Source organism: Kineococcus auxinigenes (assembly GCF_050871525.1).
Classification (GTDB): Bacteria; Actinomycetota; Actinomycetes; order Actinomycetales; family Kineococcaceae; genus Kineococcus.
In genome coordinates this window covers 1-57,282 of the sequence record NZ_JBKBCT010000010.1, presented here as the reverse complement: position 1 = coordinate 57,282, position 57,282 = coordinate 1, and the positions used below count along the sequence as shown (strand labels likewise).

Below are 57,282 nucleotides of genomic sequence, written 5' to 3'. Positions count from 1 at the left end.
GGTACGGGGCGGCGAGCCGCGTGGGCGGCGACGGCGGCGGCGGCACCGACGGCGACGCCGTGTGGTCCACGGTGCCCATCGCCTCCACCCGTCCGGTCACGGGCCTGCCGGAGGGGGCCCGCCCGGCCCACGTGGTGGTCCTGGACGCCGGCGCCCTGGGTGGTCCCGCCGAACTGCCCGTGCTCTCGCTGCACCTGGCCTCCCCGTGCCTGGGGTGCTCGCCCTGGGGTCGGGACAACAACCCCGCGGGCGGCACGACGCAGGCCGCCGCCACGCGCGTGGCCGAGGCCCGCCGCTACGCGCGGGTGGCGCGCGAGCTGGCGGCCGCGGGGCCGGTCGTGCTCGGCGGGGACCTGAACTCCTCCGACTTCAACGAGCCGCTGCGGGTGCTCACCGGCGACGGGCCGGACGGTGGCGGCCTCACCGACGTGCACCGGGCGGTGGGCACCCGCCCGCAGCTGACGCGCGGGTCCAACCCGGGGTACGCGCGCGTGGACGTGGTGCTCACCGCCGGGCTGGAACCGGTCGCGGACGCCGAGGGCGCCGCAGGCGGCAGCACCCACGCGCCCGTCGTGGCGGACCTGCGCTGGGAGGGGTGAAGCGCTCAAGGGGACGCGCGGGGGCGCCGACGTCACGGGGTGAGGACGCGCCGGTGGAACCGCCACCCGGGGCGTCCGCCCGTCGAGGAGGACCCCGTGGACGCCCCTGGAACCCGCCGACTGCTCGCCGACCGCTCGGTGACCGCCAAGATCTCCGCAGCGGTGCTCGCCGCGTCGGCGGTGGCCGTCGGCGTGGGCGCCCTGGGCGTGAGCGGCATGGCCGACCTGGACACCGAGCTGAAGGCCGTCAAGGCGGAGCACGTGGACGGCATGCAGGAGATCGCCACCGTGCGCGGCGGGATCACCGCCATGTACCGCGCCTCGCTGCTGAACAGCATCGCCGCCGACGCCGCCGGCCACGCGGACGCCCTGAGCTCGGCGCAGGAGGCGGACGCCGTCGTCGAGGAGGCGCTGGAGCGCTACGCCGCCGGCGCCACCGGCCCGGCCGCCGCGGCCGCCGTCGAGGACGTGCGCGCCTCCTACGCCGACTACGTCGCGCTGCGCGACGTCATCATGTTCCAGCAGACGCCCCCGGCCGGGTTCACGATGCCCGCCGCGACGGAGATCGGGCCCCGGTTCAACACGGCCGAGAACGGGTTCAACGAGGCCATCACCGCCCTGCAGGAGGCCGAGGCGCAGGCGGCGCAGGCCAAGAGCGAGGAGGCGGGCGCCGAGTACCGGCGGGTGCGCACCGTCGTCGTCGCCGCCCTCCTGGCGGGCCTGGCGCTCGCCGGTGCGCTGGCGGTGTTCGTGGTCCGCACCGTGCGCCGCCAGCTGGGCTCGGTGGGCGCCGCCCTGGACGCGGTCGCCGACGGGGACCTGACGGTCGCCGCCACCGTGCACTCCCGCGACGAGCTGGGTGCCATGGCCGGGGCCGTCAACCGCGCGCGCGAGGGCATCGCCTCCCTCGTGCGCCAGCTGTCGGAGTCCACCGGCACCCTCGACCACAGCTCCCGCCGCCTCGCCGGCGTCACCGAGCAGATCGCGGCCAGCGCCCAGGAGGCCGCCGGTCAGGCCGACGTGGTCGCCGCCTCCGCCGCGGACGTCTCCAGCAGCGTGCAGACCGTGGCCGCCGGCGCCTCCGAGATGGGCCTGTCGATCCACGAGATCTCCCAGAACGCCAACGACGCGGCCCGGGTGGCGCAGGAGGCCGTCGAGGTCGCCTCCAGCACCAACGAGACGGTCTCCAAGCTCGGGGAGTCCTCCGCCGAGATCGGCAACGTCGTGAAGGTCATCACCGCCATCGCCGAGCAGACGAACCTGCTGGCGCTGAACGCCACCATCGAGGCGGCCCGCGCCGGCGAGATGGGCAAGGGCTTCGCCGTCGTCGCCGGCGAGGTCAAGGAACTGGCCCAGCAGACCGCCCAGGCCACCGAGGACATCTCCCGCCGGGTGGCGACCATCCAGACCGACACCGAGGGCGCGGTGCGGGCCATCGCGGACATCACCCGCATCGTCGGCACCATCAGCGACTACCAGGGCACCATCGCCTCGGCCGTGGAGGAGCAGACCGCCACGACCGCCGCGATGAGCAGCAGCGTGGGTGAGGCCGCCGGTGGCGCCGCGGGCATCGCCGGCAGCATCGACGGGGTCGCCGCGGCCACCCGCGCCACCAGCGCCTCCCTCGCGGAGGGCGAGGTGGTCGCGCGCGAGCTCGCGCAGACGTCCGCCCGGCTGCAGGAGCTGGTGGGCCGCTTCCGCGCCTGACGCGCTCTCCCGGCGGCCCGGGGTCCGGGGCACCGGTTCCCCGGGCGACGTGCGCCGCGGCGCGGGTGTGCCGGGACCTCAACCCCGGCGCCCGCGGACCCGATGCTCCTGGGGTGAACCGCTCCCGGCTCGGCCGCGCGGCCGTCCCGGCCGGTTTCGCGCTCCTGCACGCGACCGCCGTCCTGCTCGGGCGCGCCTCGGCGCCCGAGGGCTCCCCCCTGGCCGTGGTGTGGCCGGCGGCGGGCATCGGGTTCGTCTGGCTGGCGAGGTCCTGGCGCTCACCGCGCGAGCGGTGGCGCGACGCGGCGCTGCTGCTGGTCTCCGGCACGGCGGCGCAGCTGCTCACGGGCAAGCCCGCCGGACCGGCGACCCTGCTCGCCGCCACCGGGGCGGTGCAGGCGCTGGCGGCCTGCTGGGTGCACCAGCGGTTCGAGCCCCGCGGGTTCCGGCTGCGCCGGCCCCGGGACGTGTGGGTCCTCACCCTGGCCGCGGTGAGCGGGGCACTGGCCGGCGCGCTCGTGGGGGTCGGGGCCGCCGGCCCCGCCGTGGGCACCGACCGCGCGGTCGAGGACCTGCTGTCCTGGACCGTGCGCCACACCGCCAGCACCCTCGCGGTGGCGGTGCTGTGGCTGTGGGTCGGGGACCGCACGCGCACCCCGGTGCGGGCCGAGGCCGGGCGCAGCGAGGTGCTGCTCGTCGCGGTCGCGACCTGCGCGTCCCTGGGCTGGCTCTACGCGCAGCCGAGCAGCCTGCCGCTGGCGTTCCTCATGACGCCGCTGTCCGTGTGGACCGGGCTGCGGCTGGCCCCGCTCGCAGCCCTGGGCACGACCGTGGCCGGCGACGCCCTGCTGGTCCTCGTCTGGCAGCACGGCCCCTTCGCCACCCTGCCCGAACCGCGCGCCGCCCTGTACTCCCAGCTGCTGGCGCTCGTGCTGATCGGCGTGGTCACCCCCCTGGTGCTGCACCGCGAGGAGCGCCAGCGCCTCGACGCCGAGCTGCGCGAGGCGTACCGCGAGGTGCAGGAGCGCTCCGCCCGGCTCACCGCCTCCGAGCAGCGCTTCCGCCTCGCCTTCGACACCGCACCCGTGGCCATGTTCATGGTCGGTGGCGGGGGTGGCCGCGTCCTGGAGGTCAACGCCACCGCGTGCGCCTTCACCGGCCGGGACGAGACGGCCCTGCGGCGGCTGCGCTTCGCGGACCTGCTGCACCCGGGCGACGCCCCCGCCCACCGGGCGGTCCTGGAGGGGCCGCCGCGCACCGGGGCGGAGCACCGCGCCCTGCTGGAAGGGCGCTACCTGCACGCCGGCGGCGACGTCCGCCGGGGCCTGCTGTCGGCCGCACCCGTGCCGGGCCGGGACGGTGCGGCGCCCTACCTGCTGTGCCTCGTGGAGGACGTCACCGCTCGGCGCGCGGCCGAGGCCGCGCTGCTGCACCAGGCCCGGCACGACGCGCTGACCGGCCTGCCCAACCGGGTCCTGCTGGGCGAGCGCCTGCGCGACGCCCTCGCCGCCGGCCCCGCCGCGGTCCTGTACTGCGACCTGGACGGCTTCAAGGACGTCAACGACACCGCCGGGCACGCGGCGGGCGACGCCGTGCTGCGCGAGGTCGCCGCCCGCTTCGCGGCGTGCCTGCGCGAGGGCGACACGCTCGCGCGCTCCGGCGGCGACGAGTTCGCCGTCGTGCGCCCCGGCACCGGCGACCCCGGCGAGGTGGTCGCGCTCGGCGAGCGCCTGGTGGCGGTGCTGCGCGAGCCGGTGGGGGTGGCGGCCGGCGGCTTCAGCGTCGGGGTGAGCGTGGGCGTGGCCGCCGCGGGCGGGGCGGGGCGGCCCGGCCACCGCAGCGGACCGGACCTCGAGGAGACCGCCGAGCGGCTGGTGGCGGCGGCCGACGCCGCGATGTACACGGCCAAGCGCGCCGGCAAGGGGCGGGTGCACGTGGGCCCCGGCCCCGCGCGGCGGCCGCACCGGGTGCCGCCTCAGGTGCCCGCGCGCTCCGCGCCCTCGCCGGGGTCGTCCTCGGGCGGCACCCGGCAGTAGCGCTCCACCACCAGGCCCGCGACCAGCAGCGCGACGGAGACGGCGAGGTCGGCGAGGGCCACGAGGAACTGCTCGCGGCGCGCGACGATCTCCAGGGTCGGCAGGTAGTGCACGGCGAACCCGGTCGACAGCCCCGACAGCAGGGCGCCGGCGACGCACGCGGCCTTCGCCAGCACCGCGGTGCGCGCGGCGCGCAGCGCGTCGATGCGCCGGGCGCGGTCGCCGCGCACCCACTGCCGCACCGGCCAGCCCAGCCCGAACACGGCCACCGCCAGCAGCGCGATCGTCAGGGTCGTGCGCCACAGCAGCAGCGGCTCGGCGGAACCGGTGGCCGTCCACGCCCGCAGCCCCGACCAGGACAGCACCGCGGCGAGGAACCCCACGGCCAGCAGGACCCCCGGGCGGGTGGGCTTCACGCCCGTTCCCCCACCAGGCGGTCCAGGAGGTCGCGCACCGGGCCGCCGCGCGGGCCGGGCAGCACCGCGCCGGGGTCCAGCTGCGCCCACGGCGCCAGCACGAAGGTGCGCTCGTGCGCGCGCGGGTGGGGCAGGACGAGGTCCGGCTCGTCCAGCACCGTCGCGCCGTGCGCGACGACGTCCACGTCGATGGGCCGCGGGCCGCCGGGCACCTTGGCCGAGCGGTCCAGGCCGCCGCGGCGCTCCACCTCGTGGCACAGCGCCAGCAGCTCCCGCGGCGGCAGGCTCGTGCGCGCCAGGACCACGAGGTTGAGGAACTCCGGCTGCTCCAGCACCTCCCCCACCGGTGCGCTGGCCAGCGGCTCGGACACGGCCTCGACGACGAGGCCGTCCGCGGCGCGCAGCTCGGCCACCGCCGCGGCCAGCGCCGCGGCCCGGTCGCCCAGGTTCGCGCCGAGCGACAGCACGACGGGCACCGCCGCGGCACCGGGCCCGTGCGCGTTCCCGGTGGGGTTCACGCCCGCACCCGGCGCACCGCGAGCTCCACGTCGTCGAAGGGGACGGCCAGCGGCGCGCGCGGCTTGTGCACGACGACGTCCACGGCCACCACCCGCGGCGAGCGGGCCAGGCAGGCGGCCGCCACCCGCTCGGCGAGGGTCTCCAGCAGCGCGACCGGCTCGCCCGTCAGGACCGTCACCAGCTCCTCGGCCAGCGCGCCGTAGTCGACGGTCGCGGACAGGTCGTCGCCCGCGGCGGCCTCGGCGACGTCCAGGTGCAGCGCGACGTCCAGGCCGAACGGCTGCCCGTCGCGGCGCTCGGCGTCGAAGACCCCGTGCCGGCCCACGGCGCGCAGGCCCCGCAGCACGATGCGGTCCAGCACCCGCCCGTCCGCGCCGAGGACGGGCCCGGCGGCCTCCAGGGAGCTCACGGCACCGCCACCCCCGCACCCGCCAGCGCCCACGCGCGCGCGACCCGCACGGCGGCCGCCGAGGCCGCCGCCTCGTGCACCCGCACACCCCAGGCGCCCGCCGCCGCGGCCAGCGCCGAGACCGCGGCCGTGGCGTCGTCGCGCCCCGCGGGCGGCGGGACGGTGCCGTCGCCGGCGGCCAGCAGCGCCCCCAGGAACCTCTTGCGGGAGGCGCCCACCAGCAGCGGGCGGCCCAGCGCGGCCAGCCGCGGCAGGGCCGCCAGCAGCGCCCAGTCGTGCTCGGCGACCTTCGCGAAGCCCAGGCCGGGGTCCAGCACGACGCGCTCGGGGTCCACGCCGGCGGCGGCGACCGCGTCCAGGCGCCGGGCCAGCTCACGCTCGACCTCGGCGACCACGTCGCCGTAGACGGCCAGGGAGGCCATGACGTCGGAGTGCCCACGCCAGTGCGAGAGCACGTACCCGGCGTCCAGGCCCGCCACGGCCGGTGCCATCGCCGGGTCGGCCAGGCCGCCGGAGACGTCGTTGACGAGCACCGCGCCGGCCTCGACCGCCGCCACGGCGACCTGCGCGCGCATCGTGTCCACGCTCACGGCGACGCCGCGCCCGGCCAGCTCGCGCACCACGGGGACCACGCGGCGCAGCTCCTCGGCGGCGTCCACCCGGCCCGCCCCGGGGCGGGTGGACTCCCCGCCCACGTCCACCACGTCGGCGCCGGCGGCGACCAGCGCCAGGCCGCGCGCCACGGCGTCGCCGGCGGCGAGGAAGCGCCCGCCGTCGGAGAAGGAGTCGGCCGTGACGTTGACGACCCCCACGACGCGGCAGCGGCCCGGCTCCAGCAGGGCGGCGAGCGGACCCGCGGGGGCGCTCACCGGTGCCCCGCCACGATGAGGCTCATCGCCTCCGCCCGGGTGGCGGGGTGGCGCAGGCCCCCGCGCACCGCGGAGGTGACGGTCTTCGCGCCCGGCTTGCGCACGCCCCGGTACGTCATGCAGGAGTGCTCGCACTCCACGACGACGATGACGCCGCGCGGGTGCAGCCCGTCCACGAGGGCGTCGGCGACCTGGGTGGTCAGGCGCTCCTGCAGCTGCGGGCGGCGGGCGTAGACGTCGACCAGGCGCGCCAGCTTCGACAGGCCCGTGACGCGGCCGTGCTCGCCGGGGATGTAGCCGACGTGCGCGACGCCGTGGAAGGGCAGCAGGTGGTGCTCGCAGGTGGACTGCAGCTCGATGTCCTTCACCAGGACCAGCTCGTCGTGCTCGAGGCCGAAGTCGGTGACCAGCACGTCGGCCGGTTCCTGCGACAGGCCGGCGAACAGCTCCCCCGCCGCGCGGGCGACGCGGGCGGGGGTGTCGCGCAGGCCCTCGCGGTCCGGGTCCTCGCCGATGGCCAGCAGGAACTCCCGGACCGCGGCCTCGGCGCGCGCGGTGTCGACGCCCGTGCGCGCCGGGGGGCCGGCCGGAGCGGTGGTGCCGCCGGTCACGGCTCCTCGTGGGTGCGGTTCAGCGGGACCTGCGCACCGTGGCCGTTGAGGGCGGCGCGCTCGCGCGGGCCCGTCACCGGCGGCACGTCCGAGACGTGGCGGCGGTCGCTGGACAGCCACACCGGGCGCTGCGGGCGCTTCACGACGGGCGCGAAGATCTCCGCCAGCTCGGCCTGGTTGAGGGTCTCCTTGTCCAGCAGGGCGACGACGAGGTCGTCCAGGACCTGACGGTGCTCCACGAGGATCTCCCACGCCTCGTCGTGGGCGGCCTCGATGAGGCGGCGGACCTCCTCGTCGACGATGCCGGCGACGCCCTCGGAGTAGTCGCGCTCGTGGCCCATGTCGCGGCCGAGGAAGACCTCACCGCCACCGCTGCCGAGCTTGATCGCGCCGATGCGCTCGCTCATGCCGAACTGGGTGACCATCTTGCGGGCCATCCCGGTGGCCTTCTCGATGTCGTTGCTGGCGCCCGTGGTCGGGTCGTGGAAGACGAGCTCCTCGGCGACGCGACCGCCCAGGGCGTACGCGAGCTGGTCGAGGATCTCGTTGCGCGAGGTGGAGTACTTGTCCTCCGTGGGCAGCACCATCGTGTAGCCGAGGGCCCGCCCGCGCGGCAGGATCGTCACCTTCGTCACCGGGTCGGTGTTCGGCAGCGCCGCGGCCACCAGCGCGTGACCACCCTCGTGGTACGCGGTGACCTTCAGCTCCTTCTCGCCCATCCGGCGGGTGCGCTTCTGCGGGCCGGCCATGACGCGGTCGATGGCCTCGTCGAGGGCGGCGTCGTCGATGACCTTGGCGCCGGCGCGGGCGGTCAGCAGCGCCGCCTCGTTCAGGACGTTGGCCAGGTCCGCGCCGGAGAAGCCCGGTGTGCGGCGGGCCACGGAGAGCAGGTCGATCCCGGGAGCCATCGGCTTGCCCTTGGAGTGCACCTGCAGGATCTTGTGCCGGCCCTCCATGTCGGGGGCCTCCACCGCGATCTGGCGGTCGAAGCGGCCCGGGCGCAGCAGCGCCGGGTCGAGGATGTCGGGGCGGTTCGTGGCGGCGATGAGGATGACGTTCGTCTTGACGTCGAAGCCGTCCATCTCGACCAGCAGCTGGTTCAGCGTCTGCTCGCGCTCGTCGTGCCCGCCGCCCAGGCCCGCGCCGCGGTGCCGGCCCACGGCGTCGATCTCGTCGACGAAGATGATCGCGGGGGCGTTCTGCTTGGCCTGCTCGAAGAGGTCGCGCACGCGGGAGGCGCCTACGCCGACGAACATCTCCACGAAGTCCGAACCGGAGATCGAGTAGAACGGCACCCCGGCCTCGCCGGCGACGGCGCGCGCGAGGAGGGTCTTGCCGGTGCCGGGCGGGCCGTAGAGCAGGACGCCCTTGGGGATCTTCGCGCCGACGGCGAGGAACTTGGCGTTGTCCTCCAGGAACTCCTTGATCTCGTGGAGCTCCTCGACGGCCTCGTCGGCGCCGGCGACGTCGGCGAACGTCGTCTTGGGGGTGTCCTTGGTCATCATCTTGGCCTTGGACTTGCCGAACTGCATGACCCGGCTGCCGCCGCCCTGCATCTGGCTCATCAGCCACCAGAACAGCAGCAGGAGCAGCAGGATCGGGCCGACCGTGAACAGCAGGGACGACAGCAGGCTCGTGGTCGGCACCTCGTCGGTGACGCTCTCGACGTCGGAGGCCTCCAGGGCGTCCAGGACCTCCTGGCCGCGCTGGGAGATGTAGTACGAGCGCACGGTGGTCGCGCCGTCGACCTCCACGCCGTCCTTCAGGCGCAGCTCGATGCGCTGGTTGCCGTCGGTGAGGGTGGCGCTCTCGACCTGGTTCTCGTCGATGAGCTCCAGGGCACGGGTGGTGGACACCTCGGTGGTGCCGCTGGAGGCGAAGAAGGACGCGCCGATCGCCACGACCGCGACGGCCACCACGATCCAGAGCCACGGGCCGCGGACTACACGCTTGAGGTTCGACATCTGTGGAAGGGGACGCCCCCTGTCCCTCCTGCTCGGTCCAGCCGGACGCTCGACGGTACACCGCGGCGCCGACGCGCCGACCCGGCAGCCGTCCGCCCGGTTCTCAGGGGAACCAACGGGTGGGGGTGGGCTGCTGTTCCGGTCGCGTCCCACCGGTTCGCCGTCAGCGGAAGAGCGAGAAGCGCAACGCGCACCTCCCCGACGCCGACCTCTTTCACTTCACGCCTTGCTCGAAGTGAAAGGCGGTGGCGGGATCCGGCGGCGGACCACCTCAGCCAACGGGGTGGCCAGCACCGCGCCACCGCGGCGCGGGGTGGCGACGGTGGCCGCCTCGGAGAGCTGCTCCGACCGCACGAGCTCGGCCGCTCCCAGGTGCAGCTGGGCCTGCCGCAGACGGGTGCGGGCATCGGCCGCCGTGCACGCCCCGGTCCGCGCAGTCCGTCCGCTCACGCGCGGCCCACCTCCGTCAGCAGCATCCGCAGCCCCGGCCCGACGAGCACCCGGCCATCGGCCCGCAGACCGGCCAGCAACGGCTGCCCCTCACGGGCGGCCGTCGACAGCTGCGAACGCGTGACCTGCACGAACTGCACCGCGTTGCCCGTCAGCGCCTCCACCTCCTCCCCCAGGTGGTGCACCTGCTCGCCCCACGGGCCGTCGAGGTCGACGCCGTCGTCGCGCACGAGCAGCAGGTCCAGGTCGCCGTCGGACCCGGCCTCGCCCCGGGCCCGAGACCCGAGGAGGACCGCCGCCAGCACGGCGCCGGCGAGGACGTGGTCCCGGTCGAGGGTGTGCAGCACGTCGGCGTCCACCGTGGGCGCGATGGACCGCAGCGGGTTCGTGGCGTCCACGGGACCACGCTGTCGCTTTCCCGATACCTCTATCGGTATCCCGATGCGCTTCTGCCCGAGCGTCGCCGCCGGACCGGGGCGGTCCTCAGCTGTAGACGTGCGGGGCGAGGGTGGCGACGCAGTCGAGGTTGCGGTACTCGTCGGCGAAGTCCAGGCCGTAGCCGACGACGAACTCGTTGGGGATGTCGAAGCCGACGTAGGCCACGTCCACCTGCACCTTCGCCGCGTCCGGCTTGCGCAGCAGCGCGCACACCCGCACCGACGCCGGCCCGCGCGAGCCGAGGTTCGCCAGCAGCCAGGACAGGGTCAGGCCCGAGTCGATGATGTCCTCCACCACGAGCACGTGGCGGCCGGAGATGTCGGCGTCCAGGTCCTTGAGGATGCGCACCACGCCGGAGGACTTGGTGCCCGAGCCGTAGGAGCTGACGGCCATGAAGTCCATCGACAGCGGGATGCTCATGGCGCGCGAGAGGTCGGCCATGACCATGACCGCGCCCTTCAGGACGCCCACGAGCAGGACGTCCTTGTCGCGGTAGTCCTCGTCCAGCTGCGCGGCGAGCTCGGCCACCCGCGCGGCCACCTGCTCGCGGGTGAGCAGGACGTGGTCGAGGTCGGTGCCGGCGTCGGCGGCGTCCACGGGGTCCTCCGGGCTGTCGTGTCGTCGGGGCTCACGCGGGTGCTCCCGCCCCCGCGGGCGTGAGCACGAGCCTGCCACACGCCCGGTGGGCCCTGGCACCCCCCGGCAGGTGCACCGGACCCTGCCCGCGCCAGCGCAGCAGCAGCGCGTCCACCGCGTCGACGTGCGCGGCGGCCAGCGCCCCGGCGGGGCAGCCGGCGGCCAGCGCGGCCCGCCGCAGCCAGCGCCGCCGCAGCGCCGCCGGGGCGGCCAGCAGGTCGGCCACCTCCGCGGCGCCGGCGCGGAACGGGTCGCGCTGGGCGGCCAGCTCGTCCAGGGCGTCGGCGTCCTCGCGCAGCGCCCGCGCCGAGCGGGCCAGCGCCGCCGCCACCCCCGGGCCCAGCGCCGCCTCCAGCGCGGGCAGCGCGTCGTGGCGAACCCGGGCGCGGGCCAGGGCCCGGTCGGCGTTGGCCGGGTCCTCCCACGGCTCGAGCCCCTGCGCCGCGCAGGCCGCGCGCACCACGGCTCGCGGCACGCCCAGCAGCGGGCGGCGCAGCACCCCGCGCACCGCGGGCATCCCCGCCAGGCTGCGGGTGCCCGACCCGCGCGCCAGGCCCAGCAGGACCGTCTCGGCCTGGTCGTCCAGGGTGTGCCCGATCAGCACCGCGACGGCGCCCGACGCCTGCGCCAGGTGCTCCAGCGCGGCGTACCGGGCCGCGCGGGCGGCGGCCTCGGGACCACCCGCACGGCCGACGGCCACCCGGGTGGTCAGCACCGGCTCCAGGCCCAGCACCGCCGCGCACACGTGGCGCACGCGCCGGGCCACGTCCGCCGAGCCCGGGTGCAGGCCGTGGTCGACGCTCACCGCCCCGGCGCGCAGGCCGGCGCGGGGTGCCTCGAACGCCAGCGCCGCCGCCAGCGCGAGGGAGTCCGCACCGCCGCTGCACGCGGCCAGCACCAGCGAGCCCGGCGCGGCGCCCAGCGCGCGCAGGTCCGCGCGCACCGCCACCCGCACCGCGGCCACCGGCGCCGGCGGCCCGCTCACCCGCTCAGCCGTGCACCCGGCGCACCCAGGCGGCCGGGTCGGCGATCTCCTCCGGCGACGGCAGCTCGTCCGGGCCGCGCCACACGGCGTTCAGCCCGTCCCAGCCCACCCGCTCCAGCACCCCGCGCACGAAGCGGGCGCCGTCGGCGTACTGGCGGGTCTTGGCGTCCAGGCCCAGCAGCCGGCGCGTCAGCTGGTCCAGCGAGCCGCGGCCGCGGCGGCGCTCGGTGAAGCGCGCCCGGATCGTCGCCACGGTCGGCACGACCTGCGGGCCGACCTCGTCCATCACGACGTCGGCGTGACCCTCCAGCAGCGACATGACCGCCACCACCCGGCGCACCCGCTCGCGCTGCCCGGGGGTCTGCAGCAGGTCCGCCAGGCCGGCCCCGGCACCGGGGCCGTCGTCCCCGCGCAGCAGGTCCGGCAGGCCGCGCAGCACCCCGCCCAGCCGCTCGCCGAGGTCGCGGGGGTGGGCCAGCAGGTCCACCGACAGCCCGCGGGCCTCGTCGGTCACCCAGCGGCGCAGCCACGGGCTGGCGCCGAACTGCAGCCGGTGCGCCTCCTCGTGCAGGCACACCCAACGGCGGAAGTCGCCCGGGTCCACGCCCAGGTCCCGCTCCACCTGCACCACGTTGGGCGCCACCAGCAGCAGCCGCCCCGGGGAGCCGGCGTCGACGCCGGAGAAGACGTCGAACTGCCCCAGCACCCGCGAGGACAGGAACGCCAGCAGCGCGCCGGTCTCCGCGCCCGTGGTGCGCCGGCCGACCGCGGTGGTGGCGCGGTCGGCGCGGCCACCCTGCTGCGGGCCGCGCCGGCCCGGCGGCGGGGCGGGCACGGCCACGGGCTCCAGCAGGGCGCGCAGCGCCTCCACGTTGGCGCGCGCCCACGAGGCGCGGTCCACCACCAGGGCGGGCGGCTCGGGCGCGACCGCGGGGTCGCGGTGCAGGCGGGCGGTGGCGGCCACCGGGGCGGCGGACGAGGCGGCCGCCTCGCGCAGCTCCCCGACGACGTCGGCGACCTCGTCGCGGCCGACGCGCGGGCCCGCGGGCACCAGCCGCGCGGCCAGCCGGGCGGCGAGGTCGAAGTCGACGTACGCGGCGACGGTGCGGCTGCTGGTCCCCGGTGCGTCCATGGCGGCACGCTACGCGCCGCCCGCTCGGGTGCGCGTGCGGCGGGGAGCGTGCGGCGGGGAGCGTGCGGCGGGGAGCGTGGGGCGCTCAGGAGCAGCCGCAGGCGGCGAGCGCCGCGGCGAGGGCGTCCTCGGCGCGGCGCGCGCCCCAGGAGGCGCCCGCGGGCACGGCGTCGGACAGGACGGCGAAGGCGAGCACCCGGCCGTCGGCGTCGCGCACGTACCCGGCCAGCGAGCTGACGCCGGTCAGGGTGCCCGTCTTGGCGCGCACCACGCCCGCCGCGGCGGCGGACTCGCCGCGGTAGCGCTCGGCCAGGGTGCCGGTGACCCCGGCCACGGGCAGGCCGCTGAGCAGGGCCGACAGCTCGGGCCGCTCGTCGGAGGTGGCCAGCGCCAGCAGGTCGGTGAGCACCCGCGCCGGCAGGCGGGTGCCGCGGCCCAGCCCGCTGACGCCCTGCAGCTGCACCCCGGTGACGTCCACGCCCAGGTCGGCGACGGCTGCGGTGACCGCGGCGCCGGCGTCCTCGAAGGTGCCGGGGCGCCCGGTGGCCACCGCCACCCGCCGGCCCAGCACCTCGGCGAGGGTGTTGTCGCTCTCGGTGAGCATCAGCTCGACCTGCGCGGCGGTGGTGGCCGACTCCACCCGCGCCAGCACCGGCGCGCCGGGGTCGGCGGCGGCGCGGGCCACGCCGCCGTCGACGTCGGCGGGCGCCACGGCGACGCCCTGCTCGGCGAGCAGCCGGGCGAAGGTGCGGGCGGCCTCGAGGGCGGGGTCGGCGGCGCGGGGCGCGTCCCGCCCGGGCACGAGGCGGCCCTCGTCGACGGCGATCGGGGCGATCGGTGCGACGTACCCGGCGGCGACGTCGCCGGCGCCCCACCCGGGCGAGACGGCCGGGCCGTTGAACAGGGCGTCGTCCAGGCGCACGGCCACGGTGCCCGCGCCGGCCTCGCGCAGGGCGGCGGCGGTGGCGGCGGCGAGGTCGGCCAGCCCGGCGCGCCCGGCCGCGGCGCCGGGCTCGCCCGCCCCGGCGGACAGCAGGACGTCGCCGCCGGCGACGAGCACCACCTCGTCGGGGGAGGTGCCCCGCACCACGGTCGTCGCGGCGCGCGAACCCGGCCCCAGCACGTGCAGGGCGGCGGCGGCGGTCAGCAGCTTGGTGACGGAGGCGGGGGTGCGGGGCGCGTCCGCGGCCAGGGAGAGCAGGACCTCGCCGGTGAGGGCGTCGGCGACGACCGCGGAGGGCGCCGGGCCCAGCGCGGGGTCGGCCAGGACCGGGGCGAGGCGCGCCTGCAGCGCGGCGGGGTCCGGGACGGGCGCGGCGGTGCCGGGCGGGGCCAGCACGGGCGCGGGCGCCGCGTCCGGCGCGACGGCGGCCGGGGCGGTGGGCAGCGGCTCGGCGGTGGGCGGCGGGGTGGTCGTCAGCGGGCCGGGCACGGCGTCGGCGACGTCCAGGCCGGCGTACCCGGCCAGGAGGACCAGGGCCGTGGCCGCACCGGCCAGGCCCGCCGCGCCCCTGCGCACCCGCTCCCCCTCGTCCCCCGTCCGGACCCCGCCCGTCCGTGACCGGCGGGCGACTGCGCGACACTAGCGCGACCGCCGGGCGCCGGACGTGGCGCCGGGTCGACAGGACGGGCCCGGCCGGGCCCCGCGAGAGGAGCAGCGTGACCAAGGCACCCACGTCGGAGAACCACCCCTCGGACGAGGTCGTGAAGCCGACGCAGCCGACCGAGTTCGACGCGACCATCGAGATCCCCAAGGGTCAGCGCAACAAGTACGAGGTGGACCACGAGACCGGCCGCATCCGGCTGGACCGCATGCTCTTCACGTCCACGCGCTACCCGCACGACTACGGGTTCATCGAGGGCACGCTGGGCGAGGACGGCGACCCGCTGGACGTGCTGGTGCTCCTGGAGGAGCCCACGTTCCCGGGCTGCCTCATCGCCTGCCGCGCGATCGGCATGTTCCACATGCGCGACGAGGCCGGCGGCGACGACAAGATCCTCGCCGTGCCGGCGGGCGACCCGCGCTGGGACAACATCCAGGACCTGGCCGACGTCAGCGAGTTCGACCGCCTCGAGATCCAGCACTTCTTCGAGACCTACAAGGACCTCGAGCCCGGCAAGTCCGTCGAGGGCGCCAACTGGGCCGGCCGCGAGGAGGCCGAGAAGGAGATCGCGGCGTCGTACGAGCGCGCCAAGGGCACCTCCTACGAGGCCGGCGCCGGCCACTGACCGATCCCCCTCCGGGCGGGCGACCGCCCGGAGGGTCCCGGTCAGCCGGGCTGGATCAGCGGGGCCGGGTGCCGTGCGGCAGCAGCCCGGAGCGGTAGATCGACGCGGTGCGCACCACGGCCCCGGTGTGCGGGGCCTCCACCATCCGCCCGGGCGAGACCACCACGCCGACGTGGTGGACCGTGGCCGGGTCGGAGGTGTCGGTGGCGTAGAAGACGAGGTCCCCGGCCGCCAGGTCGGCCAGGGGCACCGGCGCCCCGCTGGAGCGCTGCAGGCGCGAGGAGTGCGGCAGCCGCACGCCGGCGGCCTCCCAGGCGCACAGGGTCAGGCCGGAGCAGTCGAAGGCGTCGGGGCCCTCCCCGCCCCACCGGTACGGCTTGCCGAGCTGGTCCAGGGCCCAGGCCACGGCGGTGTCCGCCCCCGGGGTGGGGCCGGCCGCCACCGGCACGGGCGGCGCGCCCGTCGAGGACCCGGCGGCGGCCTCGGCGGCCTGCCTCGCGGCCGCCTCGCGGCGCCCCTGCTCCTCGGCGGCCAGGCCGGCCTGCCGTTCCCGCTCCAGCTCCACGGTGGTCCGCTGCAGCCGGGCGAGCTCGGCGATCAGCTCCTCGGTGCGCGTCCGGGTGGCCGTGACGGCGGCGTCCGCGGCGGCGGCTGCGGCCTCCGCGGCGGTGCGGGCCGCGGCGGCGGCGTCGGTGGCCCGCTGCTGCGCGGCGGCGGCGGTCTCAGCCTCGGCGCGGGCGGCCTCGGCGGTGCGCTGCGCCCGGTCGGCGCGCTCGACGGCCTCGTCGCGGTGCTCGGTGAGGCGGCCCAGGGTGGCCGAGCGGTCCAGCAGGTCCTGGGCGGAGCCCGCCCCCAGCACGGACGCCAGCGGCCCGAGGTCGCCGCCGGCGGCGCGGTAGCTGCGGGAGGCGAGCCGCCCCAGGGCGAGGCGGGCGCCGTCCAGCTCGGCGCGGGCCGTCCCGGCGGCACCGGCCGCCAGCGACGCCTCGGCGGCCCGCTGCTGCAGCAGCTCCCGCGCCTGCGCGAAGTCCTCCGCGGCGACCGACAGGCGCACGTGCGCGGCGTCGAGGTCGGCCTGCTGCCGGGTCAGCTCGGCCTGCAGCGCGGCGACCCGCTGGGCGGTGCCCGCGGCGGCCGCCCGCGCCGCGTCGACCTCGTCCTGACCGGGGGGCTGGACCGGTGCCGCCGCGGCGGGTGCGGCGGCCAGCAGGGGCAGGGCCCCGGCGACGGCCAGCAGCACGGTGCGGCGTGCAGCGCCGCCCGCCACGGCGCCGCCCTCAGCCACGACGGCCGGTGCCGGCCGCGGCGCTGTCACGTGCCGTGATCAGTCGTGTCACACGGTGCAGGCTAGTCAGAGGGGACGGTGCTGGGAACAGCGCGAGCGTACGATCGAGGGCTGGATCGCGGGCCCCAGCCCGCACGAGGCGGGGGACCGAGGACGGGAGGAGCTGCCCGTGGGCGAGCTCATGCAGATCGGCGAGGTGGTCGAACGCGTCGGCTACAGCTTCCGCACCATCCGCTACTACGAGGAGATGGGCCTGGTCGCGCCCTCGGCGCGCACGCCCGGCGGCTTCCGCCTGTACACCGAGATGGACGTGTACCGGCTCCTGGTCCTCAAGCGCATGAAGCCGCTGGACTTCTCCCTGGAGGAGATGCGCGAGCTGCTCTCGATCCTCGACGCCCTGGACGGCCGGCTGCCCTCCGGCACGCCCCGCGAGGAGCTGTTCGACCAGCTCGACGACTTCCGCGCCGCGGCCGACGCCCGGGTGGAGAAGCTGCGCGAGAAGCTCGCGATGGCCGAGGAGTTCGCGCAGCAGCTGCGCGACGAGGCCGCCGGCCGCACCGGCGGCAGCTCCCCCGCCCCCGAACCGCCGGTGCTGCCCGAGCCGCCGGCGCTGCAGGGGCGGGACGCCGCGGCGACGGGCTGAGCCGCCCCGGGCGCGTTCAGCCGGTGAACGGCAGCACCGGCAGGCCCCGCACGCCCGGCACGTGCCGGAAGAGGCTGCCCGCCGCCGGGTCGTCGTCGTCGGCGAGGTTCTCCCGCGAGGTGGTGATGAACAGCTCGTCCAGGTCGGCGCCGCCGAAGGTGCAGGCCGTGACCTGGCGCGCGCCCACCTCCACGACCGCGTCGAGGGTGCCGTCGGGGGCGTAGCGGCGCACCGCCGAACCGCCGAACAGCGCCGTCCACACCCCGCCCTCGGCGTCCACGCACAGCCCGTCGGGGTTGTTCGCGCCCGAGGAGTCGTTGACCTGCGCGAACGGGCGGCGGTTCGCCAGCCCGCCCTCGCGGTCGTAGTCGAAGACGTCGGTGCGGCCGGTGGGGGTGTCGTTGTAGTAGGCCAGCGTCCCGTCGGGGCTGAAGCCTAGGCCGTTGGAGATCGTCACCCCGGTCAGCACCGTGCTCACCGAGCCGTCGGGGTCCAGGCGGAACACGGACCCGCGGCCCTGGCCGGCACCGCCGGACTGCTCGTACGCCATGGACCCGGCGTAGAAGCGCCCGTCGGGGTCGCAGCCGCCCTCGTTCATCCGCAGCCCGGCGTCGGCGCCCCACAGCTCCGGCAGCTGGCTGAGGGTGCCGTCGGCGTCCTCCAGGACGAAGCCGCGCTCGACCGCCACGACCGCGCCGCCACCGGTGCGCGGGCGCACGATCGCCGCGACGTCGCCGTAGTGGCGGCGCGTCACCTCCCCCGCGGGGGTGAGGGTCAGGACGTCGCCGGCCACCATGTCGACGAACCGCAGCCCGCCCCACTGCTGGGACCAGCACGGCCCCTCGCCGTGGTAGACGATGCGATCGGTGATGCGTTCCGCTGCGGCCACGCCCCGCACCCTAGGGGGCGGCGCGTTCGCCCGCCCGGGTGGCTGCGCTCCAGGACGCCACCGGGGCGGTCGACAGACCACCGTGCCCGCTTCCCGCCGAGTCCCCACCGTGGCGACGCCGCGCGTGATGGGCCCGACCGCGGGCGCCTTCTACCTGGCGGGCGGGGGCGCGGCCCTCGCCGTGGTGCTGGGCTCGCCGTTCCCGGTGGCCGCCACCCGGCTGGAGCTGGGCGCGCTGGCCGTGATCGCCCTGCTGGCCGGGGTGCTGCTGCTGCTGCGCGGGTACGTGCTGCCCCGGTGGGCGTTCCACGTCGTCGCCGGCACGGGCACGGCGCTGATCACCCTCGCGGTGCCCAAGTGCCCCACGCTCGCCACGGCCCTGGCGATCAGCGCGGTCTACCTGTTCGTGGCGATCGACGTGGTCTTCTTCTTCACCTGGCGCGAGTCCACCGCCCACCTGTCGGTGCTCACCGCCGCCGGGGCGTGGGCGCTGTGCGACCGGCCCGGCATGACGCCGGGCGTGGCGGTGTCGCTGGTCGTGCTGCTCAGCGTCATCGCCGGGGTCGTCGGCCTGCTCGTGCACGAGGCCGCCGACGCCGGCCGCGACGGCCTCACCGGCCTGGCCAACCGCCGCGGCTTCGACGACGCCCTGGACGCCGAGCTCGCGGTGGCCTCCCGCACCGGCGCCCCGCTGTCGGCGGCGCTGCTGGACGTGGACCACTTCAAGCGCGTCAACGACCACCACGGGCACGCCGCCGGCGACGAGCTGCTGCGGGCCGTCGGCGAGGAGTACCGGCGCGGCCTGCCGCCGGGCGCCGTGCTGGCCCGCTACGGCGGCGACGAGTTCGCGGTCCTGCTGCCGGGGCTGCCCGGCCCGCGGGCGCTGGAGGTGGTGGACCGGCTGCGCGCGACCGGGACCCGCGCGGCGCTGTCCTGCGGCGTGGCCGAGCTGTCCCCCGGCGAGAGCGGCGCGGAGCTCATGCGCCGCGCCGACAGCGCCCTGTACGCGGCGAAGGCCGCCGGGCGCGGGCGGGCCCGCCTGCTCGACGACACCTCGGCGGCGCTGGCCCGGGACCTCGCCGACGCCCTGGCCGCGGGGGACGTGCGCGCCTGGTTCCAGCCGATCGTGGACCCCGCCGACGGGGAGGTGGTGGGCGTGGAGGCGCTGGCCCGCTGGACGCACCCGGTGCGCGGGCCGGTGCCGCCGCTGGAGTTCGTGCACGTCGCCGAGACCAGTGGTCTCGTGCACGAGCTGGGCCCGGCCGTCCTGGCCGACGCCTGCCGCGGCGCGCTGGTCGTGCGCCGGGCGTGGGGGCGCGACCTGGTGCTCACCGTGAACGTCTCCGGCCGCGAGCTGACGAACCCCGACTACCCGCAGCGCGTGCTGGAGGTGCTGGCGGACACCGGATTCCCCGCCTCCTCGCTCGTGCTGGAGGTCACCGAGAGCGTCGTGGACGCCTCCGGGCAGGCCGCGCTGGCCGCGCTGCGCGAACTGCGCTCGCACGGCATCGGGGTGGCCATCGACGACTTCGGCACCGGCTACTCGGCGTTCAGCCGGCTGGACACGCTGCCCGCCGACTACCTCAAGCTGGACGCCGGGTTCACCGCGGGCATCACGACGTCCCCGCGCCGGGCGGGGATGCTGGAGGCGCTGCTGTCGCTGAGCACGACGCTGGGCCTGCAGGTGGTCGCCGAGGGCGTGGAGACGGCCGAGCAGGCGCGGCTGCTCACCGAGATGGGCTGCCCGCTGGCGCAGGGGTGGCTGTTCAGCCGGCCGGTGCCGCCGCAGCAGCTCGCGGAGCGTGCGCCCGCGACGAGGCGGGCAGGCGCCGGCGAGCGCACACCGCAGCGCACCGGCGCGGCCTGACCGGGTGCGGGAGCGGACCCCGGCACTCCGCCCTCACAGCCCCGCCGTCGGCAGGTACGCCAGCTCCGGGCGCCCGGAGCCGCCGTAGCGCGGTTCCCTGCGCACCCGCCCCGCACCGGCCAGGTGCTCCAGGTAGCGGCGGGCGCTGACGCGGGACAGCCCGGTGGCGACGGCCGCCTCCGCGGCGGACAGCCCCGCACCCGCCGGGGCGGCGCGCAGCGCGGCGACCACGGCCTGCAGGGTCGCGGGCGCCACCCCGCGCGCCGGGCCGGCGGCGGTGCGCAGCTGCGCCAGGGCCTCGTCGATGGCCCGCTGGTCCAGGGCGTCGCCGCCGCCGCCCGCCGCGCGGGCCACCTCCTCGCGGAAGCGCGCGTAGGCGCGCAGCCGCTCCTCCAGCGCGGCGGCGGTGAACGGCTTCAGCAGGTACTGCACGACGCCCATCGACAGCGCCTGGCGCACCACGCCGGGCTCGCGGGCGGCGGTGACGGCCACGACGTCGGCGCCGACGGCCGCGGCCCGCAGCGCCCGCAGGACCTGCAGCCCGTCGACGTCCGGCAGCGTCATGTCCAGCAGCACCAGGTCCACCCCGCCGGCGCCGACGGCGGCCAGCGCCTGGCGGCCGGAGTGCACGGTGGCGGCGACGGTGAACCCGGCGACCGCCTCGACCAGCCGGGCGTGCGCGGCGGCGAGCACCGGGTCGTCCTCGACCACCAGGACCCGGATCGGCGCAGCGCTCACGCGCGCTCCCCCGCCACGCCCGCGCCCGTGCCCACGGGCAGGCGCACCACGAGCGTGCCGCCGCCGTCGTCGAGGGTGACGGGCTCCTCCACCGCGATCGAGCCGCCGTGCCGGCGCACCACCTGCCCCACCAGCGCCAGGCCCAGCCCGTGCGTGCCGTGCGGGGAGAGCCGCTGCTCCTTGCGCGACCAGCCGCGCTGCACCGCCTGCTCCAGCAGGCCGGCGGGCAGCCCTTCGCCGGAGTCGGTGACCCGCACCTCCACGACGGCGCCGCCGCCGCGCTCCACGCACCCGGTGCGCACCCGCACCCAGCGCGGCTCGGCGCCCGCCATCGCCGCCTCCACCGCGTTGTCCACGAGGTTGCCCACGACGGTCACCAGGTCGCGCGCCGGCAGCAGCCCCGCGGGCAGCGCCGTGTCCGGCTCCACCTCCAGCTCCACGCCCCGCTCGGCGGCCTGGGCGGACTTGCCCACCAGCAGCGCCGCCACCGCCGGGTCCGCGACGTCGGCGACGACGAGGTCGGTGAGCTCCTGGGCCGCCGCCAGCTCGGCGGTGGCGAACTGCACCGCCTGCGCGGTGCGGCCCTGCTCGACGAGGGTGACCACGACGTGCAGCCGGTTGGCCGCCTCGTGGGCCTGCGAGCGCAGCGCCTCGGCCAGGCCGCGCACCGCGTCCAGGTCGCGGGTCAGCGCCTGCAGCTCGGTGTGGTCGCGCAGGGTGACGACCGTGCCGACGCGGCGGCCCTCCCAGCGGGCGTCGAGCCGGCTGACGACGAGCACCCGGTCGTCGGTGACCTGCACGTCGTCGACGACGTCCTCGCCGGCGTCGACGAGGCGGCGCACCGCCGGCGGCAGCTCCACCCCCGCCGCGCCGCCGGCGGCGCCCTCCGCCCCGGGCGGCAGCAGCCGGCGCGCCTCGTCGTTGACGACCTGCACGCGCCCGGCGGGGTCCAGCACGACCAGGCCCTCGCGCAGCGAGTGCAGGACGGCGTCGTCCACCTCCCACAGCCGCGTCAGGTCCGCCGGCTCCAGCCCGTGGGTGCGCCTGCGCACCCAGCGGCTCAGCGCGAGGCTGCCGGCCACGGAGACGGCCAGGGCCGCCGCCGCGGCGCCCATCACCAGCGGCAGCTGCTCCAGCAGGTCCTGCGCCAGCGCGCGGGTCGTGACCCCGGCCGCCACCGCGCCGACGACGCGGCCGTCGGCGGCGCGCACCGGCACCACCGCCCGCACCGACGGCCCGAGGGTGCCGGTGTAGGTCTCCACGACCCGCCCCCCGGCGAGCGCGGCCGCGGCGTTGCCGCGGAAGCGGCCCCCCACCCGCTCGGGGTCGGGGTGCGTCCAGCGCACGGTGGCGGTGTCCATGACGGTGATGAAGTCGGTGCCGGTGCGCTCGCGCACCTCCTCCACGTGGGCGCGCACGGCGGCGCGCTCGCCGGCCAGCGCCGGGTCGGTGGTGCCGCCGGGCACGGCCAGGCCGGCGCGCACGTCCGGGTCGGTGGCGAGCGCCCCGGCGACGGCCGTGACGAGCTCGGCGGCGTCGCGGCGGCCGTCGGCGCGCAGCTGCCACACCAGCGCCGCGGCGCAGCCGGCGGTGACGACGGAGACGACGAGCAGCTGCAGGACCAGCACCCGGGAGGCGAGGGTCCAGCGGACCCGGCGCCGGGGCTCGGCGCCGTGAACGAAAGGAGCAGAAGCACGACCGGCGCGCGAGCGTGTGAGCACCATCACCTCCGTACCCCCGGTCACAGGAGGATCCCATGAGCACAGGCGCTCAGCCCGGCACCCGCACCAGGGACCGCACCCACTACCTCTACATCGCCGTCATCGTCGCCGTGGCGCTCGGCATCGCGGTGGGGCTGCTGTTCCCCGACGTGGGGAAGGCCCTGAAGCCCCTCGGCACGGGCTTCGTGGCCCTCGTCAAGATGATGATCTCGCCGATCATCTTCTGCACGATCGTGCTGGGCATCGGGTCGGTGCGCAAGGCCGCCCAGGTGGGCCGGGTGGGCGGCACCGCGCTGCTGTACTTCATGGTGATGAGCGCGTTCGCGCTGGTCATCGGCCTGGTGGTCGGCAACCTGCTGCCGACCACGGACCTGCAGCTGACCGACGACCTGCGCGGGCGCGGCGGCGAGCTCGCCGAGGCCGCTCACGAGTCCGGCGGCACCGTCGACTTCCTGCTCGGCATCATCCCCACGTCGTTGCTGTCCGCCCTCACCGACGGCTCGGTCCTGGAGACGCTGTTCGTGGCGCTGCTGGTGGGCTTCGCGATCCAGGGCCTCGGCGAGCGCGGGGAGGGCGCGCTGCGGGGCGTGGAGACCATCCAGCGGATCGTCTTCAAGGTGCTCGCGATGGTGATGTGGGTGGCGCCGATCGGTGCGTTCGGCGCCATCGCCGCCGTCGTCGGCGAGACCGGTGTCGACGCGCTGAAGGCGCTGGCGATCGTCATGATCGGCTTCTACGTCACCTGCGCGCTGTTCGTCTTCATCGTCCTGGGCCTGCTGCTGCGGCTCGCGGCGAAGACGTCGATCTTCTCGCTGCTGCGCTACACCGCCCGCGAGCTGCTGCTCATCGTGTCCACGTCCAGCTCCGAGACGGCGCTGCCGCGGCTCATCGCGAAGATGGAGCACCTGGGCGTCTCCCGCCCGACCGTCGGCATCGTCGTGCCGACCGGGTACTCCTTCAACCTCGACGGCACCGCCATCTACCTGACGATGGCCTCGCTGTTCATCGCGAACTCCCTGGGCGACCCGCTCTCGATCGGCGAGCAGGTCTCGCTGCTGGTGTTCATGGTCATCGCCTCCAAGGGCGCCGCGGGCGTGTCCGGCGCCGGCCTGGCCACGCTGGCCGGCGGGCTGTCCTCGCACCGCCCGGAACTGCTGGACGGCGTCGGCCTCATCGTGGGCATCGACCGCTTCATGTCCGAGGCGCGCGCCATCACCAACTTCATCGGCAACGCGGTGGGCACCGTCGTCATCGGCACCTGGACCGGGCAGATCGACCGGGCCCGCGCCGCGCGCGTCCTGGCCGGGGAGCTGCCGTTCGACGAGCGGGCGATGGACCCGGCGCACACCGAGCACGCCGAGGTGCTGGAGCCGGAGACCGGGGCCGGCGGCACCGCCGCCCCGCGCCAGACCGCGGGCACGCGCTGACCACCGCCGCGCGCTCCCGCGAGGCCCCTGCCGTCCCGACGGTGGGGGCCTCGCCGCGTGCGCTCGGCGGCCCGGCGCAGGAGCATGGCCCTGTCCGGGGAGCTCGACGGGGAGGCGGCCGACGATGACGACGACCAGCACCAGCGAGGACGGTGGCGCAGGCGCGCGGCCGACGACCGAGGAGCTCGTCGCGACCCTCTACCGGGACGGGATCGTGGCGTGCAGGGGCGCGTTCAGCCCCGAGTGGGTGGACCGGGTGCGCGAGGACGTCGAGGCGGCCTTCGAGGAGGCGCGCTCGCGCCCCGACGGCGCCGTCGGCCGCGGCCCGAACCGGTACTACGTGGAGATCCACCCCGAGCAGCTGCGCGGGTTCGTCGACCTGGTGGACCACCCCTGGGTCCGCCGGGTCTGCACCGGGGTGCTCGGCGAGGACTACGAGATCGTGGAGCTCGGGTTCGACGTGCCCTTCGCCGGTGCCGTGAACCAGCCGTGGCACCGCGACTTCCCCGCCCCCGAGGAGACCCGTCGCGACGGGCGCCTGACGTCGCTGGCCTTCAACCTCACCGCCGTCGACACGGAGGAGGACATGGGGCCCTTCGAGATCGCCCTGGGCACCCAGTTCGACGACGGCTCGGGTTTCGACCACGGGATGTTCCCGCCGAAGTCGTCGTACCCCCGCTACGAGGAGCGGGCCGTGCGCAGGTTCCCCCGCCGCGGCGACGTCTCCGCGCGCTCGGCGCTGACGATCCACCGGGGCACCAGGAACTTCTCCGCCAAGGCCCGCCCCGTCCTGGTGCTCGGCGTCGACGCCCCGGGCGCCGGCAACGCCGAGCACCACGACACGGCCGTGACGAGGCGGTACTGGGAGCAGCTGCCCGAGCGGGTCAGGGCCCACCTGCGCTGCCCCGTCGTCGACGAGCTCACCCCCATCACGCAGAAGCACACCATCGAGGGCCTGGTCATGGGCGAGGCCTGACCCCCGCAGGTCCGCGGTGCGGCTCGTCTCAGACGCGGAACCGCCCGACCTGGTCGCGCAGGCGCCCCGCCATGGTGGTCAGCTCCTGCACCGCCACGCGGGTCTGCGCGACGCCCTCGCTGGTGACGGCGGCGGCCTCGGCGACGCTGCCGACGTTCTCGGCGATCTGACCGCTGCCGGCGGCGGCGTCGGCGACGTTGCGGTTCATCTCGCCCGTCGTGGCGGTCTGCTCCTCCACCGCGGAGGCGATGGTGCCCTGGTGGTCGGAGATCGTCGTGATGACCTGGGCGATCTCGGCGATCGCCGTGACGGCGGACTCCGCGTCGGACTGGATGCGCGCGACCCGCTTGGCGATGTCCTCGGTGGCCTGCGCGGTCTGCACGCTCAGCTCCTTGACCTCGCCGGCGACCACCGCGAAGCCCTTGCCCATCTCGCCCGCCCGGGCGGCCTCGATGGTGGCGTTCAGGGCCAGCAGGTTCGTCTGCTCGGCGATCGCGGTGATGGAGCGCACCACGTCGCCGATCTGCCGGGAGGACTCCCCCAGCGCCGAGACGGTGGCGTTCGTGGCGTCGGCCAGGCCGACGGCCGTGGCGGCGACGCGCGCCACCTCGGCGGTGCCGGAGGAGATCTCCGAGATCGCCGCACCCATCTCGCCCGCGCTGGCGGCGACGGTCTGCAGGTTGCCGGACACCTCTGACGCGGCGGCGGAGACGACGCCCGCCTGGGCGGAGGTGCGCTCGGCGGAGTCGGCGATGCTGGCGGCGGTGGCGGTCATCTCCTCGGCGGCGGCGGAGACGGCGGTGGAGGAGTCGCCCACCTCCGAGACCAGCGCGCGCAGGTTGCCCAGCGCCGTGTTGAGGGCCATGCCCGTCTGGCCGATCTCGTCGCGGAACTCCACCTCGACGTCACGGGTGAGGTCGCCGTCGGCGAGGGCCACGGCGCTGTCGTGGACGCGGCGCACCTGGCGCACGATCGCGGACGCCACCAGCAGGGCCAGGGCGGTCGCGAGCACCAGGCCGACGAGGCCGACGGCCACGACGAGGCGCACGGCGCCGGCCGCCTGGGCCTCCGCCTGCGCGATCTGGCCGTCGCCGATGGCGGTCTGGGCCTCCATCTCGTCGAACATCGCGTTCAGCGCCTGGGTGGTCAGGTCGCGCACCTGCGACTGGTAGGCGGCCTCGTAGGCGACGGCGCCCTCCTCGGCGACGGGCTGGATGGCGTCGGCGGCGGCGAAGTAGGCGTCGAGGGTGTCGCGCAGCGTGGCCATCGCCTCGGCGTCCACCTCGTAGGGCTCGTACGCGGTCAGGGCGTCGTCGAGCTTGGCGCGGTACTCCTCGCGCTCGGCCACCATCTCGGCGCGGTCGGCGGGGGCGACGGGGCCGTACTCGATGACGCGGGTCTTGGTGGCCTGCAGCCAGCGCTGGGCGGCGACGAGGTCGCCGCGGGGCACGACGTGCTCGGCGTACAGGCGCTGCATGGAGTCGCTGAGCTGCACGACGCGGCTGATCCCGACGCCGCCGATGACCACGGAGACCACCGCCATGACGGCGATGACGGCGATGATCTTGCCGCGGACCGAGAGGTTCCCGAGGAGGCGCTTCACCGGGTCCTCATCGGCAGCTCCGGCCGGGCGCTTGAGCGTGCGCCCGGCGGGGCGTCAGCGCGTACCGAGGTCGAGGACCTCGCGCACCAGCGGGGCGATCTGCTCCGCCTCCAGCAGGAAGCCGTCGTGACCGGCGGTCGAGGTGATCACGCGCAGGCCGCCGACCGCCGCCGGGCCGGCCGCGATGCGCGCGGAGTCGGCCACCGGGTACAGGCGGTCGGAGTCCACCGCCGCCACGACCATCGGCGTGCTCGCCGCGGCCAGCGCGGCGTCGGTGCCGCCGCGCCCCAGGCCGGCGTCCCAGGTGTTCAGGGCGTCGGTGAGGGCGACGTAGCTGCCGGCGTCGAAGCGGCGCACGAGCTTGGCGGCGTGGTGGTCCAGGTAGGACTGCACCGCGAAGCGGCCGGGGCGCTCGGGCGCCAGGGGGTCCTCGCCGGGCTGGGCCAGGCGCCCGAACCGCTCCTGCAGCTCGGCGCCGCTGCGGTAGGACAGGTGCGCCAGGCGGCGCGCCAGCCCCAGGCCGGTGTGCGGGCCGTGCCCGTCGGGCAGGTCGTGGTAGTCGCCGCCGTGCCAGCCGGGGTCGGAGACGACGGCGGTGATCTGGGCGCTCTGCGCGCCGATCTGGTCGGCGGTGGAGGCCGCGCAGGTGGCCAGGACGAGGGCGGCGCCGACGCGGCCGGGCTGGGCCAGGGCCCACTCCAGGGAGCGCATCCCGCCCATGGAACCGCCCAGGACCGCGGCGAAGCGGCCGATGCCCAGGGCGTCGGCGAGGCGGGCCTCGGCGGCGACCTGGTCGCCGACGGTGATGCGCGGGAACGCAGAGCCCCAGGGGCGCGACGAGCCGGGGCGGCGGGAGGCGGGTCCGGTGCTGCCCTGGCAGCCGCCCAGGACGTTGGCGGCCACGACGAAGAAGCGCTCGGTGTCCAGGGCCCGGCCGGGGCCGACGAGCTCGGGCCACCAGCCGGGGGTGGGGTGGCCCTCGCCGGCGTCGCCGATCACGTGGGAGTCGCCGGTCAGGGCGTGCTCGACGAGCACGGCGTTGGAGCCGTCGGGCGCGAGGGTGCCCCACGTCTCGTAGGCCAGGCGCACCTGCGGCAGCACCCCGCCCAGCTGCAGCGGCAGGTCGCCGAGGTCGGCGAAGCGGCGGCGGCCGACGGGGTCGCCCTCGCGCCAGGCGCCCGTCGCCGGTGGTGGTGCGGCCGTGCGCGCCGACGGCAGGGCCGCCGCCACCGCCCGCGCCGACTCCGCGGCTCCCACGGCCCCCGCGGCGCTGCTCACGTCGATCGCCACCGTCTCCCCCGCGCTCAGGCGGCCGCGGCCGCGGCGAAGCCGAGGGCGAGGTCGGCGAGGACGTCCTCGACGGCCTCGATGCCCACGGACAGGCGCACCAGGCCGGGCGTGACGCCGGAGGTGAACTGCTCCTCCACGGTCAGCTGGCTGTGGGTGGTGGAGGCGGGGTGGACCACCAGGGAGCGCACGTCGCCGATGTTGGCGACGTGGCTGTGCAGGACGAGGGCGTCGACGAACCTCTTGCCGGCCTGCAGGCCGCCGGCGATCTCGAAGGAGAGCACGGAGCCGGAGCCGCGCGGCACGTACCGCTGCGCGGCGGCGTGCCAGGGCGAGGACGGCAGGGAGGCGTAGTGCACGCGCTCCACCTGCGGGTGGTCCTGGAGGAACTCCGCGACGGCGCGGGCGTTGCGCACGTGCCGCTCCATGCGCAGCGACAGCGTCTCCAGGCCCTGCGCGATGAGGAACGCGTTGAAGGGCGCGGCGGCCGGGCCGAGGTCGCGCAGCAGCTGCACGCGGGCCTTGGTGACGTACGCGGCGGGCCCGACGGCGTCGGTGAAGACGACGCCGTGGTAGCTGGGGTCGGGGGTGCTCAGGCCGGGGAACCGGCCGGAGGCTGCCCAGTCGAAGCGGCCGGAGTCGACGACGACACCGGCGATGGAGGTGCCGTGCCCGCCGAGGAACTTGGTGGCGGAGTGCACGACGACGTCGGCGCCGTGCTCGATCGGGCGCACCAGCCAGGGGGTGGCGACGGTGTTGTCCACCACGAGCGGCACGCCCGCCGCGTGGGCGGCGTCGGCGACGGCGGCGACGTCGAGGACGTGCCCGGAGGGGTTGGAGATCGTCTCGGCGTAGAACAGCTTCGTCTCCGGGCGCACCGCGGCGGCCCAGGAGGCGGGGTCGTCGGGGTCGTCGACGAAGGTGGTGGTGACGCCCAGCTTCGGCAGGGTGTGCCGGAAGAGGTTGTACGTGCCGCCGTACAGGCGGGGGCTGGCCACGACGTGGTCGCCGGCCTGCGCGACGTTCAGCACGGCGAGGGTGGTGGCGGACTGCCCGCTGGCCACCAGCAGGGCGCCCAGCCCGCCCTCGAGGGCGGCGACGCGCTCCTCGACGACGGCGTTGGTCGGGTTCATGATGCGCGTGTAGATGTTGCCGAGCTCGCTCAGGCCGAACAGGGCGGCGGCGTGGTCGGTGTCGCGGAAGGCGTAGCTGGTGGTCTGGTAGATCGGCAGCGCCCGCGCGCCGGTGGTGGGGTCGGGCTGCTGGCCGGCGTGGACCTGCAGGGTGTCGAAGCCCCACGCGGCGGTGGCGGGCGTGGTGGGGGCGGGGGTCTGCTCGGTGCTCACGGGTGGGGCGTCCTCGTCGCTCGGGGGTCGGTGGTGGGCGTCAGCGCTGACGCGGACACCAGCCGTCGAAGAGGTACGGGCGCCGTCCCGGCCAGAACGGGTCGAGCACGGCCAGGACCGGGAGCATGGCCCGATGGTGCCGCCGGGACGCCCGCGCGGGCAACTCCCGGAGCACCCGAGGGCGTGGTGGGGACCCGCGGACCACCCCACCACCCTCAGCAGTCACTCAAAGTAGTTGGTTCACCACGAGGCGACTCGGGATTTGATCTGGCACTCTAGCAACGACCACGCGGGGCAACCGAGTGATCACACAGCATCACCACGCCTGCGGAACCTCCCGATGAGCTGGAGCACCATGGACGACAAGCGCCCGACCGCCGACGCCGCCGTCGCCGACGACCCGATCCAGGTCGTGCGCTGGGACGCCCCCTCCTGGGCCTCGCGCGGCCTGGAGGTCGAGGGCGGCTGGCTGCACTCCTACGAGGCGCGCATCGTCCCCCTGGAGGGCGACGAGGGCGCCGAGCGCCCCTGCCCCGTGCGGCTGGAGTGCACCGACCTCGCCTACGCCGAGGGCGGCCAGACCGTCCTGCGCCGCTTCGGGCCCCGCGTCTTCATCGGCGACACCACGCAGCTGTCCCTGCCCGAGGCGCGGCGCCTCGTCGCCGCCCTGGAGGAGGTCGTCCAGCGCGCCGAGGGCGGCGGGCGCTAGCCCGCACCGCCGGGTCGGGGGCGGGCACTAGGTTCTGCCCCATGGCTAGCTCCCGCGCCGTGCGCATCGTCTCCCCCGGTCAGCTCGAGGTCGTCGACGTGGAGGTGGCGCCCCCCGGTCCCGGGGAGGCGCTCGTCAAGGTCGCCCACTGCGGCATCTGCGGCTCCGACCGCGAGGTGTTCGCCGGCACCCGCCCCGCCGAGTTCGTCCGCTACCCCGTCGTGCCCGGCCACGAGTGGTCCGGCACCGTCGAGGCCGTCGGCGACGGCGTGCCCGGGGAGATCGTCGGTCGCGGCGTCGTGGGGCAGGGCATCCGCACCGCCGAGGGCACCCCGGCCTCCGTCGCCGGCGACACCGAGGGCTGGGAGCAGCAGTACGAGGAGACCGGCTTCACCCTGCCCGGCGGCTGGGCGCAGTACCTGACGATCCCCGCCCGCTACCTGCACCTGCTCCCCGAGGGCGCCGACCTGCGCGCCGCCGCCGGCATCGAGCCCGCCGCCTGCGTGGCCGAGGCCGTGCTGCTGGCCGACGTCTCGGCCGGCTCGAAGGTCGCCGTCGTCGGCGCCGGCACGCTGGGCCTGCTGGCCGTGCAGCTGCTGCGCGGCGCCGGCTGCGAGGTCACCGTCGTGCACCGCAACGACTCCCGCGAGGAGCTCTCCCGCCGCTGCGGCGCCGCGCACTACACGACCACCGAGGGCGCCGAGGCGCTGGAGGGCACCTTCGACGCCGTGATCGAGGCCGCCGGCGCTCCCGGCGTGGCCCGCACCTCCGTGCGCCTGGCCCGCCGCGGCGGCCGCGTCGTCCTCACCGGCATCCCCGCCGCCGACGCCGACGACCTCTCCTCCCTGGAGCTGGTCTCGCGCAACGTGCACGTCCTGACCGTCTTCGGCGCCCCCACGCGCGCCTGGGCGTACGCGGTGCGCGCCTTCGCCGCCGGCGTGCTGGACCCCACCGTCCTGATCACCCACGAGTTCGCCGTCGAGGACGCCGCGCAGGCGCTGGACGTCCTCGGCGACCGCTCCTCCGGCGCCCTGAAGGTGCTGCTGCACCCCTGAACCGACAGGATCGGGCCGTGCGCACGTGGGTGGTGAACCGCTGGGAGGACGCCCGCTCGAGGTTGTGGTTCCTGCCCGGGGTCGTCGTCCTGTGCGAGGCGGTGCTCGCCGAGGTGCTGGTGTGGATCGACAGCACCTTCGGCGACACCACCGGCGCCGCCGGGTCCTGGCTCTTCAGCGGGTCGGCCGACGCCGCCCGCACCCTGCTGTCCGCGATCGCCGGCTCGCTGCTGACGGTCGTCTCCATCGCCTTCTCGCTGACGATGGTGGCGCTGCAGCAGGCGTCCTCGCAGTTCTCCCCGCGCATCCTGCGCGGCTTCACCTCCAGCCTCACCAACCAGCTGGTCATCGGCGCCTACACCGGCACGTTCGTCTACGCGCTGCTGGTGCTGCGCACGGTGCGCAGCGGCGACCAGGGCCCGGTGTTCGTGCCGGGCCTGGCGGTGACCACCGGGGTCGTGCTGGCGCTGGTCTGCATGGGGCTGCTCGTCTTCTTCATCCACCAGGTGTCCCTCGCGCTGCAGGTGTCGGTGGTGATCACCCGGCTGCGCGACGACCTGCTGGAGCAGCTGGAGGACGCCCACCCCCGCGGGGTCGGGGAACCGGCCGCCGCACCGGACGACCACCCGGAGCGGGCCGCCGCGCTGCGGCGGGAGGTGGCCGGGCACCCGCACGTCCTCGTGCGCGCCGAGCACGGCGGGTTCGTGCGCGCCGTCGACGTCGACCGGCTGCTGAGCACCGGTGAGCACGCTCACGCCGACCACCCGCTGCTGGTGCACGTGCGCGCCGGCGTCGGCAGCTTCGCGGCCCGCGGGTCGGTGCTCGCGGCGGTGGCACCGCCCCCGGGCCAGGAGGTCGTGGAGGACGTCCGCCGCGCGGTGGTGCTCGGCGAGGAGCGCACCCCCGCGCACGACCCGCTGTTCGTGGTGCAGCAGCTGGTGGACGTGGGGCTGCGCGCGCTGTCGCCGTCGACGAACGACCCCACCACCGCCGAGCACGTCCTGCTGCACCTGGGTGACGCGCTGGGCGTCCTCGCCGGGCGCGAGCTGGAACCTCCGGTGCGCAGCACCCGCGACGGCCGGCTGCTGGTGCTGCTGGAGCGCCCGGACTGGGACGACCACGTGGACGCCGCCATCAGCCAGCTGCGCCGCGTCGGCGTCGAGCACGTGTCCGTGACCCTGCGCCTGCTGGAGGTGCTCGAGTCCCTGGGCGAGCGCGTCCCGCCCGGGCGCGCGCAGCCGCTGCTGGCCCAGGTGGAGCAGGTGCTGGAGGTGCTCGACGATCAGCCCTGGACGGTCGCGGACCGCCGGCAGGTGCGCGAGCGCGCTCAGCAGGTGGCGGCGGCCCTGGCGGAGGTCGCGCACGGCCGGCGCTGACGGGCTTCGCGCCGGGACGGGGACGACGAGGAGGGGACGGGGTGCCGAGGTCGGCGCAGGCCGTGAAGAAGACCGCCGTCACCGTCGCGGGCGGGGCGCTGACCCTGGCCGGGGCGGCGCTGCTGGTGCTGCCCGGGCCGGGGTTCGTGCTGGTGGCCGCGGGGCTGGCGGTGCTGGCCACGCAGTACGCGTGGGCGCGCCGACCGCTGCGCCGCGCGCAGCGCGAGGCGTGGCGCGGCGTGGACGAGGTGGGCCGCAGCCGGTGGCGGGCGGTGCTGTCGGTGGTCAGCGCCGTGGCGCTGGTCGTGGTGGGCGCGCTGGGGCTGGCCGGGGTGCCGCTGCCGCTGGTGGGGCCGCTGACCGGGGGGTTCCTCGTGCTGAGCGGGCTGTTCCTGGGTGCGGTGGTCGCCTGGGCGAACACCGAGCGCGGGCGGCGGGCGCGCGCGGCGCACCGGGCGCGCCGGCGGCGCTGAGCGGGCCGGCCCGCGGACGACGGCGCGCGGGGCTCACCCCGCGCCGGCCGCCCCGGGCACCTCGACCGCGCAGCGGGCGGTGCGGCGCAGCGCCAGGGTCACGCGCCGCTCGGGGTCCCCGACGAACGTGAGGCCGACCTCCCGCACGATCCCGGCGCCGCCGTCGCCGACGAGGACGCTGCCGCGCAGGACGTCCACGGGCGGTTCGGTGTCCGTGTCCTCGCGCAGGCTCGCCGCCACGTCCGGCGGGCTGTGCGCGGCGGCCGTGGCCGCGTCGGCCTGCACGTCGAAGCGCCCGGGCTCACCGGGCCGCTCGACGGCCGTAGTGACGCCACGCACCCACAGCAGGGTCACCAGGTCGCACGCGGCCAGGCCCCGCACCGGCAGCGCCTCCCACTGCGGCGGCCCGCCGGGCACGGCACCGGGCGAGCCCAGCCACAGGGTGCGCCCGTGCAGCACCGCCGAGCGGGTGGCGCTCGGCCAGGGCACCTCCCCCGGGTCGAAGAACACCTCCCCCCGCACCACGGGCACGCGCAGGTCGCAGCAACCGGTGGAGGTGCCGCGGAAGAACGGCGGGCCGAGCACCTCGAAGGTCGACTCGAAGGCGAGGACGGCGGCGTCGAGGGTGCGTTCCACCGCGGCGCGCACGGCACGCACGGGTGCGGGGTCGTCGATCACGGGGCCTCCCGGGTCGGGGAACCCTCACCCTGCCCGGGTCCGCGGAGGTACCGCGTCCGCCGCGTGGTGGTCGCGCACCGCTCGCGGCACGACGAACGGGGTACCTGCACCCACCCCGTCGGGGTCGCGTGTGCGGGACGGTCCGTGCCGCCGTTCCGAGCCGGCCGCTACCCGGGGGTGGACGAGTGCTGCCACCACCCGTGCGAGCCCGGCCGTGGAAGGCCCCGCGTCCCCACCCGATCCGCACTCACCCGCGGAAGTCGTCGGCGTGCTGGTGCGCCCACCGTGCGAAGGTGGTGGCCGGGCGGCCGAGGACCTCCTGCACGACGGAGGACGTCGAGGCGCCCCCGGCGGCGAACCCGGCCAGGACCGTGTCGACGTACCAGCCGGCGTTCTCGCCCGTGCTCGCCGCCAGCACCGCGATCGCCTCCTGGCGGCCCACCTGCACGAAGGGCACCTCGCGGCCCAGCGCCCGGCCGAGAGCAGCGGCCAGCTCGCGGCGCGTGAGCACCTGTGGACCGGTCAGGGTGTGGGCGCGGCCCTCGTGCCCCTCACCGAGCAGGACCGCGGCGGCGACCGCGGCGATGTCGTCCATCGCGACCGGAGCGCTGGCGGCCTGCGGCCACGGCTCGCGCACCGTGCCGTGCTCGCGGATCTGCGGCGCCCACAGCAGCGCGTTCTCCATGAAGTCCCACGGCCACAGGTGCGTCCACGGCACACCACCCGCCTCGACCGCCGCGGCCACCGATCCCCACCAGCTGTCCGGCTCCCCGGACAGGTCCACCACGCGCCTCACACCGGCGCGGCGCGCGGCCGTCACCACCCGCTGCGCCGTGGCCGGCGCCGGCGCCAGGTAGAGGCGGTCGACACCGCGCAGCGCTTCTCGCAGCACCGAGGGCTGCGTCACCGTCCCGCGCACCACCTCGACCTGCGCGGGCAGGGCCGCGCGCTCGGGGTCCACCGTCAAGGCGCGCACCTGCGGCGCCCCCCGAGCCAAGAGGTGGTCCACCACCAGGCGGCCGACGCTGCCGGTGGCGCCGGTGACCAGGACTCTCACGCGTTCCTCCACCGCCTGCGGCCAGGGCAGCACCAGGTGAGCACGGCTGCTGCTCGCACGGCAAGACCGCTGACGGGCGGATCGACCCGTCGCCGCGTTCGCCCGCTCGCGCCAGCTCACCCTGCGGTCGGCGTGCCCGCGCGAAGACCTTCCGCTCACGGCGCGGACGGTGCGCGATCGAGGTGGTGCGCGAGGACGCCGTCTCCGCTGCCGGCCGAGCGGTGTTCAGCGCGGTCACCCCTCGCGCACCGTCGAGGGAGTGCGCAGCCGCCACCGCGGAACGCCCCGCTGCCCGGACTCGTGACCGGGCATCCTGAGCAGGTGGGTGAACACCGCCGCTACCGCCCCCGGGGCCACGGCACGCCGCACCCGTGGTGGCGCGCGCAGGTCAACACCACTCCCCTGGCCGGCCAGCGCGAACCCCGTCCCGGTCCGGTCACCGATACCGACGACGAGCAGCTGGCCGAGCTGCGCCGGCGGGTCGTCGAGCCGGTGGTCACCAGCGTGCTGGAGCCGGAAGAGCTCGAGGACCTGAGCGTGCACCGGGGCGTCGACGGGCGCGAGGGGGACGTGTGGGTGCGCATCGACGTCCCCGGTGAGCGGCACGAGGAGATGCTGCTGTCTCCCTGGTGGGCGCCCGGTCCGGAGGACGTCGATCTGCCCACCACCGATGCGCAGATCGCTGCCCACCTGGGTGATCGCCTGGAGGACTGGATCTGTGAGACGGCCTTCGCCCGGGGCCAGCAGCGGCGGGCCCGCTACGAGCCGCCCGCTGAGGCGTAGGCGCCGGGGTGCACGTCGTGCCGCCGACACCGCGGCCTCAGCGTCCTGACGGCGCGACAGCGGGTGACGGTCACGGGTGCGGGTGCGGGGTCGGCGGCAGCCCCAGGCTGCGGTCGACCTCTGCTCGCGGCCACACCGGCACCTGCGCCAGGTGCTCACGCAGGAAGGCTGCTTCCTCCTGGTCCAGGCCGTACGAGCCGTCCAGGCCGTCGGCACCGCCACCGACGTGCGCCATCGACCAGGCGGTGCGGCACGCACCGGGATGCTCTGCCGGCGCCGCGCACAGCGCCTGCCCGATCACCTCCTGCAGCGCGTGCACCTGCTCGGGGGTGGCCAGGACGTCCACCACGATGCGGAAAGGCTGACGGGAATCATGGGCGGGCTGCTGCAGCGAAGGCTCCGGCACGTTCCCGACGCTAGTCGGGCGACCGGTGAGCGCCACTGCTTCCTCACCGGCCATCCGCGCCGAACTGGAGCACGTCCAAGCCCACGCCCACCCGGCCGGGTCGGTGCTGCACCTGCACCTGCGCGCCGACGGCGTCCACGCCGAAGCCGCCCACCGGCAGACGAGCGACCTGCCGCGCGAACCCCTGGACCCGTCCGGCGGCACGGTGCCCGGTTCGCACCCCGTGCTGCACGTGAAGCTCAACGACCTGGCCGACGAGGTGCACCCTCGGCAACGTGCCGTGCGCGCCCACGCGGACGAGAGCACCGGCGAGGTCCGCTTCGTGGTGGACGCGCGCTACTGGATCGCCGAACTGCCCGAGGGCGACCAGGTGCACCTGACCTTCTCCTGGCCGCAGGCGGGCCTCCCCGAGACCAGTCACAGCCTCACCCTGGTGCGCCCCGGCGACGGGCACCGCTGAGAACCCGCGCCGACCCGACTCCGCACGCCGCGGGTGCCGTCCGTGCGCGCCGACGTCCACGAGGCCTTCCGGAGCCGTGGAGCCACCCGCCGAGACGATGCGCACCCGCTGCCCATCGCGCCCGCACGACGGGCGGGGCACCACCAGGTGCACGTGACCGGTCATCCACGGTCGTCTGCGGCCTCACCAGATCGGCCCGTGCGTGACGGGTCGCAGTCGGGCTGAGATCCATCGCCTGAAGTTCGCGAGAGGCCCCCGAGCCGCTGTCGGCTCTTCTGACCTGCAGGTGGGTAGGCGCAGCTGACCGTCGCTGAGCCGTGCCCCGACTGCACGGTCGCACCGAACCGGCGTGCGGGTGTCCGGACGGGGCGGCCACGATCTCCTCGCCGCCGCCCCACCGTCGGCTCACACGGTCGGGACCGTGCCGCCGTCGATGACGTACTCCGCACCCACGATGGCCGAGGCGCGGTCGGAGACGAGGAACCCGACCAGGTCGGCGATCTCCTCGGGCTGCGCGAACCTCCCCAGGGGAACCCCACCGAGGGAGTCGTGGATCGTCTGTTTCGCGGCCTCGCGGGTGAGGCCGTTGCCCTCGGCGATCCGGTCCACGAACCGCTCGTAGGCCTCGGTTTCGATTCCACCGGGGCTGATGTCGTTGACCCGCACCCCGCGGGGCGCGAGCTCGTTGGCGAGGCCCTTGCTGTACGTGCGCAGTGCCGCCTTGGCCGCCGCGTACGCCAGTGACGCGTCGTACTGCGGCAGCTCCCGCTGGATCGAGGTGAAGTGCAGCACCACACCCGACCCGGCCTCGGCCATCGCCGGCAGGAGGGCCCGGTCGAGCCGCACCGCACCCAGGAGGTTCAGGTTCAGTTCGGTCAGCCACTGCTCTTCGGTGATGACCGCGAACCCACCCGACGGCGTCGAGGCGCCCCCGACGACGTGCACGAGGACGTCGAGCGCGCCGCCGACCTCGGTGATGCGTTCCGCCACGAGCTGTGCGCCCTCGACGGTCGACGTGTCCGCCGCGATGAACCGGTCGGGGCGGTCGTACCCGTCGGGCATCGTCCGCGCCGTGGTCCACACGTCGGCGCCCATCTCCCGCAGGCGGGTGACGACGGCCTTGCCCGACCCCTTCGACCCGCCCGTGACGAGCGCGCGGCGGCCATCAAGACGGTCACGTTCCGCGCTGAACATTCTCCCTCTTCCCTCTGACGGTTCGGTGGTGCGCGGTCTGGCTCAGGCCTCGTGGTTGGCGATGACGAGCTCGGCCACGAGGTCGCCGCGGAGCGTGAAGCGGTGGTCCAGGTCGGCGACACCGCCCGGGAAGGTGCCCTCGAGGCGCAGGGTCACCACCCAGTGCTCGTCGTCGACGCGGCGGGCGCCGATCTGTTCGGTCGTGTACTCGAACTCGGAGCCGGCGTCGCGCAGGAACGCGTGCACCTCGTCGCGACCCCGGAAGGTCTCGTTCTGGTCGACGACCACGACGCCCTCGGCGAGGAACGAGGAGGCCGTGTCGACGTCGTGCACGGTGCTGGCCGCCAGGAAGTCGCGGACGGTGGCCGGGAGGGTGTCGGAGCGGAGGTCGGTGTGTGTCATGTCGTCACCGTGCGGCCTTCCGGCGCGGGAGGGTCAAGCGGTGGACCCTCCCCCAGGGGGAACCTCCACACTGGACGCGTGCTGACCATCGGGGAGTTCTCGCGTCTGACCCACCTGAGCGTGCGGACCTTGCGCCGCTACCACGAGGGACAGCTGCTCGAGCCGGCTGTGGTGGACGAGGCCACGGGCTACCGCTACTACGCCGTCGAGCAGATCCCGAACGCACAGGTCATCAACCGCCTCCGCGAGCTCGACGTCCCTCTGGGCGACGTGCAGCGGATCCTGCGGACCCCTGACCCCGGTGTCCGCGCGACCCTGGTCGCGGATCACCTCCAACGCCTGGAGACCCAGCTCGACCGCACCCGGGCCGCGGTCACCTCGCTGCGCCGCCTGCTTCGACCCGACCCCACCCCGCTCGAGGTCGAGTTGCGCGCCGAACCCGCCCGCACGGTCGCAGCGGTGACGGCCGAGGTCGACCACGACGACGTCGAAGCCTGGTTCGCCGGCGCGATGGCTGAGCTGGAGGCGGCCGTCGGTGATGCAGCGACCGGACCGCCCGGTGGCCACTACGACAACTCCCTGTTCGAGCAAGGCCGCGGTCAGGTGCTGCTCTACCTGCCGACGACCACGCCGCCTCGCACCGGGCGGGTGCACGCCATGACCCTTGCCGCCGCCGAGCTCGCGGTGGCCACCCACGTCGGCGAGCACGACGGCGCCGATGTCACCTACGGTCAGCTCGGTGCCTGGGTCGTGGAGAACGCGATGTCGGTGGCGGGGCCGGTGCGGGAGGTCTACCGCGTCGGGCCCCGGGACACGAGCGATCCGGCGGCGTGGCGCACAGAGATCGGGTGGCCGGTGTTCCGCGTGACGTGAACACCGGTGGACGGTGGACCGCTGGTTCCCGGTCGACGGTCTGCTCCACCGCCACCGCGAACAGGCGGGCAGCACCCTCGCGCGCCACGGCGTAGACCTGCCCGGTCTGCCGGGTGGTGCCCACCAGCACCTCCCCCTGCGGTCCCTCGACGAGCACCGCGCAGGAACGGTCCGGCTCGTGACGGACCCGGACGCGCACGTGGACCACACCGTCGGCCACCCACCGACGCAGAACACCGAGGACCGAGAGGGAGCAGCCCACCGGCTCCCGCGGTGCACGCTCACAGCGTCAGCGAGACCTCGCCCAGACGGCCAGCAGAGCGTCGAACTCGTCGACCGCGGCCTCAGGCTCCCAGACGACGAACTGCAGGACTTCGCCGTCGGTGAGGACGACTCCCAGCCTCCGCCGCCAGGTGGCGATGCAGCGCCGGCCCTCGACCAGCTCAGCTCCACCGAGCTGCGAGCAGTCCCACGACTCAGCGCGCAGTCCGATCAACGCTTCCAGGGTGTTCGGCTGGAAGAGCAGCCGACGGTCGGTGAGGTTCAACGTCCCGCCCCGTGCGACGCCGCGTCGCAGCCGGTTCGCGTGCCAGGTGCGCAGCACCCGCTCGCCGGGCTCCAGCTCCGGGCGAGGCAAGAACATCCGCGGGCGCACCTGCCCACCCTCGCACGCGACACCGAGGGTGCCGTGCTGCACCCACCAGGTCGAGCCGCGGGCGTTCGCCCCGCAGTGGTCAGACGGCGAACTCGGCGTACCCGGTCGCGTCGTCCCGACCCACTGCCGCCACCGGCCCTCGAGCACGGGCCCGCGCCACGTCCAGCGAGCACACCGGTGGGCAGTCCGCCCCCAGGACCCGCACGGCCTGCCGCGCGGACGCCGACGCCTCAGCCGACCGGCCCGAGGAGAGCGACGCGCTCCACGCCCGGGCGCCAGGCGCACCGCGACGGTGGCCGTGCACCGGGAGGCCGGCTCTCACGTCAAGGAGCGCGTCGCGGACACGTCGTGCTCGGCCACGGACGCCGAGCGGATCGCGGCGCTCTGCTCACCACCCGGGCCGCTGCCGCGGAAGGCGTCCACGGCCGCCTGCGACTCCCAGCGTTCGAAGACGTTGATCCGGCCGGCGTCCAGCAGGTCCGCCGCGATGCTGAAGTCCAGGCAGCCGTCGGCACGCCGGGCCTGCCGCACCACGTCGACGCAGCCGGTCAGGTAGGCATCGCGGACCTCGGGGTCGACGACGAGGTGCCCGGCGACGATGACCACGGGGAACCCCCTCCGGAACGGGACGGTGTGCACGACTGGAGACCGCGCGGACCGCCCGATCTCACCGCCCTGCCCGGCGCGAGCACGTCCAGGCGACGACTGCGCCGCCGCGTCGCCCCAGCACCTCCGCGCACGCGAAGGGCTCCGCAGGTCTGTGACCTGTGGGGCCCTGACGAGCCGCCTCGGGGAATCGAACCCCGGACCTACGCATTACGAGCCAGTTCAGGGGTGCGCAGGGGCGGCGTGGAGGGTGCCGCCGTGCTTGTCCGGCAGTCGGTTGGTGGGGGCTGCTGGGGGCAGGTGCGGCGGCACCGGGGGCACTTCGGGGGCACTTCGGGGGCACGGGGGGCAGCCCCGGTCAAGCAGTCGTCGGTAAGAGGTGTGGTACCCGCGCTGCTTGGCGGCGTCCCTACGGTCGAGCCGTCCACTCACCCAATCAGCGGCTTGAGGCGTGACTGAGTGCGACCCGATCAACAGGAGGCACCAGCTGTTGACCCACGACCGAGCGAGGATCGTCATGCACTGCATTCACTGCGGAACGCCTCTGCAGGGCCCGTTCTGTTCGATGTGCGGGCGTCCCGACGCTTCTTCCGCAACGGCACCCACCCCTCGTTCGGCTCCGAACGCGACCTTCAATGTCCTTCCCTCGACAGTCCCGTCTCGCCCTCGGCCTCGATGGCTCTTGCCCGTAGCTGCTGTTGTGGGTGTCCTCGGCCTCGGAATGGCTTCGTTCGGTGCAGTTGCAGTCGCCGGCAAGGCCGTGAAGGCCACGGCAACCTCTGTGATGCCGACGACCCAAACAATCACGGGCACTATGGCTGTCGTAAATGGAAACTACAAGGAAGGCAGCGGAGTCTGTTGGTCCGGAAAGGGCTATGAGGACATCAGCAAGGGAACTCGAGTGACCGTTCGTGACGGTAGCGGCAATATTCTAGCTACCTCCTCGCTGGGAAGCAGCCAGGGAGATGGGTTCGATGCTGGCGTTCTCGAGAGCGTCTATTGCAACTACCCATTCAGCGTCACTGACGTGCCAAAGGCCGACTTTTATGAGATTGAAGTGGGTCGCCGCGGCAGCTTGGAATTTTCTTATCAAGAGCTTGCTGATCAGAACTGGGCGGTTTCGTTCAATTTGGGCTAACCGCACAACACTTTGAGCTCTGCAATGTGACCGCCGGCTCACCCCTGATGCAGGACGACGCGCCAGGGGACCCGGCGACCACTTGGGTCTGCTGCATGATCCGGTGACAGATCACATCACGCGGCCTGACTGGCCGGTGGCGTCATGATGGTCTCGTACTCGATGGGGGTCAGTCGACCCAGACCAGCCTGGCGGCGGCGCCGGTGGTAGGTCCGCTCGATCCAGGTCACGATCGCGATCCGCAGCTCCTCACGGGTGACCCAGGACTGGCGGTCCAGGACGTTGCTCTGCACCAGGGCGAAGAAGCTCTCCATCGCGGCGTTGTCGCCGGCGGCGCCGACGCGGCCCATCGACCCGACCAGCCCGTGCCGGCCGAGAGCGTACACATATTTCCTTGATCGAAATTGCGACCCTCGGTCGCTGTGCACCACGCATCCGGCCACGTCCACGCCCTCGACCCGGCGGCGGGTGACAGCATTGGACAGCGCCGCCACCGCCAATCTGGACTTCATCCGCGAGTCGATGGAGTAGCCCACGATCCAGCGGGAGAAGGCGTCCTTGACGGCGCAGAGGCAAAGCTTCCCCTCGCCCGTCTTGTGCTCGGTGATGTCGGTGAGCCAGAGCTGGTTGGGCTGCTCGGCGGTGAAGTCGCGCTGGACCAAGTCGTCGTGGACGGGCGGTCCTGGCTTCTTGCCGTTCTTGCTGCGCCGCTTGGCGAAGGCACTCCACCAGCCGTTGGTCGAGCAGATCCGCCACGCGGTTCGCTCGGCCATCGGCCGGCCGGCATCGCGGGCTTCCTCGGCGAGGTAGCGGTAGCCGAACTCGGGGTCCTCCCGGTGGGCGTCGAAGAGCGCGTTGGCGCGGTAGGCCTCCTCCAGCTCAGCCGGCGTGACCGGCTGGTCGAGCCAGCGGTAGTAGCGCTGGCGAGCGATCTTCAACACCCGACACGTGATGGCGACCGGGATCCCCTCAGCAGCCAGCTCCCTCACGAGCGGGAAGAGCCTTTTCCCGGCAGGTTCACCTGCGATAGGTAGGCAGCCGCCCGGCGCAGCACCTCGTTCTCCTGCTCTAGCAGCTTGATTCGACGACGAGCCTCCCGCAGCTCAGCGTTGTCCGTGGTGGTGCTCCCCGACTTCACCCCAGCGTCGACGTCGGCCTGGCGCATCCACTTCGACAGCGTCATGACGTGGATGCCGAAGTCGGCGGCGATCAGCTTCAGGGCCACGCCGGGATCGCGCTCCCGTGCGACGCGCACGACGTCGTCGCGGTACTCGCGGGGGTAGGGCTTGGGCACAGCGACATCCTTCCAGGCTGCCTCAGCGGCAAGCCAGGTTCGGTGTCACCGGATCATGCAGCAGACCCTCTTCCTGTGGGCCGACGGCGTCTGGAGCAGCGGCTACCGCGTCACCGTGGAGCACTTGCAGGTCCTTGACCGGTTTTGCTGACCGGGCGGTGGGTGCTGCTCCACACGGGTGATGGGTGCCCGCCGCAGCCTCACCGCCAGGCGCAGTCCAGCAGGCTGCGCGGCATGCTCTCCCCCAACGATCGCTACCAGCCTCAGGTCGGAGTTGACCAACCCAGCTCCGGACAGGCGCCGCCCAAGCCTCGGCACCGGTGGTGGATTCCGATTTTCGCTGTGATCGGCTTCGGCTTCTCGATCTTCAGCATCATCGGCCTGACCTGGGGCATCAGGGCCTCCCGCCGCTCCGCGCGCGGTGAGCTGGCCTACTCCCGCGCGGTCGAGCTGGGCACGGTCCTGTGTGCGGTCAGCCTCGGGGCTCGCTTGATCATCGCCATTGTCGGAGCCGTCGCTTCCACCGCCTGACGGCCCCTCGCACCACCTGCGCCCCTGCGCTGCCCTTGATCGGGACGGCGCAGGGGCGCTTTCGTCGCTGGTGGCTCGTTGAGCGTGAGCACAGGGTGACTCACATCACAGCTGCTTTGGCCCAGTCGGCCAGAGCGAGGCACGAGGGATGCGGAGGTCGAGCAGACGTCAGCGACCACAAAGTGGGTGACAAGTGGGTGATAAGAGGCGGGGCCTACCCTGACAACATCCAGGATAGGCCCCGAAAACCGTTGCGTCGCAACGCTTTCACGAGCCGCCTCGGGGAATCGAACCCCGGACCTACGCATTACGAGTGCGTCGCTCTGGCCGACTGAGCTAAGGCGGCACGTGCCCCGGAGAGCACGGGTCAGAAGCCTACAGGACGTCACGGGCCGCGCTCGACCGCGCCGCGTCGCGCCCGCGAGCGCGGACGACGGTGACGAGCGTCCAGACGACGTCCACGGCGAGCACGAACAGCCACACGCGCCCGGCGCCGTGCACGAGGGCGGCGGCGCCGTCGAGGTCGCGGCGCTGCCCGGTGAGCCGGTCGGCCAGCCACGACAGGTCCACGAGCACCAGGACCACCTGCACGACGGCGACGAGCGCGACGTGCTGCGCCAGCTCCCGCAGCCGCTGCGCGGGGGTCTTCACCGGCCGCACCGGCGCCTGCGCCCCGGGGGCGGGCGCGGGGTCGGGCGCGACCGGCGGCACCGCCGCGGCGGCCCCCCGGGGCGCTGCGGGAGGCGCACCGCCGGGCACCGGGACCGCGGGCCGGTCGGCGACCCCGAGCGCACGCACCGCCCGCGGGACCACCACCGCACCGGCGGCCAGGACCAGCGCCGCCACCAGGCACCCCACCGCCCACGACGCCCCCTGGTACAGCACGCCCGCGGCGGCCGCGCCCACCGCGCCGCCGAGCAGCGCAGCCGCCTCGTACAGCCCCAGCCCACGGCCGGTGCCCGCTCCGGACGCCTCGGCGACGACGGCCTGCTGGACGGGCACGACGGCCGCGTACGCCGCGGCGCTGAGCACCCACAGCACGGCGAGCACCGGGGGCGAGGGGGCCACCGCCAGGCTCGCCGCGAACGCCGCACTGGCCAGCGAGCCGCCCACGAGCACGCGGCGGCGGCCGTGCCGCAGCACCAGCCTGCCCAGCGGCCCGGGCAGCGCACCCATCACCACCGCACCGGGCAGGAAGACCAGCGCTGCCCCGACGATCCCCAGCCCGAACCCGCGCTGCAGGTGCAGCAGCAGGAGCACGGACACGGCCGCCTCGGCGGTGCTGGTGGCGGCGACCGCCACCAGCACCGGGCGCAGCCTGCGGACCAGGGCGCGCGCGGCGGGACCGCTCTCCCCCACCGGCGCACCGGGAGCGCGGCGGGGAGCGGTGAGCAGCGCCGCGGCGGCGACGGCGCAGGCCACGGCACAGCCGGCGAAGAGACCGCGCTCGCCGAGCGCCGGCAGCAGGGACAGCCCGCCGACGAACGCGACCCAGGAGCCGGTCTCCTCCCACGACACCAGCCGCGGGTAGACGCCGGGGTCCTGCTCGAGGCGCTCGGCGACCGCGGCGCGCACCGGCACCCAGAACAGCGCACCGCCGGCGCCGCCGAGGACGGCGGCGGCGAACGCGACCGGCAGCGCCGGGGCGAGGGCGTACCCGGCGCAGGACAGCGCGTACAGCAGCGCACCGGCGGCGGCGACGGTGCGGCGCTCACGGGCGTCGGCCAGGACGCCGGCGGCGGGGCGCAGCAGCACCGAGACCACCAGCTCGAGGGCGACGAGCGCGCCGACGGCGGCGGGGCCGGCCCCCAGGACGGCTCCGGCCCACAGCGGCAGCACGAAGTCGACCAGCTCGGCGGGGCCGTTGAGCAGGGCCGCCGCCCACAGCAGCCGGGCCTCGCGCTGCTGCGCCCGTCCTGTCCCCGCACCGGGAGATACAGCCGTATCCACATCGGCAAGATACAGTCGTATCCATGTCGGGACCAGGGGGCAGGGCGGAGGAGTTCGCGGACGCCGCGCTGCGGCTCGTGGCGCGCGGCGGCCTGCAGGCGGTCAGCGTGCGCACCGTCGCCGCCGAGGCGGGGTGGTCCCCCGGCGCGCTGCAGAAGGTCTTCACCACCAAGGAGGACCTGCTGCGCGCCGCCGTGGACCTCATGGACCGGCGCGTGCGGGAGCGGCAGCACACCACCGCCCCCACCGGCGACCCCGTCGAGGACCTCGCCGCGCTCGTCGAGGAGACGCTGCCGCTGGACGCGCGCCGTCGCCAGGAGGCCCTGGTCTGGACGGCCTTCGCCCTCGAGGGAGCTCGCGCCCCGTGGATCGCGGACGTGCTGCGCGCGCAGGACGCCACCGTCACCGCCGACGTGGCCCCCCTGGTCGGCGAGGACGTCGCGCGGGCCGTCACCGCGCTCGCGGACGGCTTCGCCGTCCGCCTGCTCTACGACCCCGCTGCGGCCGGTGCGGCGCGGACGGCGCTGCGCACCGCCCTGCGCGCCGTGCTCACGGGGCTCGCACCGGGCTGAACAACCCGCGCCGGGCCGGCCGGGAGCGGGTCAGCAGCGCGCGCCCTCCTCCGGCAGCCGCCCCGCCAGCAGGTACGCGTCCACCGCCTCGTCCACGCACGCGCTGCCCGTGCGGTAGGCGGTGTGCCCGTCGCCGTCCAGGGTGAGCAGGCGCCCGGAGTCCAGCTGCGCGGCCAGGCCCTGCGCCCACGCGTACGGCGTGGCCGGGTCGCGGGTGGTGCCCACCACGAGGATCGGCGCGGCGCCCGCGGCGTCCACGGGCACCGGCTCCCCCACCGCCGGGATCGGCCACTCCGAGCAGGACAGCCCGCCCCACGCCAGGAACGCGCCGAACGTGGGCGAGGCGGCCTCGAACTCCGGCACCGAGGCCCGCACCTCCGGCACCGTCTCCTCGTCGGCGCGGTCCAGGCAGTTCACGGCGTGGATGACGGTCGTGGAGTTGTTCGCGTACCCCCCGCCGTCGCGGCGGGACGCGTAGGCGTCGGCCAGCGCCAGCATCGCCGTGCCGTCCCCGTCGAACGCCTCCGTCAGCGCCTGCGTCAGCCGCGGCCACAGCGACGGCGCGTACAGGGGGTACGCCAGCGCGTAGTACGCCAGGCCCTGGGTGAGCTCACGCCCCGAGGACGTCGGCAGCGGCTGCTCGTCCAGGCGCGCCAGCAGCGCCCGCACCCGACCCAGCGCGGCGTCGACGCCACCCGACAACGGGCAGTCGTCCCCGTCGAGGCAGTCCTGGACGTACGAGCGCAGCGCCACCTCGAAGCCCGCCGCCTGCCCGGCGTTGACCTCCCCCCTGCTCAGCGACGGGTCGATGGCCCCGTCCAGGACGAAGCGCCCCACCCGCTGCGGGAACTGCTCCGCGTACAGGGCACCCAGGTACGTGCCGTACGACTTGCCCAGGTACGTCAGCTTCTCGTCGCCCAGCGCGGCGCGCAGCACGTCCAGGTCCTTCGCGGCGGTGCGGGTGTCCACGTGCGCGGCGAGCTCGCCGGAGGCCGCGCACCCGCGGCCCAGCTGCGCCGTCAGCTCCAGCAGCCGCTGCACCTCCGCCGGCTCGTCGGGGGTGGGGTCGGCGGCGAGGAACTCGTCGACCTCGTCGTCGTCCAGGCACTGCAGCGGGTCCGAGCCGCCCACGCCGCGGGGGTCGAAGCCCACCACGTCGAAGTGCGCCCGCACGTCCTCGGTGAGCACGTTCTCCGCCGCACGGGCGTACTCCACCCCGGAGGCGCCCGGCCCGCCCGGGTTCAGCACGAGCGAACCCAGGCGGTCCTGCCCGGTGGCACCGGTTCGCAGGCGCACCACCGCCAGCGACGCGGTGGCGCCGTAGGGGTCGGCGTAGTCCACCGGCACCGTCAGGCGGGTGCACTCGAAGCCGCCGCCGCAGTCCGCCCACTCCAGGTCCTGGCCGTAGAAGGCCGCCAGCGCCGGGTCCGACGCCGCCTCGGAGGCCACGGCGGAGGCCGTGCCCACGGGCTCGGGGTCGGGCTCACCACCGGGGAGCAGGGAGCACCCGCCCAGCAGCAGTGCGGCAGCGGTCACGAGGACGGGTGCGGGACGGCGCATGGTCCACCCAGCGTCTCACCCCCCGGGCCGGCGGCGTCGTCTCACCCGCCGGGCCGGGGGGTGCGCAGCCCCAGGGCGAGGGCCTCCACCGCCAGCAGCGGCGCCACGTTCTGCCCCAGCCGCCGGCGCGCCAGCGCCACCGCGTCCGCGCGGCGCAGCGTCTCCTCCGGGGTCCAGGCCGCCGCCAGCTCGCGCACGTCACCGGCCACGTCGGGGTTCACCAGGTCCACCGGGGCGCCCAGCTGCACCACGAGCACGTCGCGCAGCAGACCCAGCAGGTCCACCAGCGAGCGGTCCAGCACGTCGGTCTGGTGGCGGCGCGCACGGCGCTTCTGGTCCTCCTCCAGCTGGCGCACCTGCGACCGCACCGACGGCGGCAGCGCGGAGGCGTTCTCCGCGCCCAGCGCCCGCAGCAGCTCGGCGCGCTCGGCGGCGTCGCGCTGCGCGCCGGAGGAACCGGCCTCCTCGGCGGCGATGTCCACCAGCTCCCCGGCGGCCACGACCGCGTCGCCGACGCCCGCGATGCGCTGCGGCAGGCGCAGCACCTCGCGGCGGCGGGCGCGGGCGCCCTCGTCGCGCGCCAGGCGCCGGGCCAGGCCGACGTGGCTCTGCGCGGCGCGCGCGGCGAACGCCGCCATCGCGGGGTCGACGCCGTCGCGGCGCACCAGCAGCTCGGCGACGGCGTCGGCGGGAGGCACCCGCAGCGGCACGTGGCGGGTGCGCGAGCGGATGGTGGCCAGCACGTCGTCCACGCCCGGCGCGCACAGCAGCCACACGGTCGCCGGCGGCGGCTCCTCGATCGTCTTCAGCAGCGTGTTGCCCGACGTCGGGTTCAGGCGGTCGGCGTCCTCGACGACGATCACCCGCCAGCGCGCCACGGACGGGCGGCGCTGCGCGGTCTGGATGAGCGGCTCGACGTCCTCGCGCCGGATCTGCATGTGCTGGGTCGCGAAGACCGTGACGTCGGCGTGCGAGCCGGCGAGCGCGGTGCGGCACCCGGCGCAGCGCCCGCAGCCGGGCCCGGCGGGGTCCTCGCAGGCCAGCGCCGCGGCGAAGGCGCGCGCGGCCACCGAGCGCCCCGAGCCGGGCGGCCCGGTGAGCAGCCAGGCGTGGGTCATGCCGGCCGCACCGGGGCCGCCGCGGGCCGCGGCCGCCGCGCGGGCCAGGACCCGCACCGCCGGCTCCTGGCCCACGACCTCGTCCCACACGCTCACGGGGCTGGCACCTGCACCTGCTCCTCCGACCGTTCCCGGGCCGCGCGGCGCTCGGCCTGCCGGCGGGCCCGCCGGCTCGCGTGCGCACCGGCCGGTGCGCCGGGCGGCGGCCCGCCGGGCGCGGGCGGTCCGGGCAGCCGCTGCGCGACCGCGTCGCGCACCCGCCCCTGCACCGACTCCGGGGAGGCGGCGCCGTTCAGCACCAGGTAGCGGCCCGGGTCGCGCGCGGCCAGCCGCAGGAACTGCTCGCGCACGCGGGCGTGGAACGCCTGGGACTCCGCCTCCAGCCGGTCCTCGCCGGCCCGCTGCGGGTCGCGGCCGCGGCGCACCGCCGCGGTGGCGGGGTCCACGTCGAGCACGACGGTCAGGTCCGGCAGCAGGTCGCCGGTGGCCCACGCGGACAGCTGCTCCACCTCGCGGGGGGGCAGGTCCCGCCCCGCGCCCTGGTAGGCCAGGGAGGAGTCCACGTACCGGTCGGTGACGACGACGGCGCCGCGGCGCAGCGCCGGCAGCACCACCTCGGCGACGTGCTGGGCGCGGTCGGCGGCGAACAGCAGCGCCTCGGCGCGCGGGTCCAGGTCGGCGCCCTCCCGGTGGGCGAGCAGGACCTCGCGCAGCGCCGCACCGGTGGGGGTGCCGCCCGGTTCGCGGGTGGTGACGACCTCGTGGCCCCGCTCGCGCAGCCACTGCTCCAGCAGCCGCGACTGGGTGGACTTGCCGGACCCGTCGCCCCCCTCCAGCGCCACGAACAGCCCGCCGGCGGGACGCCCCGCGGTGGCCGCCGGCAGCGGGCCGGCCTCGGCGGGCTCACCGCGCCGGCGCCACGCGCGCACCACGTCCTCGCGCAGGCTGACTCCGCGGCGGTCGTCCACCAGCCGGTAGGCGACCAGGCCGGCCAGGGCGGTCACCACGCCCGCCAGCGCCAGCGCCAGCGCCGGGCCGGCGAGGGTCTTCGACCACGTCGGTGTCGCCACGATCGTGTGGTCGCCCAGCAGCTGGGCCACCCGGGGGGCGACGAGCATCACGAGCACGATGACGACGCGGGTGCTGGCGCCCACGAAGGAGAACGTGCGCCCGCGCACGTCGTCGTCGACCTCCAGGCCCAGCAGCGTGTACGCCGACACGTACGCCAGCCCGGTGAACAGCCCCAGCGCCAGCACGCACAGGGCGGCCAGCACGATGTCGCCGCTGAGGGCCACGAGGACCAGCGAGACGCCCGCGGCCGTCAGCGCCAGCCCGAAGGTGCGCCGGCGCGACAGGCCCGACAGCCAGCGCGGGCCCTGCCACACGCCCAGGGCGACGCCGGCGAAGACGGCCATGACGACCACGCCGAAGCCGGGGTCGCCGGCGCCGAGGCCGATGACGTAGGCGCGGCCCAGGCTGATGACGAAGCCGCCGGCGGCGAACGCCACGAGCATCCCGCCGACCAGGCCGCGCAGCAGCGGCGAGCCGGCCACGAACCGCCAGCCCTCCACGACGTCGCGCCACAGGGTGGGCGCCAGTCCGCGGGTGCGCAGGGCCCGCTCGCGCGGCGGGATGTCCAGCCGCCAGATCACGGCGGCGGCCACCAGGAAGGTGAGGGCGTTGACGTACATGGCCAGGGAGGACTGGGTGCCGGCCAGGAACGGCAGGACGTTGTCCAGCACGCCCGTCAGCAGCGTCAGCGCGATGAACGCGAGCCCTGCGAGGGGCGCGGTGCCGTAGGTGGCGACGAGGCTGACCTGGTTGGCGACCTCCAGCTGCCGGGCCGGCACCAGGTTCGGCACGGTGGCGTCCTTCGCCGGGCCCCAGAAGAGGGTGACCAGCTCGATGAGCAGCGTCGCCACGTACAGCCACGCCAGGTTCCCCACCAGCGGGATGGAGGCGAACAGCGCGAAGCGCAGCACGTCGCCCACGACCATCGTCAGGCGCCGGTCCAGGCGGTCGGCCAGCGCCCCGGCCAGCGGGCCCAGCAGCGCCGCCGGCGCCAGCTGCAGCACCAGGACGGTGGACACCGCCACGCTCGTCTGGGTGGCGGTGCCGCCGGCCAGCTGCGACAGGCCCGCGGCCGTGCCCAGCTTGGCGAGCATCCCCAGCCAGTCGCCGAAGCTGGACAGCATGAGCGACAGCCACATCCGGCGGAAGTCGCGGTTGCCGCGCAGCAGGGCCCGCACGTCGTGGTCGGGGGCTGCCGCGGTGTCGCTCACGCCGTCAGGGTAGAGGCCGGGCCGAACGGTCCTGCCCGACCGGCCGGGGGTGTCCCGGCCGGTCGGGCGGTGCGCGGCCCCGCTCGGCGGTGGCCCGCCGGGTCAGTCCGCGGCGACCGCCGAGGCCTTCGCCGCGGTCTTCTTCGCCGCGGTCTTCCTCGGCGCCGCCTTCTTCGCGGTCGTCTTCTTCGCCGCCGTCTTCTTCTTCGGGGCCGGCCCCTTGGCCCGCTTCTCGGCCAGCAGCTCGGCGCCGCGCTCGGGCGTGATCGTCTCCGGGTCGTCGTCCTTGCGCAGGGTCGCGTTGGTCGTGCCGTCGGTGACGTACGGGCCGAAGCGGCCGTCCTTGACGACCATCGGCTCGCCCGACTCCGGGTCCTTGCCGAGCTCCTTCAGCGGCGGCTTGGCGACCTGCCCGCGCCGGGTCTTGGGCTGGGCGTAGATCGCCAGCGCCTCCTCCAGCGTGATCGTCAGCAGCTGGTCCTCGCCGGCCAGCGAGCGCGAGTCGGTGCCCTTCTTCAGGTAGGGGCCGTAGCGGCCGTTCTGCGCGGTGATCTCGTCGCCGGACTCGGGGTCGGTGCCCACCACGCGCGGCAGGGACAGCAGCTCCAGGGCCTGCTCGAGGGTGACCGTCTCCACGGACATGTCCTTGAACAGCGAGCTGGTGCGCGGCTTGGCCTTGGCGGTCTTCTTCGCGGCGCGCTTCTTCGGCGCCCCCTCGGCGCCCTCCGCGGGGGCGGGCGCGGGCGCGTCGTCCTCGATCAGCTCGGTGACGTAGGGCCCGTACCGGCCGGTGCGCGCCACGACGGTGCGCCCGGTCGCCGGGTCCTGGCCCAGCACCCGGTCGCCGTCGGACTGGGAGGTGAGCAGCTCGCGCGCCTTCTCCACCGTCATCTCGTCGGGGGCGATCTCCTCGGGCACCGACGCCTTGAGCAGCTCGCCGGTCTCGAGGTCCGGACCCTCCAGGTAGGGGCCGTAGCGGCCCACCCGCAGCACGACGCCCTCGCCGATGGGGACGGTGGAGATCTCCCGGGCGTCGATCTTGCCGAGGTCGTCGGCCAGGCCCTTGATGCCCTCCCGGGCGGGCGCGGCAGCGCCGTCGCCGTCGATCCCGCCGGGGGCTCCGCCGCCGGGTGCGTCGGCGTGCGGGCCGCCGGGGCCGTCGGCGCCGAAGTAGAAGCGCGTGAGCCAGTCGACCCGCTCGGCCTCGCCGCGGCTGATCGCGTCGAGGTCGTTCTCCATGGAGGCGGTGAAGTCGTAGTCCACCAGCCGCGGGAAGTGCTCCTCCAGCAGCCGGGTGACCGCGAACGCCAGCCAGGTCGGCACCAGCGCGGAACCCTTGTAGCGCACGTACCCGCGGTCGACGATCGTGGAGATGATCGAGGCGAACGTGGAGGGGCGCCCGATCTCCTTCTCCTCCAGCGTCTTCACCAGGCTGGCCTCGGTGTAGCGCGGCGGCGGGGACGTCACGTGCCCGTCGGCGGCGAGGTCGCGGCCGGTCAGCGGCTGGTCCACCTGCACCGGCGGCAGCCGGCGGTCGGTGGCGTCGGCCTCGGTGTCGCGGCTCTCGTCGCGGCCCTCCTCGTAGGCGGCAAGGAACCCGCGGAACGTGATGATCGTGCCGGAGGCGGAGAACTCGGCGTCACGGCCGTCGGCGGAGGTGGCGCCCAGGCGCACCGTGGCGGTGGTGCCGCGCGCGTCGTGCATCTGCGAGGCGACGGTGCGCTTCCAGATGAGGTCGTACAGGCGGAAGTCGTCGCCGCGCAGCTCGCCGGAGACCTGCGCGGGCGTGCGGAAGACCTCCCCGGCGGGGCGGATCGCCTCGTGCGCCTCCTGCGCGTTCTTCGTCTTCGAGGCGTACACGCGCGGGGAGTCCGGGACGTACTCGGGCCCGTACAGCTCCCGCGCCTGGCTGCGCGCCGCGTTCAGCGCCTGCGCCGACAGCTGGATGGAGTCGGTTCGCATGTAGGTGATGTAGCCGCGCTCGTACAGGCCCTGCGCCACGCGCATCGCCTGCCGCGCGTTCAGGCGCAGCTTGCGGGAGGCCTCCTGCTGCAGCGAGGAGGTGATGAACGGCGCCGCGGGACGGCGGCTGTACGGCTTCTCCTCGACGCTGCGCACCGCGAACGCGGCGTCGTCCAGGGCGCGCGCCAGGGACTCGGCGGCGGCGACGTCGAGGTGCGCCACGCCGTCGCGCACCGCGGCGGGCTTCAGCTGCCCGGAGTCGTCGAAGTCGCGGCCGGTGGCGACGCGGTGGCCGTCGAGGGCGACCAGGCGCGCGCCGAACGCGCTCTCCTCGCCACCGGGGGTGAACCGGCCGGTGACGTCGGCGTACCCGGCGGCGCGGAACGCCATGCGCTCGCGCTCGCGCTCGACGCACAGGCGCGTGGCGACGGACTGGACGCGGCCCGCCGACAGCTTCGGGCGGATCTTGCGCCACAGCACCGGGGACAGCTCGTAGCCGTAGATGCGGTCCAGGATGCGGCGGGTCTCCTGGGCGTCGACGAGCCGGTCGTCGATGTCGCGCAGCTCCTGCACGGCCTGCTGGATCGCCTCGCGGGTGATCTCACCGAAGACCATCCGCCGGTACGGCACGCGCGGTTCCAGCGCCTGCACCAGGTGCCAGGCGATGGCCTCGCCCTCGCGGTCGCGGTCGGTGGCGAGGATGAGCTCGTCGGCCTCCTTGAGGGCGCGCTTGAGCTCGGCGACCTTCTTCTTCTTGTCGTCGTCGACGACGTAGTACGGCTCGAAGCCGTTGTCGACGTCCACGGCGAACTTGCCGAAGGAGCCCTTCTTGACGTCCTCGGGCAGCTGCGAGGGCTGGGGGAGGTCCCGGATGTGGCCGAAGCTGGCCTCCACCTGGTACCCGGGGCCGAGGTAGGTCGAGATCTTGTCGATCTTGCTGGCCGACTCCACGATCACCAGACGGCGCAGCCCGTCACCGCTCCCCGCCGCCTTCGACTTCCCCGCCACTGGTCCTGCCTCTCCACGTCGATCGCGTCGCGGTCGGTGACCGCCGTGGTGCGTCCGCTCGGCTCCCGGCCGGCGCGCACCCGCCCCGCACTGTCGCACGCGGGGCTCCTTCAATGTGTCACGGGCGGTGCAGCGGTGTGCAACCGGCGCCGCGCCGCCCCGTGGATCCCGCGTCGCCCACCCTCCCCCGGCCCACCGCCCACCCCAGCCGTGATCTTGCACGGTTGAACCCTCGACCGTGCAAGATCACGGCGGGGGTCGAGCGGGGGCGGGAGGGGTGGGGTCAGGGCAGCAGGAGGAGACCGTCCTCGACGAGGCGGCGCACGCGCGGCAGCAGCCGCGCCCGCAGCCCGGCCGCGTCCTCCTCCAGCAGCACCGCCAGCCCCGCGGCGATCTGCCCCACCGTCAGCTCCCCGTCGCACGCCCCCACCAGGCCCGCCAGGTCGCCGTCGGCCTGCACCGCGCGGCGCAGCCCGCCGCCCTGGCGCAGCAGCACCACGCGCGGGTCCGGGTCCCCGGGGGCGTGGTAGCGCTCGTCGGTGACGTCCGGCGCCACGCGCAGCGCCGTGCCGGCCAGCGCCTCGTCGTCCAGCTCCACCAGGCGGTCGTGCGCGGCCAGACCGGCGGCGAGCACCCCGCCCAGCGGGTCGCTCAGGGTGGACAGCACCTCCTCGAAGCGGCGCAGCGGCACGCCCTCGCGAGACGGGCGGCGCAGCGTCACCACGCCGAAGCCCACCCCCGTGACACCGCGGTCGGCGAAGTCGTCCAGCCACGCCGCGTACAGCTCGTCGAAGACCGGCCCGGGCTTCTGCCCGCCGTCGCGGATCCACGTCTCGGCGTACAGGGCCGGGTCGGCGACCTCGCGCTGCACCACCCACGCGTCCAGGCCGGTGCCCTCCAGCCACGACTCCAGGCGCTGCGACCAGTGCTCGCCGTCGCGCAGCTCCCAGTTGCCCAGCAGCTGCGCCACCCCGCCCGGCGCCAGCACGTCGCCGACCCCGCCGACCAGGCGCGCCACCAGCGAGTCCCCGGGCATGCCGCCGTCGCGGTACTCGTACTGCGGCACCCCCGGCCGGCGCGGGGTGATGACGAACGGCGGGTTGGACACCACCAGGTCGAAGCGCTCCCCCTCGGCGACCGGATCCAGCAGCGAGCCGTGCCGCAGGTCCAGGCGCACCCCGTTCAGGGCGGCGTTCACCGCCGCCAGGTCCAGGGCCCGCTCGGAGGTGTCGGTGGCCACCACCCGGCGCGCGTGCCGGGAGGCGTGCAGCGCCTGGACCCCGCAGCCGGTGCCCACGTCCAGCACCCGGTCCACGGGCGTGCGCACCGTCGCCGAGGCCAGCGTCAGCGACGCCCCGCCCACGCCCAGCACGTGGTCCGAGCGCAGCGCCTCGCCCGTGGCCAGCTCGCCGAGGTCGCTGACCAGCCACCACGACGCCGCGCCCGCGGCGTCGTCGACCTCGTAGGGGCGCAGGTCCACCAGCGGGCGCACCTCGTCGCCCGACTGCTCACCGGCCGCGGCCACCAGGCCCAGCGCCACCGCCCCGGCGGTCCCGGTGCGCGGCAGGGCCGCGTCCAGCTCGCCGCGGGTGACCGCGCGCCCCAGCGTGCAGCAGCGCAGCAGCACCGCCGCCGGCTCGCGCGAGCCCTCCGTGGCCCGCAGCGCCGGCAGCGGCTGCTCGCGGTCCAGGGCGGCCGAGGCGACGTCCCCGACGAGCTCGCCCACGCCGTCGACGGTGTAGCCGGCGCCGGCGAGGTCCTCGCGCAGTCCGGACAGCAGTTCGAGGGGGTTCACGCCCCGATCGTGCCAGCGCTCACGGCTTGCCCAGGTCCAGCCCCTGCTCCTCGCGGACGTCCACGCCCCCCGTGGGCGCGGCCGCGTCCACCTTCCGGTTCCGGCTGGCGACCACGGCGACCACGATGACGACCGCGGCCGCCGCGGCGATGCCGTAGCGCAGCCACGGGTTCGCCCCCTCCCCCAGGCTGAGGGACACCACGGCCGGCGCCACCAGCAGCGCCACCAGGTTCATCACCTTGATGAGCGGGTTGATGGCCGGGCCGGCGGTGTCCTTGAACGGGTCGCCCACCGTGTCGCCGATGACCGTGGCGGCGTGCGCCTCGGAACCCTTGCCGCCGTGCACGCCGTCCTCGACGAGCTTCTTGGCGTTGTCCCACGACCCGCCGGAGTTCGACAGGAACACCGCCATGAGGACGCCCGCGGCGATCGCCCCGCCCAGGAACCCGGCCAGCGGAGCCACGCCCAGGCCGAAGCCGACCGCGATGGGCGCGAACGCCGCCAGCAGACCCGGCGTGGCCAGCTCGCGCAGCGCGTCGCGGGTGCACAGGTCCACCACCCGGCCGTGGTCGGGCTCCTCGGTGCCCTCCATGATCCCGGGGTGCTCGGCGAACTGCCGGCGCACCTCCAGCACCACGGCGCCGGCGGAGCGGCCCACCGCGTCCACCGCCAGGCCGGAGAACAGGAACACCACCGCCGCGCCCAGCAGCACCCCGACCAGCGTCGTGGGCGTGGAGACGGAGAAGTCCCCGATGGTGCGCTGCAGGTACTGCGAGGGCGCCTCGATGCCCGTCACGACCTCGTTGATGCGGCTGCTCACCGCCTCCTGGTAGGAGCCGAACAGCGCGGTCGCCGCCAGCACCGCCGTGGCGATCGCGATGCCCTTGGTGACGGCCTTGGTGGTGTTGCCCACCGCGTCCAGCTCGGTGAGCACGGCGGCACCGTCCTCGTCGACGTCGCCGCTCATCTCCGCGATGCCCTGGGCGTTGTCGCTGACCGGGCCGAAGGTGTCCATCGCCACGATGACCCCGACGGTCGTCAGGAGCCCGCACCCGGCCAGGGCGATGAGGAACATCGCCAGCGGCAGGATCCCGCCGGCCAGCAGGAACGCGAAGTACACCGCACCGGCGATGACCAGTGTCGTGTAGACCGCCGACTGCAGCCCCAGGCCGATGCCGCTGAGCACGACCGTGGCCGGGCCGGTCAGCGACGCCCCCGCCACGTCGCGGGTGGGGCGGGACTCGGTGCCCGTGTAGTAGCCGGTGATCCACAGGATCAGGACGGCCAGCAGGATCCCCAGGAACACGGCGCTGAGCGCCACCAGCCGCGGGTCGCCCTCCAGCACCCCCACCGACGCGTCCGCGCCGGCGAACCCGGCGAACGTGGCCGGCAGGTACGCGAAGGAGGCGATCGCCGTGCCCACCAGCGCCACCGCGGCCGAGAGGTAGAAGCCGTTCTGGATGCTCGTCAGGCCGCTGACGCCCGGCTTGGCACGCACCAGCAGCACGCCCAGGGCCGCGGTGATCGCCCCGATGGCCGGCACCAGCAGCGGCAGGACCAGGCCCTCCTCGCCGATGGCGGTGCGGCCCAGGATGACCGCGGCGACGATCGTCACCGCGTACGACTCGAACAGGTCCGCGGCCATGCCGGCGCAGTCGCCGACGTTGTCGCCGACGTTGTCGGCGATGGTGGCGGGGTTGCGCGGGTCGTCCTCGGGGATGCCCTGCTCGATCTTGCCGACCAGGTCGGCGCCGACGTCGGCGGCCTTGGTGAAGATGCCACCGCCCACGCGCATGAACATCGCCAGCAGCGCCGCGCCGAAACCGAAGCCCTCCAGCACCGTGGGGGCGTCGTCCTCGTACACCAGCACCGCCACCGAGGCGCCCAGCAGGCCCAGGCCCACGGTCGTCATCCCGACCACGCCGCCGGTGCGGAACGCCAGGCGCATGCCGGCTTCGCGCCCGCCGGCGCCCTCGCGGGCCGCGGCCGCCACGCGCACGTTCGCGCGCACCGCCAGCGACATGCCGAGGTAGCCGATCGCCGCGGAGAACACCGCCCCCACGAGGAAGGCGACGCTGCGGGCCGCGCGCAGGTCCCAGCCGTCCGCCGGCAGCGCCAGCAGCAGCAGCACCACGGCGAGGGCGAACCACGCCAGGGTGCGGAACTGCCGCCGCAGGTAGGCGGCGGCCCCGGCCTGGACGGCGCCGGCGATGGCGCGCATCCGCTCGGTGCCCTCACCGGCCACCAGCACCTGGCGGCGGAACACCCACGCCGCGACCAGCGCGGCGACCGACACCACCGCCACGGCGGCGACGATGCCCTGCGCAGTGCCGGAAAGACCCCCGGACGTGTTCATCCGTCCTCCTCGTCGTGCCGCGACCTGCACGCAGAGTAGGACCGGAGCCACCGGACGTGCGACGTGACGCGATCACGAGACGAGGGGCCCCCGCCCCCCCCCTCCCCCCCGCCACCGCCACCCCCCACACCCCCCCCCCCCCGCCCGCGCCCCCCCACCCCCCCCAGGCCCCCACCCCCGCCCCCCCCCCCGGGGGGCGCCCGCCCC

52 protein-coding genes and 1 tRNA gene (1 of these 53 only partly in view) are annotated in these 57,282 nt (G+C 75.6%); 18 read left to right on the top strand and 35 right to left on the bottom strand.

The genetic code is table 11. From position 1 onward, the window contains the following. The 3 genes from ACRYR9_RS05465 to ACRYR9_RS05455 form a co-directional block, all read left to right on the top strand. Nucleotides 1–599 carry the 3' portion of an endonuclease/exonuclease/phosphatase family protein gene (locus ACRYR9_RS05465; RefSeq protein ID WP_432493083.1) on the top strand. It extends 439 nt beyond the left edge of the window, so the window shows 599 of its 1,038 coding nt (coding positions 440–1,038); its start codon lies beyond the left edge, outside the window; the stop codon is at nt 597–599. Between the two features lie 96 nt (nt 600–695). Beyond that, on the top strand, nt 696–2,306 hold the full coding sequence (locus ACRYR9_RS05460) for a methyl-accepting chemotaxis protein (RefSeq protein ID WP_432493085.1): 1,611 nt from the start codon (nt 696–698) through the stop codon (nt 2,304–2,306). Nucleotides 2,307–2,419: 113 nt separating this feature from the next. Further along, nucleotides 2,420–4,342 (top strand): diguanylate cyclase domain-containing protein, encoded by a 1,923-nt coding sequence (locus ACRYR9_RS05455; RefSeq protein ID WP_432493087.1) that lies wholly within the window; start codon nt 2,420–2,422, stop codon nt 4,340–4,342. Here ACRYR9_RS05455 and ACRYR9_RS05450 read toward each other — a convergent pair. The 12 genes from ACRYR9_RS05450 to dacB all read right to left on the bottom strand — a co-directional run bounded on the left by ACRYR9_RS05450 (nt 4,282) and on the right by dacB (nt 14,290). Continuing rightward, nucleotides 4,282–4,758: a DUF3180 domain-containing protein gene (locus tag ACRYR9_RS05450; protein WP_432493089.1), complete on the bottom strand. Its 477-nt coding sequence runs from the start codon at nt 4,756–4,758 to the stop codon at nt 4,282–4,284. The two genes, ACRYR9_RS05455 and ACRYR9_RS05450, sit on opposite strands and share 61 nt — an antisense overlap. Further along, entirely contained in the window at nt 4,755–5,276 is a 522-nt protein-coding gene (gene folK / locus ACRYR9_RS05445; RefSeq protein ID WP_432493091.1) for a 2-amino-4-hydroxy-6-hydroxymethyldihydropteridine diphosphokinase, read from the bottom strand. The genes ACRYR9_RS05450 and folK overlap by 4 nt, the downstream gene beginning before the upstream one ends. Beyond that, nucleotides 5,273–5,686 (bottom strand): dihydroneopterin aldolase, encoded by a 414-nt coding sequence (folB, locus tag ACRYR9_RS05440; RefSeq protein ID WP_432493093.1) that lies wholly within the window; start codon nt 5,684–5,686, stop codon nt 5,273–5,275. The genes folK and folB overlap by 4 nt, the downstream gene beginning before the upstream one ends. Next, complete coding sequence (gene folP, locus ACRYR9_RS05435; protein WP_432493095.1) at nt 5,683–6,555, bottom strand: dihydropteroate synthase; 873 nt, start codon at nt 6,553–6,555, stop codon at nt 5,683–5,685. The genes folB and folP overlap by 4 nt, the downstream gene beginning before the upstream one ends. Continuing rightward, on the bottom strand, nt 6,552–7,166 hold the full coding sequence (gene folE, locus ACRYR9_RS05430; RefSeq protein ID WP_432493097.1) for a GTP cyclohydrolase I FolE: 615 nt from the start codon (nt 7,164–7,166) through the stop codon (nt 6,552–6,554). Before folE ends, folP begins: the two co-directional genes overlap by 4 nt. Beyond that, nucleotides 7,163–9,130, bottom strand: a complete 1,968-nt coding sequence (ftsH, locus tag ACRYR9_RS05425; RefSeq protein WP_432493099.1) for an ATP-dependent zinc metalloprotease FtsH — start codon at nt 9,128–9,130, stop codon at nt 7,163–7,165. Before ftsH ends, folE begins: the two co-directional genes overlap by 4 nt. A gap of 219 nt (nt 9,131–9,349) precedes the next feature. After that, nucleotides 9,350–9,580, bottom strand: a complete 231-nt coding sequence (locus ACRYR9_RS05420) for a hypothetical protein (RefSeq protein ID WP_432493101.1) — start codon at nt 9,578–9,580, stop codon at nt 9,350–9,352. After that, a complete protein-coding gene (locus ACRYR9_RS05415; protein ID WP_432493103.1) occupies nt 9,577–9,978 on the bottom strand; it encodes a nucleotidyltransferase domain-containing protein in 402 nt (133 codons plus the stop codon). Before ACRYR9_RS05415 ends, ACRYR9_RS05420 begins: the two co-directional genes overlap by 4 nt. Nucleotides 9,979–10,063: 85 nt before the next feature. Beyond that, nucleotides 10,064–10,615 (bottom strand): hypoxanthine phosphoribosyltransferase, encoded by a 552-nt coding sequence (hpt, locus tag ACRYR9_RS05410; RefSeq protein WP_432493105.1) that lies wholly within the window; start codon nt 10,613–10,615, stop codon nt 10,064–10,066. 31 nt (nt 10,616–10,646) lie between these two features. Beyond that, on the bottom strand, nt 10,647–11,639 hold the full coding sequence (gene tilS, locus ACRYR9_RS05405) for a tRNA lysidine(34) synthetase TilS (RefSeq protein ID WP_432493107.1): 993 nt from the start codon (nt 11,637–11,639) through the stop codon (nt 10,647–10,649). Between the two features lie 4 nt (nt 11,640–11,643). After that, complete coding sequence (locus ACRYR9_RS05400) at nt 11,644–12,771, bottom strand: zinc-dependent metalloprotease (RefSeq protein WP_432493109.1); 1,128 nt, start codon at nt 12,769–12,771, stop codon at nt 11,644–11,646. An 85-nt stretch (nt 12,772–12,856) separates the two neighbouring features. Then, nucleotides 12,857–14,290 carry a D-alanyl-D-alanine carboxypeptidase/D-alanyl-D-alanine endopeptidase gene (dacB, locus tag ACRYR9_RS05395; protein WP_432493111.1) on the bottom strand — a complete coding sequence of 478 codons (1,434 nt, stop codon included), beginning with the start codon at nt 14,288–14,290 and terminating at the stop codon, nt 12,857–12,859. Nucleotides 14,291–14,475: 185 nt separating this feature from the next. Between dacB and ACRYR9_RS05390 the strand changes: the two genes are divergently transcribed. After that, nucleotides 14,476–15,000 (top strand): inorganic diphosphatase, encoded by a 525-nt coding sequence (locus ACRYR9_RS05390; protein ID WP_432493183.1) that lies wholly within the window; start codon nt 14,476–14,478, stop codon nt 14,998–15,000. Nucleotides 15,001–15,055: 55 nt separating this feature from the next. Here ACRYR9_RS05390 and ACRYR9_RS05385 read toward each other — a convergent pair whose 3' ends face one another. Continuing rightward, nucleotides 15,056–16,285 carry a C40 family peptidase gene (locus ACRYR9_RS05385; protein ID WP_432493113.1) on the bottom strand — a complete coding sequence of 410 codons (1,230 nt, stop codon included), beginning with the start codon at nt 16,283–16,285 and terminating at the stop codon, nt 15,056–15,058. Between the two features lie 181 nt (nt 16,286–16,466). Between ACRYR9_RS05385 and ACRYR9_RS05380 the strand changes: the two genes are divergently transcribed. Then, nucleotides 16,467–16,928 (top strand): MerR family transcriptional regulator, encoded by a 462-nt coding sequence (locus ACRYR9_RS05380; RefSeq protein WP_432493185.1) that lies wholly within the window; start codon nt 16,467–16,469, stop codon nt 16,926–16,928. 16 nt (nt 16,929–16,944) lie between these two features. Here ACRYR9_RS05380 and ACRYR9_RS05375 read toward each other — a convergent pair whose 3' ends face one another. Then, complete coding sequence (locus ACRYR9_RS05375) at nt 16,945–17,817, bottom strand: SMP-30/gluconolactonase/LRE family protein (RefSeq protein ID WP_432493115.1); 873 nt, start codon at nt 17,815–17,817, stop codon at nt 16,945–16,947. Nucleotides 17,818–17,944: 127 nt separating this feature from the next. Between ACRYR9_RS05375 and ACRYR9_RS05370 the strand changes: the two genes are divergently transcribed. Then, a complete protein-coding gene (locus ACRYR9_RS05370; RefSeq protein ID WP_432493187.1) occupies nt 17,945–19,684 on the top strand; it encodes a putative bifunctional diguanylate cyclase/phosphodiesterase in 1,740 nt (579 codons plus the stop codon). Nucleotides 19,685–19,717: 33 nt separating this feature from the next. Here ACRYR9_RS05370 and ACRYR9_RS05365 read toward each other — a convergent pair whose 3' ends face one another. Continuing rightward, nucleotides 19,718–20,422 (bottom strand): response regulator, encoded by a 705-nt coding sequence (locus tag ACRYR9_RS05365; protein WP_432493117.1) that lies wholly within the window; start codon nt 20,420–20,422, stop codon nt 19,718–19,720. Continuing rightward, the gene (locus tag ACRYR9_RS05360) at nt 20,419–22,050 is read right to left on the bottom strand and encodes a sensor histidine kinase (RefSeq protein ID WP_432538144.1); all 1,632 of its coding nucleotides are present in this window, start codon (nt 22,048–22,050) and stop codon (nt 20,419–20,421) included. The genes ACRYR9_RS05365 and ACRYR9_RS05360 overlap by 4 nt, the downstream gene beginning before the upstream one ends. A gap of 128 nt (nt 22,051–22,178) precedes the next feature. Here ACRYR9_RS05360 and ACRYR9_RS05355 point away from each other — a divergent pair, with 128 nt between their 5' ends. Together ACRYR9_RS05355 and ACRYR9_RS05350 are read left to right on the top strand one after the other, a co-directional pair. Further along, on the top strand, nt 22,179–23,570 hold the full coding sequence (locus tag ACRYR9_RS05355) for a cation:dicarboxylate symporter family transporter (RefSeq protein WP_432493123.1): 1,392 nt from the start codon (nt 22,179–22,181) through the stop codon (nt 23,568–23,570). Nucleotides 23,571–23,694: 124 nt separating this feature from the next. Further along, nucleotides 23,695–24,546 (top strand): phytanoyl-CoA dioxygenase family protein, encoded by an 852-nt coding sequence (locus ACRYR9_RS05350; RefSeq protein WP_432493125.1) that lies wholly within the window; start codon nt 23,695–23,697, stop codon nt 24,544–24,546. Nucleotides 24,547–24,574: 28 nt separating this feature from the next. On the opposite strand, the gene ACRYR9_RS05345 is transcribed toward ACRYR9_RS05350, so the two are convergent. The 3 genes from ACRYR9_RS05345 to ACRYR9_RS05335 form a co-directional block, all read right to left on the bottom strand. Then, nucleotides 24,575–26,149, bottom strand: a complete 1,575-nt coding sequence (locus ACRYR9_RS05345) for a methyl-accepting chemotaxis protein (protein WP_432493127.1) — start codon at nt 26,147–26,149, stop codon at nt 24,575–24,577. A gap of 54 nt (nt 26,150–26,203) precedes the next feature. Continuing rightward, the gene (gene metX, locus ACRYR9_RS05340; protein ID WP_432493189.1) at nt 26,204–27,367 is read right to left on the bottom strand and encodes a homoserine O-acetyltransferase MetX; all 1,164 of its coding nucleotides are present in this window, start codon (nt 27,365–27,367) and stop codon (nt 26,204–26,206) included. An 86-nt stretch (nt 27,368–27,453) separates the two neighbouring features. Then, nucleotides 27,454–28,782: a bifunctional o-acetylhomoserine/o-acetylserine sulfhydrylase gene (locus tag ACRYR9_RS05335; RefSeq protein WP_432493129.1), complete on the bottom strand. Its 1,329-nt coding sequence runs from the start codon at nt 28,780–28,782 to the stop codon at nt 27,454–27,456. 340 nt (nt 28,783–29,122) lie between these two features. On the opposite strand from ACRYR9_RS05335, the gene ACRYR9_RS05330 reads away from it, so the two are divergent. Genes ACRYR9_RS05330 through ACRYR9_RS05315 form a run of 4 tightly spaced genes read left to right on the top strand, consistent with a single transcriptional unit; the run spans nt 29,123 to nt 32,395 of the window. Then, complete coding sequence (locus ACRYR9_RS05330; protein ID WP_432493131.1) at nt 29,123–29,491, top strand: hypothetical protein; 369 nt, start codon at nt 29,123–29,125, stop codon at nt 29,489–29,491. Between the two features lie 41 nt (nt 29,492–29,532). Continuing rightward, a complete protein-coding gene (locus ACRYR9_RS05325) occupies nt 29,533–30,546 on the top strand; it encodes a zinc-dependent alcohol dehydrogenase (protein ID WP_432493133.1) in 1,014 nt (337 codons plus the stop codon). Nucleotides 30,547–30,563: 17 nt separating this feature from the next. Continuing rightward, a complete protein-coding gene (locus ACRYR9_RS05320; RefSeq protein ID WP_432493135.1) occupies nt 30,564–31,922 on the top strand; it encodes a DUF2254 domain-containing protein in 1,359 nt (452 codons plus the stop codon). A gap of 41 nt (nt 31,923–31,963) precedes the next feature. Further along, nucleotides 31,964–32,395, top strand: a complete 432-nt coding sequence (locus tag ACRYR9_RS05315) for a PGPGW domain-containing protein (RefSeq protein WP_432493137.1) — start codon at nt 31,964–31,966, stop codon at nt 32,393–32,395. A gap of 33 nt (nt 32,396–32,428) precedes the next feature. On the opposite strand, the gene ACRYR9_RS05310 is transcribed toward ACRYR9_RS05315, so the two are convergent. Next, a complete protein-coding gene (locus ACRYR9_RS05310; RefSeq protein WP_432493139.1) occupies nt 32,429–33,073 on the bottom strand; it encodes a hypothetical protein in 645 nt (214 codons plus the stop codon). A gap of 247 nt (nt 33,074–33,320) precedes the next feature. Further along, complete coding sequence (locus tag ACRYR9_RS05305) at nt 33,321–34,130, bottom strand: NAD(P)H-binding protein (protein ID WP_432493141.1); 810 nt, start codon at nt 34,128–34,130, stop codon at nt 33,321–33,323. 321 nt (nt 34,131–34,451) lie between these two features. On the opposite strand from ACRYR9_RS05305, the gene ACRYR9_RS05300 reads away from it, so the two are divergent. Then, nucleotides 34,452–34,913: a hypothetical protein gene (locus ACRYR9_RS05300; RefSeq protein ID WP_432493143.1), complete on the top strand. Its 462-nt coding sequence runs from the start codon at nt 34,452–34,454 to the stop codon at nt 34,911–34,913. Between the two features lie 70 nt (nt 34,914–34,983). Here ACRYR9_RS05300 and ACRYR9_RS05295 read toward each other — a convergent pair whose 3' ends face one another. Continuing rightward, nucleotides 34,984–35,319, bottom strand: a complete 336-nt coding sequence (locus ACRYR9_RS05295) for a hypothetical protein (protein ID WP_432493145.1) — start codon at nt 35,317–35,319, stop codon at nt 34,984–34,986. Nucleotides 35,320–35,344: 25 nt separating this feature from the next. Between ACRYR9_RS05295 and ACRYR9_RS05290 the strand changes: the two genes are divergently transcribed. Then, on the top strand, nt 35,345–35,779 hold the full coding sequence (locus tag ACRYR9_RS05290; protein WP_432493147.1) for a hypothetical protein: 435 nt from the start codon (nt 35,345–35,347) through the stop codon (nt 35,777–35,779). A 405-nt stretch (nt 35,780–36,184) separates the two neighbouring features. On the opposite strand, the gene ACRYR9_RS05285 is transcribed toward ACRYR9_RS05290, so the two are convergent. Together ACRYR9_RS05285 and ACRYR9_RS05280 are read right to left on the bottom strand one after the other, a co-directional pair. After that, nucleotides 36,185–36,973 carry an SDR family oxidoreductase gene (locus ACRYR9_RS05285; RefSeq protein ID WP_432493149.1) on the bottom strand — a complete coding sequence of 263 codons (789 nt, stop codon included), beginning with the start codon at nt 36,971–36,973 and terminating at the stop codon, nt 36,185–36,187. A gap of 42 nt (nt 36,974–37,015) precedes the next feature. Then, nucleotides 37,016–37,375, bottom strand: a complete 360-nt coding sequence (locus tag ACRYR9_RS05280; RefSeq protein WP_432493151.1) for a nuclear transport factor 2 family protein — start codon at nt 37,373–37,375, stop codon at nt 37,016–37,018. 78 nt (nt 37,376–37,453) lie between these two features. On the opposite strand from ACRYR9_RS05280, the gene ACRYR9_RS05275 reads away from it, so the two are divergent. Then, the gene (locus ACRYR9_RS05275) at nt 37,454–38,248 is read left to right on the top strand and encodes a MerR family transcriptional regulator (RefSeq protein WP_432493153.1); all 795 of its coding nucleotides are present in this window, start codon (nt 37,454–37,456) and stop codon (nt 38,246–38,248) included. A gap of 289 nt (nt 38,249–38,537) precedes the next feature. Here ACRYR9_RS05275 and ACRYR9_RS05270 read toward each other — a convergent pair whose 3' ends face one another. Together ACRYR9_RS05270 and ACRYR9_RS05265 are read right to left on the bottom strand one after the other, a co-directional pair. Then, nucleotides 38,538–38,891 (bottom strand): hypothetical protein, encoded by a 354-nt coding sequence (locus tag ACRYR9_RS05270; RefSeq protein WP_432493155.1) that lies wholly within the window; start codon nt 38,889–38,891, stop codon nt 38,538–38,540. Between the two features lie 330 nt (nt 38,892–39,221). Beyond that, nucleotides 39,222–39,509: a putative quinol monooxygenase gene (locus tag ACRYR9_RS05265; protein WP_432493157.1), complete on the bottom strand. Its 288-nt coding sequence runs from the start codon at nt 39,507–39,509 to the stop codon at nt 39,222–39,224. 700 nt (nt 39,510–40,209) lie between these two features. Between ACRYR9_RS05265 and ACRYR9_RS05260 the strand changes: the two genes are divergently transcribed. Then, nucleotides 40,210–40,647: a hypothetical protein gene (locus ACRYR9_RS05260; RefSeq protein WP_432493159.1), complete on the top strand. Its 438-nt coding sequence runs from the start codon at nt 40,210–40,212 to the stop codon at nt 40,645–40,647. Between the two features lie 116 nt (nt 40,648–40,763). Here the strand turns inward: ACRYR9_RS05260 and ACRYR9_RS05255 are convergent. Then, nucleotides 40,764–41,941, bottom strand: a protein-coding gene (locus tag ACRYR9_RS05255; protein ID WP_432493161.1) for an IS3 family transposase whose coding sequence is annotated in 2 segments (ribosomal slippage) — nt 40,764–41,654 and nt 41,657–41,941 — 1,176 coding nt in all. Because the reading frame shifts where the segments join, the coding sequence is not laid out codon by codon here. Between the two features lie 234 nt (nt 41,942–42,175). On the opposite strand from ACRYR9_RS05255, the gene ACRYR9_RS05250 reads away from it, so the two are divergent. Then, nucleotides 42,176–42,472, top strand: coding sequence for a hypothetical protein (locus ACRYR9_RS05250; RefSeq protein ID WP_432509339.1), 297 nt, complete (start codon nt 42,176–42,178; stop codon nt 42,470–42,472). A 272-nt stretch (nt 42,473–42,744) separates the two neighbouring features. Here ACRYR9_RS05250 and ACRYR9_RS05245 read toward each other — a convergent pair. Together ACRYR9_RS05245 and ACRYR9_RS05240 are read right to left on the bottom strand one after the other, a co-directional pair. Then, nucleotides 42,745–42,818 (bottom strand) — tRNA-Thr (locus ACRYR9_RS05245). 29 nt (nt 42,819–42,847) lie between these two features. Further along, nucleotides 42,848–44,422, bottom strand: a complete 1,575-nt coding sequence (locus tag ACRYR9_RS05240) for an MFS transporter (RefSeq protein ID WP_432493165.1) — start codon at nt 44,420–44,422, stop codon at nt 42,848–42,850. A 23-nt stretch (nt 44,423–44,445) separates the two neighbouring features. On the opposite strand from ACRYR9_RS05240, the gene ACRYR9_RS05235 reads away from it, so the two are divergent. Further along, on the top strand, nt 44,446–44,994 hold the full coding sequence (locus ACRYR9_RS05235; RefSeq protein ID WP_432493167.1) for a TetR/AcrR family transcriptional regulator: 549 nt from the start codon (nt 44,446–44,448) through the stop codon (nt 44,992–44,994). 30 nt (nt 44,995–45,024) lie between these two features. On the opposite strand, the gene ACRYR9_RS05230 is transcribed toward ACRYR9_RS05235, so the two are convergent. The 6 genes from ACRYR9_RS05230 to ACRYR9_RS05205 all read right to left on the bottom strand — a co-directional run bounded on the left by ACRYR9_RS05230 (nt 45,025) and on the right by ACRYR9_RS05205 (nt 57,075). Further along, complete coding sequence (locus ACRYR9_RS05230) at nt 45,025–46,554, bottom strand: alpha/beta hydrolase (protein WP_432493169.1); 1,530 nt, start codon at nt 46,552–46,554, stop codon at nt 45,025–45,027. Between the two features lie 41 nt (nt 46,555–46,595). After that, nucleotides 46,596–47,768, bottom strand: coding sequence for a DNA polymerase III subunit delta' (locus ACRYR9_RS05225; RefSeq protein WP_432493171.1), 1,173 nt, complete (start codon nt 47,766–47,768; stop codon nt 46,596–46,598). Next, nucleotides 47,765–49,954 (bottom strand): dTMP kinase, encoded by a 2,190-nt coding sequence (tmk, locus tag ACRYR9_RS05220; RefSeq protein ID WP_432493173.1) that lies wholly within the window; start codon nt 49,952–49,954, stop codon nt 47,765–47,767. The genes ACRYR9_RS05225 and tmk overlap by 4 nt, the downstream gene beginning before the upstream one ends. A gap of 102 nt (nt 49,955–50,056) precedes the next feature. Next, complete coding sequence (topA, locus tag ACRYR9_RS05215; protein ID WP_432493175.1) at nt 50,057–52,924, bottom strand: type I DNA topoisomerase; 2,868 nt, start codon at nt 52,922–52,924, stop codon at nt 50,057–50,059. A 283-nt stretch (nt 52,925–53,207) separates the two neighbouring features. Continuing rightward, nucleotides 53,208–54,719 carry a DUF7059 domain-containing protein gene (locus ACRYR9_RS05210; RefSeq protein WP_432493177.1) on the bottom strand — a complete coding sequence of 504 codons (1,512 nt, stop codon included), beginning with the start codon at nt 54,717–54,719 and terminating at the stop codon, nt 53,208–53,210. Between the two features lie 19 nt (nt 54,720–54,738). After that, the gene (locus ACRYR9_RS05205) at nt 54,739–57,075 is read right to left on the bottom strand and encodes a sodium-translocating pyrophosphatase (RefSeq protein ID WP_432493179.1); all 2,337 of its coding nucleotides are present in this window, start codon (nt 57,073–57,075) and stop codon (nt 54,739–54,741) included. Between the last annotated feature and the right edge of the window lie 207 nt (nt 57,076–57,282).

Bases quoted from the DNA above. Each gene is read 5' to 3' on its own strand.
- ftsH (WP_432493099.1), bottom strand. From the start codon at position 9,130: ATGTCGAACCTCAAGCGTGTAGTCCGCGGCCCGTGGCTCTGGATCGTG.
- ACRYR9_RS05400 (WP_432493109.1), bottom strand. From the start codon at position 12,771: ATGGACGCACCGGGGACCAGCAGCCGCACCGTCGCCGCGTACGTCGAC.
- ACRYR9_RS05380 (WP_432493185.1), top strand. From the start codon at position 16,467: ATGCAGATCGGCGAGGTGGTCGAACGCGTCGGCTACAGCTTCCGCACC.
- ACRYR9_RS05370 (WP_432493187.1), top strand. From the start codon at position 17,945: ATGGGCCCGACCGCGGGCGCCTTCTACCTGGCGGGCGGGGGCGCGGCC.
- ACRYR9_RS05355 (WP_432493123.1), top strand. From the start codon at position 22,179: ATGAGCACAGGCGCTCAGCCCGGCACCCGCACCAGGGACCGCACCCAC.
- ACRYR9_RS05350 (WP_432493125.1), top strand. From the start codon at position 23,695: ATGACGACGACCAGCACCAGCGAGGACGGTGGCGCAGGCGCGCGGCCG.
- ACRYR9_RS05330 (WP_432493131.1), top strand. From the start codon at position 29,123: ATGAGCTGGAGCACCATGGACGACAAGCGCCCGACCGCCGACGCCGCC.
- ACRYR9_RS05325 (WP_432493133.1), top strand. From the start codon at position 29,533: ATGGCTAGCTCCCGCGCCGTGCGCATCGTCTCCCCCGGTCAGCTCGAG.
- ACRYR9_RS05285 (WP_432493149.1), bottom strand. From the start codon at position 36,973: ATGTTCAGCGCGGAACGTGACCGTCTTGATGGCCGCCGCGCGCTCGTC.
- ACRYR9_RS05280 (WP_432493151.1), bottom strand. From the start codon at position 37,375: ATGACACACACCGACCTCCGCTCCGACACCCTCCCGGCCACCGTCCGC.
- ACRYR9_RS05270 (WP_432493155.1), bottom strand. From the start codon at position 38,891: ATGTTCTTGCCTCGCCCGGAGCTGGAGCCCGGCGAGCGGGTGCTGCGC.
- ACRYR9_RS05250 (WP_432509339.1), top strand. From the start codon at position 42,176: ATGCTCTCCCCCAACGATCGCTACCAGCCTCAGGTCGGAGTTGACCAA.
- ACRYR9_RS05235 (WP_432493167.1), top strand. From the start codon at position 44,446: ATGTCGGGACCAGGGGGCAGGGCGGAGGAGTTCGCGGACGCCGCGCTG.
- ACRYR9_RS05230 (WP_432493169.1), bottom strand. From the start codon at position 46,554: ATGCGCCGTCCCGCACCCGTCCTCGTGACCGCTGCCGCACTGCTGCTG.
- ACRYR9_RS05205 (WP_432493179.1), bottom strand. From the start codon at position 57,075: ATGAACACGTCCGGGGGTCTTTCCGGCACTGCGCAGGGCATCGTCGCC.